We start from the raw sequence: 57,671 nt of genomic DNA on the forward strand, positions 1-57,671 counted from the left end.
CGCCGTTGGCACTGCCCGAGGACAAGACCTACGACTCGCTGCGGAAGGGCTCCGGCAAGCAGGAGATCGCCACCACCATGGCGCTGGTGCGGGTCCTCAAGGAGCTGCTCCGCGACAAGGAGATCGGCAAGCGGATCGTGCCGATCATCCCCGACGAGGCCCGCACGTTCGGCATGGACTCGTGGTTCCCGTCGCTGAAGATCTACAACCGCAACGGCCAGCTGTACACCTCCGTCGACGCCGACCTGATGCTCGCCTACAAGGAGAGCTCGATCGGCCAGATCCTGCACGAGGGCATCAACGAGGCCGGCTCCACCGCCTCGTTCACCGCGGTCGGCACCTCCTACGCCACCCACGGCGAGCCGATGATCCCGCTGTACATCTTCTACTCGATGTTCGGCTTCCAGCGGACCGGTGACGGACTCTGGGCAGCCGCCGACCAGATGGCCCGCGGTTTCGTGCTCGGCGCCACGGCCGGCCGGACCACGCTCACCGGCGAAGGCCTCCAGCACGCCGACGGGCACTCGCTGCTGCTGGCGTCGACGAACCCGGCCGCGGTGACCTACGACCCGGCGTTCTCGTACGAGATCGCGCACATCGTCAAGGACGGCCTGCGCAGGATGTACGGCGGCACGCCAGGCGAGGACGGGTTCGGCGGCGAGAACGTCTTCTATTACCTGACCATCTACAACGAGCCGTACGTGCAGCCCGCCGAGCCGGAGGCCCTCGACGTCGAGGGCCTGCTCAAGGGCATCTACCTGTACAGCAAGGGCGAGGTACCGGACAGTGCAGGGGGTCGCTCCGCAGGCTCCGCTCCGCGCGCGCAGATCCTGGTCTCCGGCGTCGCGATGCCGGAGGGCCTGCGCGCCCAGCAGCTGCTGGCCGAGGACTGGGGCGTCGCGGCGGACGTGTGGTCGGTGACGTCGTGGGGCGAGCTGCGCCGCGACGGCGTCGAGTGCGAGCGGCAGGCGCTGCGGAACCCGCAGGACACCGCCGCAGTGCCGTACGTGTCCACCGCGCTGGCGGGCGCCGAGGGCCCGTTCGTGGCGGCGTCGGACTGGATGCGGGCGGTCCCGGACCAGATCCGGCAGTGGGTGCCCGGCGCGTACACCACGCTCGGCACCGACGGGTTCGGCTTCTCCGACACCAGGACCGCGGCCAGGCGCTACTTCAACGTGGACGCCGAGTCGATCGTGGTCGCGGTGCTGGCCGGCCTCGCCAAGGAGGGCAAGCTCGAGCACAACACCCCGGCGGCGGCCGCCCGGCAATACCGGATCGACGACGTCCTTGCGGCGCCGAAGTCGCTGAAGGACCCCGGCAGCGCCTGACGACTATCTGTGCACGAGTGTTTATAGACACCTGACAAATCAGGCGCCCGGGGAGCGCGTACATCGCGCCTCCGGGCGCCTGAGGTCACGGTGGGCGTAAGTTTCGAGACTATGGGCGAGCAGAAACCTCCGTCGGACGGCTCAGCCGACGACGGGACACAGGCGGCGGCCGTGCCGGTTTTCGGGCGGCAGCGTCAGCCCCGCGACCCCCTGCCCGACGCGTTGCTGCGCCGGGTCAAGCAGTTCTCCGGCCGACTCTCCACCGAGGCGATCACCTCGATGCAGGACCAGCTCCCGTTCGTCGGCGACCTCGACGCCGACCAGCGGGCGAGCGTGCAACTGCTCGTACAGACGGCGGTGGTCAACTTCCTCGAGTGGCTCAAGGACCCCGAGGGCGACATCCGGTTCAGCATGGAGGCCTTCCAGGTCATCCCCAGGACCTGGCCCGCAGGCTGACCCTGCGCCAGACCGTCGACATGGTGCGCGTGGCGATGGAGTTCTTCGAGCAGTGGCTGCCCGCGCTGGCCCGCAACGAGCAACAGCTCATCGCCCTGACCGAGGCGGTGCTGCGCTACGGCCGAGAGCTCGGGTTCGCCGCCGCCTCCGTCTATGCCAGCGCCGCCGAGTCCCGCGGCGCGTGGGACACCCGCCTGGAGGCGCTCGTCGTGGACGCGGTGGTCCGCGGCGACACCGGCTCCGACATGCTTTCCCGCGCAGCGACACTCAACTGGGACGCGACCGCGCCCGCGACCGTCCTCGTCGGCACCCCGCCGCCCGACCAGGGCGTGTCGGTGGTCAGCACGGTGCACACGATCGCACAGAAGCACGGACGGGCCGCGCTCGCCGTCGTGCAGGGCTCCAGGCTGGTGATGGTCGTCAGCGGCGACATGCAGGACCCGTACGGCGATCAGTTCATGACGGACCTGCTCACCAACTTCTCCGACGGCCCTGTGGTCATCGGGCCGACCACCCGAACCCTCAGCGCCGCGCACTTCAGCGCGGTGGAGGCCCTCGCTGGCATGGAGGCGGTGGCCGGCTGGCGGGGCGCACCACGGCCGGTCCACGCGGGTGAACTGCTGCCCGAGCGGGCCCTGCTCGGTGACCGGGCGGCCCTCGATTCGCTCATCGACCTGCTCGTGCGGCCGCTGGCCGCCGCGGGGTCCGCGCTGACCGACACCCTCGAGACCTATCTCGACTGTGGCGCCGCCGTTGAGACCTGTGCCCGCAAGCTGTTCGTGCACCCCAACACTGTCCGGTATCGACTTAAAAGGATCAGCGAGATCACCGGCCGCGACCCCATGAACCCGCGCGACGCGTACGTGCTCAGGGTCGCGTCGACGGTGGGCCGTTTGGCTCAAGCCAGTCACGAAACAACACATCCAGTCACACCAATCACATTCTTCACAAACCGTGCGATCGACTTGTAACGTTCCGCCGCCCACTTCCGATGCGAGTTCCCCACATGCGATTTTGTGGAAACCCTACAAAACACTTGTCCAAGGTTGATGGTCAAAAACATCACCCACATACCGCTGGACAGTGTTCCCTTATGTAGTGATTTCGTTGCTTGCCCCGGGTCAGGGCTCCCAAACCCCCGGCATGCTCAGCCCTTGGCTGGAGCTGCCGGGCACTGCAGACCGCATTTCCATCTGGTCGAAGGCCTCCGGCCTCGACCTCGAACGCCTGGGCACCACCGCCACGGCCGACGAGATCACCGACACCTCGGTCACGCAGCCGCTCGTGGTTGCCGCGGCTCTGCTCGCCTTCGAGGAGCTCGAGCGCCGCGGACTCGTCCCCACGGACCTGATCGCCGCGGGCCACTCGGTCGGTGAGCTGGCCGCGGCCGCCATCGCAGGCGTGATCTCCTCGGACGACGCCGTCGCGCTCGCCGCGCTGCGCGGCTCCGAGATGGCCAAGGCCTGCGCGCTCGAGCCGACCGGCATGTCCGCGGTGCTCGGCGGCGACGAAGAGGTCGTCCTTGCCCGCCTCGCCGAACTCGGCCTCGAGCCGGCGAACCGGAATGCGGCCGGCCAGATCGTGGCGGCCGGCCTGCTCAGCGCCCTGGAGGAGCTCGCGGCCGCGCCGCCGGAGAAGGCCCGCGTCCGGGCCCTGCCGGTGGCAGGCGCGTTCCACACCGCGTTCATGGCACCGGCGCAGGAAGCCGTCACCGAGGCGGCCTCCCGAATCAGCCCCTCCGATCCGACGCGCACGCTACTGTCCAATGCCGACGGTCAGCCGGTCACCTCCGGCGCCGACGCGCTGGCCAAGCTGGCCGCCCAGGTGACCAGGCCCGTGCGCTGGGACCTGTGCACCGCATCGCTGCGCGCGGCCCAGGTCACGGCGATCGCCGAACTCCCCCCGGCCGGCACCCTGGTGGGTATCGCCAAGCGGGAGATGAAGGGCACCCCCACGCTGGCGCTCAAGACGCCGGACGACATCCCGGCCCTGTCCGAGCTCACCGGGCTCGGATGAGGACCGCCGCGATCCTGCGGCCCTAGGCCCCTCGCAGCAGGACCACACACCACAATGGCCGGTCTGCCGACCGGCCAACGCCAGACCCAAGTAACACCAAACAAGAAGGGAGCCACGAAGTGGCCACCACCCAGGAAGACATCATTGCCGGACTCGCGGAGATCATCGAGGAGGTCACCGGCATCGAGCCGTCCGAGGTGACCATCGAGAAGTCCTTCGTCGACGACCTCGACATCGACTCGCTCTCCATGGTGGAGATCGCCGTGCAGACCGAGGACAAGTACGGCGTCAAGATCCCCGACGAGGATCTCGCCAGCCTGCGCACCGTCGGCGACGCCGTCAGCTACATCCAGAAGCTCGAGGCCGAGGGCGGCGACGCCGCTGACGCCGTCAAGGCGAAGCTCGACTCCGCGAACGAGGAGTGAGCTCGCCCGTGACTTCCACCAGGAACTTCCCCAACATCGTCGTCACCAGCCTCGCGGCCTCGACGTCGATCGCTGGTGACGTGGATGCCACGTGGAAGGGCCTGCTCGCAGGCGAGAGCGGGATCGACGTCCTCGAAGATCCGTTCATCGCGGAGTACGACCTTCCCGTCCGCATCGGCGGGCACCTGAAGGTGAGCCCCGACGATGCACTCTCCCGCGTCGAGATCCGGCGGATGAGCTTCGTGGAGCGACTCGCTCTCGTGCTCGGACGCCAGGTGTGGCAGAACGCGGGCAGCCCCGAGGTGGACAAGGACCGGCTCGGCGTGGTCCTCGGCACCGGACTCGGGGGCGGCGAGGCATTGATCGACGCCGTCGACAAGATCAAGACCCAGGGATACCGCAAGGTGTCGCCGTTCTCAGTGCAGATGGTGATGCCGAACGGTCCCGCCGCGGTCGTCGGGCTCGAGCTCGGCGCCCGCGCAGGCGTGATCACTCCCGTCTCGGCGTGCTCGTCGGGCTCGGAAGCGATCGCGCATGCATACCGGATGCTCATCATGGGTGACGCCGACATCGTCGTCACCGGTGGCGTCGAGGGCCAGATCGATCCCGTGCCGATCGCGAGCTTCGCGATGATGCGGGCATTGAGCTCACGCAACGACGATCCGAAGGCCGCCTCGCGTCCCTTCGACAAGGATCGCGACGGCTTCGTCTTCGGCGAGGCAGGGGCACTGATGGTCCTCGAGACCGAGGAGCACGCCAAGGCGCGCGGGGCCACCATCCACGCACGCCTGATGGGCGCGGGCATCACCTCGGACGGCTACCACATCGTGGCGCCGCACCCCGAGGGCACGGGCGCGGCCCGCGCGATGGCACGGGCGATCCAGACCGCAGGTCTGGCGAAGTCCGACATCACCCACGTGAACGCGCACGCCACTGCGACTCCGATCGGGGACACGGCCGAGGCACTGGCCATCAAGTCCGCGGTCGGTGGCCACGCTGCGGTGTACGCACCGAAGTCAGCTCTCGGGCACTCCATCGGCGCCGTCGGTGCGCTCGAAGCCGTGCTCACGGTCCTGTCTGTGCGTGACGGAGTCATTCCGCCCACGCTCAATCTCGAGAACCAGGATCCAGAGATCGATCTCGATGTCGTGAAGGGTGAACCCCGTTACGGCCAGATCGACTTCGCGCTCAACAATTCATTTGGATTCGGTGGGCACAATGTCGCGCTCGCCTTCGGCCGAGCCTGACCGGTCGGAATAGCTCGATGGTGGGGGCCTCGCACCCCGGGGCCCCCACCCCGACTACCGCCCGCAGGCGGCCAGCACAAGGAGGACAAGCGATGACCATCTTGGCCCCGATCACCCGATCCGATGCCCAGCTCGATCCCCGCGACCCGATGGCGCGACTCGAGAACCTCTTCGACGCCGGGACCACCGTCCCGCTGCACGATCGTGACAAGTCCGGTGTGCTCGCCGCTGCCGGCGAGATCGACGGAGTTCGCACGATCGCCTACTGCTCCGACGCGACCGTCATGGGCGGCGCGATGGGCGTCGAGGGCTGCAAGCACATCGTGAACGCGATCAACACCGCGATCGAGGAGAAGTCCCCGATCGTCGGCATCTGGCATTCCGGCGGTGCGCGGCTCGCGGAGGGCGTGGAGGCCCTGCACGCGGTCGGCCTCGTGTTCGAGGCGATGGTGCGCGCGTCCGGCCTGGTCCCCCAGATCTCCGTCGTCCTCGGCTTCGCCGCGGGCGGCGCCGCCTACGGCCCCGCGCTCACCGACGTCGTGATCATGGCGCCCGAGGGACGGGTCTTCGTGACCGGCCCCGACGTCGTCCGCTCGGTCACCGGCGAGCAGGTCGACATGGAGTCCCTCGGCGGCCCGGACACCCACACCAAGAAGTCGGGCGTTGCGCACATCGCGGCCACCGATGAGCTGGATGCGCTCAACCGAGCGCGCCGCCTGGTGTCGATGTTCTGCGACCAAGGCACCTTCGACCAGGCCGCCGCCGAACACGGCGACACCGACCTGCGCGCGCTGATGCCGGAGTCGGCCAAGCGAGCCTACGACGTGCGTCCGATCGTGCACGAGCTGCTCGACAACGTCGAGGGCGAGTCGACCCTCGAGGAGCTGCAGGGCAACTACGCCCGCAGCATCGTCACCGGTCTCGGTCGCCTCGGTGGTCGCACCGTCGGCGTGATCGCCAACAACCCGCTGCGCCTCGGCGGCTGCCTCAACTCGGAGAGCGCCGAGAAGGCCGCCCGCTTCGTCCGGCTCTGCGACGCGTTCGGCATCCCGCTGGTCGTGATCGTGGACGTTCCCGGCTACCTGCCAGGGGTGAGCATGGAGTGGGAGGGCGTCGTCCGTCGCGGCGCCAAGCTGCTGCACGCGTTCGCCGAGGCCACCGTTCCCCGCGTCACCGTGGTCACCAGGAAGATCTACGGCGGCGCGTACATCGCGATGAACTCGCGGGCCCTCGGCGCCACCGCCGTCTACGCCTGGCCGGACGCCGAGGTCGCCGTGATGGGCGCCAAGGCAGCCGTCGGCATCCTGCACAAGCGGGCACTCGCCGCCGCCCCGGAGGAGGAGCGCGAGGCACTGCACGATCGCCTCGCCGCCGAGCACGAGGCCATCGCGGGCGGCGTCGGCCGCGCCATCTCGATCGGCGTCGTCGACGAGATGATCGAGCCAGCCAAGACCCGCAGCCGGGTCACCGCCGCCCTGGCGGCCGCCCCGGCAGGGCGCGGGCAGCACAAGAACATCCCGCTCTGATCCGCACCAGAGACGAGAAGGGCCCCCGACCTCAGGTCGGGGGCCCTTCTCGTTGAACGGGTGGCTCAGAGCACGTGAACCGCGGTGGCCTGCGGGCCCTTCGGGCCCTCGGTCACCTCGAACTCGACCTGCTGGTTCTCCTCGAGGCTCCGGAAACCGGAACCCTGGATCTCGGAGAAGTGCACGAAGAGGTCCGGTCCGTCGGTGCGCGAGATGAAGCCGAAGCCCTTCTCCGCGTTGAACCACTTGACTGTTCCCTGACTCATATTTGCTCCTTACAGGGCTGGGATGACGGGACCCACACCGTGTGGTGCCCCGGGCCGGTTCGAGACTCGGCGTCTCCAGATTCCTGAAGGCAAACAGAGCGCACGCAACTTGAGTTCTTGCGAGCGTGCGGTAAACACAAACACACAAAACTGACGACCGCCTGGTTCAACGCCGTCCGCGGCCGATCCATTCCCGAGGGGTGGTTACCTCGTCGAGGGGGCGGTTCTCGGGCGTCCGTCACGCCGAGAGCCCGAGAACCTCCCCCTCGCCCAACCAACCCTCAGCCCACCGCGACGAGTTCTCGGCTGTGCTTTGGACGCTCGACCTCGTCGATCAGCGCGGCGGCGAGGTCCGCGTACGAGAACTGCCGCGCCCCGGCTGCGTCGGCAAGCACGGCGCTACCCCCGATCCGGTACTCCCCCGTGCGCTCGGCGACCTCGTCGAGGACGACCGGCGGCGGTGCCAGCATCAGCCAGTCGACATCGGTGTCGGCGCCGCGCAGCACCTCGAGCTCGGCCGCGTGGCCGAGCGAGAACTCCCCGGCTTCCGCGGGGAAGCCGGGCGCATCGAGCACACGGACACCCGGCTCCGTCTCGAGCAGCGTGCCGATCCCGATGACCAGCATCCGGCCCACCAGGGCCCGGCCGAGGCCGTCGAGCAGCGCCTCGGTAGCCGCGACATAGAACTCCGACGACGGCAGATCCATCCGGGCGACGGCGCTGATCGCCGCATCGTGGCCGGCCGCGAGCGCCGCGACGGTGTCGGCGTCGGTGGCGTCCCCGGCCACCAGATCCGCGCCGGACGTAGCGAGCTCCTGGTACCGCGCGGGATCGCGGACCACCGCGGTGACGCTGTGACCGCGGGCGACGGCCTCGGCGACCGCGCGACGTCCGGCACGCCCACCGGCTCCGAAGATGATGATCCTGCTCATGGGTGGCTCCGTTCGACGGGGCAGGCGCACGATCGCCGGCCGACGACGCGAAGGTAGCGAGCGGGGTGCCGGTTACCGCAACGATAGTTACGCTGACCTGGTGACGAATCCCCTGTCGCCCGACATGTTCGAGGGCTGCTCGGCCGGCCCCACGCCGATCCGGATCGGCGACAAGTGGACCGCGCGGATCATCACCTGCCTGCGGGAGGGCCCGCGACGGTTCTCGGAACTCCAGGTGCCGCTACGCACGATCAGCCCGAAGGTGCTCACCGAATCGTTGCGCGCGATGGAGCGCGACGGCCTGGTCACCCGCACCGCGTACGCCGAGATCCCACCCAGGGTCGAGTACGCGCTCACAGCGCTCGGCCGCTCGCTGCTCGAGCCGATGGCCGCCGCGTGCGCGTGGTCCCGCGAGCACCTGGACGAACTGCTCGATGCCAGAACCACATACGAACTCGGAGCGGATGCCTGACCGGACCGTCAGTCGCCGGTTGGTCGGCCCGGATCCAACGCCCAGTCCGCGGCGATCCCCGTCGCGGCCGCGGCGACCGCGCCCGTGAGCCGGTTCGGGGAGTATCGGGCGCTGCGCCGACCGATGATTCCCACGCCACCGACGACCTTCCCGTTCCCGCCGAGGATCGGGGCGCCGACGCAGGACCACCCGAGAAGGGTCTGCTCGTACTCGACCGAGAATCCGTGGTCGAGGACCGAGGTCAATTGGTCGCGCAGCCTGCCCGGCTCGGTGACGGTGTACGCGGTCAAACGTCGAATCGGCTTGCCGAGAGCGACATCGGCGAGGTCCGGTCGATGTGCCAGCAGACAGCGCCCCAGGGCAGTGGAGACCGCGTCCGTCACGGGACCGCCTGCAAGTTGGCGCTGGGCGATGGCATCCCTGTTGTGACCGTGGACGCGTTCGAGTTCCGCCACGTCGTCCCCGCACAACAACGCGAGGACGATCACCTCACCCGTCCGGGCGAACAGCTCCTGCAGGTGCGGCATCGCCGCATCCCGCATGCCGTGATGAATGGCCGCGGTGGTGCCGAGATCGATCAGTTTCGCGCCGAGGCGGTATCCGCCAGGGGGCCCCGTTGGAGGACACCCGCGCGGCCAGGTCATTGGCGACGCGCAAGACCGTGGGTTTGGGGATTCCGGTAGACGCGGTCAGTGCCGCGAGGGACGCGCGCCCGTCCAGCTCGGCGGTCGCGTCGATGATGGCGAGCATTCGCCCCGCAACGGTGTGGTCATCCATGGCCGCGGCCCCGACGTGTCGGCAAAACAAACCGATAGTCCCGAACGTATCACTGGGTGACATGCAAGTCTTCTCCCCGGCGGGTGAGCGGCGAATCCTGAGGGGGTAGGCAATCTTCGGTTCGATCCACCATCAAAGGGATGATCACCATGCCTATCCTCGAGCAGTCCGTCCTCATTGCCCGCCCCGCGTCGGAGGTGTGGGACTTTCTCGCAGATCCGGCGAACTGGCCGTCCTGGGAGTCGTCGATGCTCGAAATGGAGCAGGTCACCGACGGGCCGCTCGGGTTGGGCACACGGTGGCGCGGAGTGACCCGGGTCCTCGGCAAACAAATCGACTGGGTGGCGGAGTTCACCGAGTTCGATCCCCGAAGGCGACCGTCTCCAGATCCGTGGAGAGCACGATCGACTTCACCACGACGATGAGGCTCGAGGAGGTCGACGGCGGCACCCGGTTCACGTATCGGACCGACACCGAGACCGGTCTCGGTGGCGTGTTCGGCAAACTCGCCGACCTCTTCGTCACCAAGGCCGCCGAACGCTCGCAGCGGGCAAGCCTGGACAACCTCGCCGACCTGTTGGCCGAGGACAGCTGATTCCTGACGGGCCGCCTAGCCGACGTGCCTGCGCAGCCAGGTGACCTCTGCGCCCTCGCCGCCACTGCGGTACGGCTCGAGTGCCTCGTCCCAGGCCGTGCCGAGCGCGGCGTCGAGCTCGGAGGCCAGCTCCCCCGTGCTGCCGTGCGCCTGCATCAGCGCGCGCAGCCGCATCTCGCCGAGGATCACGTCGCCGTTCGCGCTCATCGCGCCGCGCCACAGCCCGAGCCCGGGGACGTGGCTGAACCGCTCGCCGTCGACGCCGTCGCTGGGATCCTCGGTGATCTCGAACCGCAGCATCGGCCAGGACCGCAGCGCGGTGACCAGTCGCGCACCGGTGCCCACCGGCCCGACCCAGTTGCTGGTCGCGCGCAGCAGTCCGGCCCCGGCGGACTGCGATGTCCACTTGAGGTTGGCTGGGCTCTCGAGGGTGGCGGTGAGCGCCCATTCGACGTGGGGGCACACCGCGGCGGGCGACGAATGCACGTAGAGCACACCAGTCGTCGCATCGGCGAACTGATTCAACGCGCGCACAAGCACCTCCGGCTCAGACGAGGGACGTCTTCCCCAACGACCTCATATGTGCCTGTCGCGCGATTTGCGTCACCAGTGTGCCCTGTGCGCCCCCTGTTGCGCCAGTTATAGAAGGGATTGGTGTGATCAATCGCCTGCGAGCTCGGCCAGCACGGCCTCGCTCAGCGGCGGCCAGGCGGCCTTGGCCCAGTCACCGAAGGCCCGGTCGGCCAGCGCGACGCATGCGATCGAACGGTCCGGGTCGACCCACAGAAAGGTCCCGGACTGACCGAAGTGGCCGTAGGTCGACGGCGAGTTCGTGGCACCCGTCCAATGCGGCGCCTTGCCGGACTTGATCTCGAAGCCGAGCCCCCAGTCGTTGGGCCGCTGGACGCCGTAGCCGGGCAACAGGCCGTCCAGGCCGGGGAACTGAACCCTGGTGGCCTCCCGCGCCGTCTCGGCCGAGATCAGGGTCGGACTCAGCAGCTCCCGGGCGAAGCGCGCCAGGTCGGCCGCGCTGGACCGGGCGCCGTGCCCCGCCGGACCGTCGAGGGCCGACGCCGACATGCCGAGCGGGGCGAACACCGCCTCGGACAGGTAGTCAGGGAACGCGATCTCGGTCTCCGTCGCGATGAGGTCGGCCAGCACCTCGAATCCGGCGCTGGAGTAGATCCGCTTGGTCCCTGGCGCGCTCTGCACCGTCGGCTCGCCGAACGCCAGCCCTGAAGTGTGTGCGAGCAGGTGCCGCACGGTGGCGCCGGGCGGCCCCGCGGGCTGGTCGAGCTCGATCGCGCCCTCCTCGACGGCCACCAGCGCGGCGTACGCCACGAGCGGCTTGGTCACCGAGGCGAGGGCGAACACCCGGTCCTGGTCCCCGGCCGCGCCGATCCGCCCGTCCGGACCGATCACCGCCACCGCGGCGTGGTCGACGGGCCAGTGTTCGATCGCATCGAGGCTGTGCACCCGTGCAGCCTACGAGACCGCGCTCAGCCCTCCGCCAGCCTGGCCAGCCCAGCCGCCACAGCCGGATCCGCACCCGATGCGGACTGCAGCGCGGACAGGAACGTCCCGGCCAGTACCTGCTCGAGGACCGACCGCTCGATGTCCGCGCTCGCCAGCCAACGCAGGCACGCCGCCTTCTCGAACGCCAGGCAGCCCTCGATCACCATGACCGCGATCTCGCTCGGCGCATCGATGCCGAGCGCGTCGAGGATCAGCTCGAACGAGGCCGCGTCCACCCGGCGACCGAGTTCGGCGAGGCCCGAACTCCCGCCGGCCCGCATCAAGGCCTGCCAGCCGACGCTGTGCAGCTGCACGTGATCGAGGTAGGCCCCGAGCCCGGCCATCAGCCTGCCGAGCAAGGGTCCCTCGCCGGTGGCCGCGGTCAGGTCCGCGATCATCTTGTCCGCCGCGGACTCCATCGCCGCGAAGACGAGCGCATCCTTACCGCCGAAGTAGTGGTACAGCAGCCCGACGGACACCCCGGCCTCGGCCGAGATCTCTTGCACGGAAAGCCGTTCCGGCTCCCGAGTGGACAGCGCACGCAGGGTCGCCTCGATCAGCTCGCTGCGACGCTGCTCGGTCGTCAGCCGGGTGCGTTGTTCGGGCATCGGCGCCCCTCCCCTCGGTCGCGCTCACTCTAGGGGCTCGAAGGCTATTGAAATGGCGTTCAACAGAGGCTACCGTCGAAGTCGCTATTGAATCCACTTTCAATACAGGAGTCCGACATGACGCAGAGCGGCACCAACCTGGAAACAGAACGCTGGATCGAGACCACCGCAGGCCCGGTACATCTGCGCGAGCGCGGCGCCCCGACCGGCAGCCCGCTGCTGTTCGTGCACGGCGCGCTCGTCGACAGTCACCTCTGGGACGGCGTCGCCGACCGGGCCGCGGCGCTCGGATACCGGTGCCTGCTGCCGACGCTCCCCCTCGGCTCGCACACTCGGCCGATGAACCCCGGCGCCGATCTGAAGCCGCCAGCACTGGCCGACCTGGTCGCAGAGGTGGTCGGGCAGCTCGGACTCAGCCAGGTCACGGTGGTGGGCAACGACACCGGCGGCGGCCTGAGCCAGATCCTGACCGCCCGCCATCCCGATCTGGTGCGGACGCTGGTCCTCACCGCCTGCGATGCCTACGAACAGTTTCCGCCCCGGTCGCTGCGCGCCTTCTTCGCACTCGGCAGGGCGCCCGGCGTCCTCGCCCTCGGCGGGCAGCTCATGCGGCTGCGGGCGGCGCGGCGGTTCGCGATACCCCGCCCCCTCAGCCATCGCGGGCCCGGCGACGAGGTGATCGCCGGCTGGACCCGACCGCTGCGGGACCCCATGCTGCGCCGGGACACCGTCAAGTTCTTCGCGGGATCGACGCCTCGCACACCCTGGCCGCCGCGCGGCACCTGCGCACCTTCACGGGCGGCGCGTTGCTCATCTGGGGCAGCGACGACCGCGTCTTCGCCCTGGACCTGGGCCGCAGGCTGGCCGCCGACATCCCGAACTCCCGGCTCGAGATCCTCGACGACTGCGGCGCGTTCGTGCCCCTCGATGCGCCGGACCGGGTCGCCGGTCTCATCGACGAGTGGCTGACCGGATAGACAGCGGCGCCGGGCGGCTCGACTGAGCTGCCCGGCGCCGTGGAGGTGTTACTAGCGGTCCGCGTCGGTGTACTTGATGACGCCGCGCAGGTTCTTGCCGTCCAGCATGTCCTGGTAGCCCTCGTTGATCTGCTCGAGGCTGTAGGTGTTGGAGATCATGTCCTGCAGGTTGAGCTGACCCGACTTGTACATATCCAGCAGCATCGGGATCTCGTGGCGCGGGTTGGCGGCACCAAAGACGTTGCCCTTGAGCGTCTTCTGCAGCATCGCGAAGAGGAAGAGGTTCATCTTCACGTCCATGTCGGACATTTTGCCCATCGAGGTCACGACGCAGGTGCCCGCTTTGGCGGTCAGGGTCAGCGCCGGATCCACCAGCGCGCCGTCCATCTCGCCCATGGTCAGGATGACCTTCTGGCACATCTTGCCCCAGGTCAGCTCCATGACCGGGACAATGGCCTCCTCCATGCTCGCGAAGGCGTGGGTGGCGCCGAACTTGAGGGCCTGCTCGCGCTTGAACGGAACCGGGTCGATGGCGATGACGTGGCGTGCACCGGAGACCACAGCGCCCTGCAGCGCAGCCATGCCGACGCCGCCAACGCCGACGATCGCGACGGTGTCACCGGGGCGGACCTGCGCGACGTTGGTCGCCGAGCCCCAACCCGTCGTCGTGCCGCAGCCGACCAGCGCGGCGACCTCGAACGGGATGTGCTCGTCGATCTTGACGGCGGAGTACTCGTGCACGGTCATGTACGGCGAGAACGTGCCGAGCAGGGCCATCGGGATGACGTTCTGACCGCGGGCCTGGATGCGGTACGAGCCGTCGGAGATGGACTGGCCGGTCAGCAGGCCCCCGCCCAGGTCGCAGAGGTTCTGGTGACCCTGAGTACACGGGTCACAGGCGCCACAGGCCGGGATGAAGGACATGACGACGTGGTCGCCCTCCTTCAGCCTCTTCACGTTCGGGCCGACCTTGGTAACCACGCCCGAGCCCTCGTGGCCGCCGAGCACCGGGAACGACGGCATCGGGGTGGCACCGGTGACGAGGTGGTGGTCCGAGTGGCACATGCCGGCCGCTTCCATGCGGACCTGGACCTCACCCTCGCGCGGGTCACCGAGCTCGATCTCTTCTACCGACCACGGCTCGTTGAGACCCCAGAGGAGCGCGCCTTTTGTCTTCATTTGGTTCCGGCCTTTCGTCCGCGTCAGCTACTCGTGATCGAGGTGACGGTGATCACAGCGGACACGATATCCTGAAAGTCGGCAAATTGGAACACGTTCTAGAAGGATTTCGTGCCATGGTCTAACGAAGTTAGAAAAGACCAGTACAAAGGGGGTTCCGGCGCCGACACACGGGGACTCCCACCTCCACCCCTGGCGCCGATCCTAGCCCCTAACTGGACGGGCGTCCGTCAGCCGATGACGTCGTGCAGGTGATGGATCGGGTCGTGCACGAAATAGCGCGCGAGCGAGTCAACCGTGAACACGGATCCGTCGCTGCGCAGTCCCCGTCGACCCCGGTCCGCGGGCGGGACCGCGGCAAACGCGTCCGCCACGGCGGCCGCGGCGGCACCGAGCTCGGCCGCGACCACCTCCGGGTCCTGCTCGCCGTAGCGCTCGGCGACGGCGGTCTCATCCTGATCCCAGTTCGCGAAGTGTGGGTCGTCCTGCGCGAGCATCAGCTCCAGGCGCTCCAGGAAGATCCGGAACACGTCCCGCACGTGCGCGGAGTACTCCAATGCCGACCAGGTCTGCTCGTCCGGCCGCACGGCCACCTCCGGCCGCGCCAGCACCGCGGGCCAGGCCGCCGCGTTCGCGCGGACCAGGCCGGGTATGTCGTCGTACTCCACCGCACCGGCATCGAATCCGCAGTCGGCGCAGGGACGCTCGAGAACCCAGGTCCAGTTCTTGGTGTCGGGCGGGATCGTCATGGGTTCAGGCTAGCGATCGCGCCCCGGGTCCGCGCGACGGAGACTGATGTCGAGAGCGCGCGCCTCGTGCCCATGTCCGACCCACTCATAGCCGACGACCGTGACCACCGGCGCCAGCATCACCACGATCAGGCACCACGCCATCGAGACCCCCTGTGCGGCAATGACGACCGCGAGAACCAGGGTCGCCCCGGTGCCGACGAGAAGGATCAGGTGGAACGGATCGGGCACCCGCACGAGGTAGGCGTAGAGCAGGTAGATGGCGCCGATGAACACGGCGACGGGTATCGCCACGGCGAGCACCGTGGCCACCGCACCGACGTGCGCGACGTGCTCGATGTAGTAGGCCGCGACATGCAGCCCCGCCCCGACCGCCGCGAGCGACGCGAAGATCAGGATGTGGCCGTAACCCCAGACGAAGCAACGGTTTCGGTACACCTCGAGCACCTCGGCCGACGGGAGCATGTAGTAGACCCACCACAGCCCGAAGGTGAGCCCGATCCCGGCGATCGCGACCAGCACCGCATCGAGCGTCCACCCCTGCCTGCCCACGACGGCCGAGAGCGACGCCACCGTGCCGATCACGCCCTCCCCCAGCGTGATGATGACCAGCAGCCCGTGGCGCTCGACGATGTGGTGCACGTGCCATGGCGTCCCGCCCTTGTTCCGCTCGGCGATGACGGGTCCGCTGAGCTCGAGCAGCATGAGCACCACGCCGACTGCGAACACCTGCTCTAGGGTGAGCGGCGCGATGACCACCGCCACCCAGCCGACCTGAGCGATGACGAGGGTCACGGCGTACGTCAGCGCCGCGGGGCGGTGCGCCGGATCGTGCTTGGCCGCGCGCAACCACTGGAAGACCATGGCCACGCGCATCACGATGTACCCGGAGACCATCACTGAGTTGTCGAGCTCGACCCCGCGGTCGATGGAGGCGAACATCTGCGGCAGACCGAGCGCGAGGATCACCACCCCGACCATCTGCACCATCGTGGTGACCCGGTAGACCCAGTCATCGGTGTCGTAGGCGGAGGCGAACCAGGAGAAGTTGATCCAGGCCCAGATGATCGCGAACATCGCGAACCCGAACCCGGCGAGGCCGCTCCCGAGGTGGCCCTCCGCGACGAGGTGCGCGAACTGCTCCCCTGCGACGCCGAACGCGACGACGAACGCCAGGTCGAAGAGCAGTTCGAGCGGGGTCGCGGACCGGTTCGCCTCGTCCGGGTCGCGACCGACCATCCGCTGCACGCGGTGGGCGTAGTAGCGGGCGGTCCCCGCCGGCTGTTCGGCTGTGCTCATGGTCGGGCTCCCCTGCCAGGGTCCGCAAACGATCGATGCGGTGAAACCTACCGGCACTGAAGGCGCGAGGGTGGCATCTCGAGTGGGGCGGGCGGGGCTCGAACCCGCGACCAATGGATTATGAGTCCACGGCTCTAACCGACTGAGCTACCGCCCCATGGGCCACATCAAGAACATCAGTGGCCCGCCGAAATGCTACCGGCCCCGCTCACCCCATTGTCCGCCGAGGGTGTCGGACCGCGGCGCACGCAGCTGCACGTGCCGCCGAACGCAAGAGGACCCCGCCACACGATGTGTGACGGGGTCCTCCCGGATGCTCCCCCGGCTGGACTCGAACCAGCAACCGTCCGATTAACAGTCGGAAGCTCTGCCAATTGAGCTACAGGGGATTATTCCGTCAGCCGTTCGTTTCCGTTTGGCTGCGGACAGACTTTAACCCATCCCCCACCCAGGTACCAAATCGCCTGCCCGGAGGCCCATCAGGCAGACTGTTGAGAGGCTGGTCGGAGGAGGAAAGCAGGGATGATGCGCTTGTTGATCGCTGTCGGCGTCGGGTACGTGCTGGGGACCAAGGCGGGCAGGTCGCGCTACGAACAGATCAGCAAGGCCGCCAAGGCCGTGGCGGCCAGCCCCGCCACCAAGAAAGTCATCGACGTGGGCAGGCAGAAGCTCTCCGACAGCCTGAACACGCAGCCCCGACTCGAGCCGCTCGAGGCCATCGACTCGGACACCACGATCTACGTCCCGCGCGACCGCAAGTAGGGCGGCCCGCTACAGGTCGTCGGAGCTGTCTCCTACGGCCTGTTCGAGCAGGCTGCGCCGGTACTGCTCGAGCGCGACAAGGTCGCCGAACAAGGACATGTACTCGTCGGGCTGGTCGGCCTGCGACATCCGCTGCAGCTTCGACTTGAGGTCGGCCACCTGATTGCCCACCCACACCTCTTGCAGCCGGGCCAGCACCCGCGGGATGTAGGCAGGCACGTCCGAGGCCCGCATCGGGTCAACGGCCAACTCGGTGACCAGCGACTGCAGCGGCTCGGCTCGCTTACCGACCGCCTCCATCCACTCGGCACCGCCGAGCCCCGCGCCGGTCCCGCCTGCCTCCGCGATCGCGTCGCGCACCAGCGCGTACGCGGATGGGTGAACGATTCGGACGGCAGCGAGTCGAACACCGAGCCGGCGATCGCCGGGTACTGCAGGGCCGACTTGAGCGCCTCCCGCTGCGGCCACAGGGTCGGGTCCGTTGGGTTCGGCCGGGCGGGACCCGCAGGCACCCCCGCGGCGCCCTGCTCCGGCACCCGGCTCCGCTCCTGCCGCTGCGGCCCGCGACCCGACCTCGGTGAGTTCCTGCGGGCCTCCTCGCGGACCCGCTTGATCACTGTCGGGATGTCGTCCCAGCCGATCCAACCGGCGAGCTGACGGGCGTAGTCCTCACGCAGCGCCTCGTCCTTGATCCGGGCGACCACCGGCACCGTCCGGCGCAGCGCCTCGACCCGGCCCTCGCCGGTGTCGAGGTCGTGCTCGGCGAGCAGGGATCGGATCACGAACTTGAACATCGGGATGCGCCGGGCGACCAGGTCGCGCACCGCGGCGTCCCCCGCCGACTGGCGCAGTTCGCACGGGTCCATCCCGTCCGGCGCCACCGCGACGTAGGTCTGCCCCGCCATCTTCTGATCGCCCTCGAACGCCTTGAGCGCCGCCGCCTGGCCCGCGGCGTCGCCGTCGAAGGTGTAGATCACCTCGCCGCGGAAGTAGCTGTCGTCCATCAGGAGTCGGCGCAGCATCGCCAGGTGGTCCTCGCCGAACGCGGTGCCGCAGGCGGCGACGGCTGTCTTCACCCCGGCCAGGTGCATGGCCATCACGTCCGTGTAGCCCTCGACGACCACCGCCTGGTGACCCTTCGCGATGTCCCGCTTGGCCAGGTCCAGACCGAACAGCACCTGAGACTTCTTGTACAGCAGGGTCTCTGGTGTGTTGATGTACTTGCCCGGCATGGTGTCGTCATCGAACAACTTGCGGGCGCCGAAGCCGATGACGTCGCCGCCGAGGTTGCGGATCGGCCAGACCAGCCGACGGCGGAAGCGGTCGATCGGGGTGCCCCGCTTGCCGGGCGTGGCCAGGCCGGCGTCGATGATCTCGTTCGCCTCGAATCCCTTGACCATCAGGTGCTTGGTCAGGGTGTCCCAGCCGTCCGGCGCGTAGCCGCAGCCGAAGGTGATTGCGGCCTGGCCGTCGAAGTTGCGCTCGGTGAGGTAGTCGCGGGCGGTCTGGGCGTCCGGTTCCCGCAACCGTGCCGCGTAGAACTCCTGGGCGGCCGCGTTGGCCGCCACCAGCCGCGCCCTGGTGCCGCGGTCGCGCTGCACGGAGGGGCCGCCGCCCTCGTAGGAGATCGTGTAGTTGAGCCGGTCGGCGAGCTGCTCGACGGCCTCGACGAAGGAGATGTGCTCGATCTTCTGTATGAACGAGTACACGTCGCCGCCCTCGCCACAGCCGAAGCAGTGGTAGGTCCCGTGGTTGGGGCGGGCGTGGAAGGAGGGCGACTTCTCGTCGTGGAACGGGCACAGGCCCTTCATCGAGTCGCCGCCGCTGCGCTTGAGCGCGACGTACTCCCCCACGATGTCTTCGATATGGGTCCGGTCGCGGATGGCCGCGATGTCTCGTTCAGGAATTCGGCCGGCCACTCGAGCAGTGTAGGCGCTATCCCCAGCTCGCCTGAGCGCCGAGGCTCTGCTTGTCGACGCGTTCGAGCCGACTCTCGGTGTACGAGGCGATCTGGTCGACGATCACCCTGGTCCTGGCCGCGTCGTCCGCTGCCCGCTCCCATGCGGAGAGCAGCAGCGGGTCCAGCCCGGACGGCGCCGTGCGGTGCAGCCATTCCGAGACCCGATGGATGCGGTCGCGCTGCCGGTCCTGCTTGGTGCGGTGCCCGGCGTCGGACATCACGTACCGCAGCGCGACGGTCTTGAGTAGCGCCACCTCCGCGCCGACCACCGGCGGGATCTCCAGGTCGGCGGAATACCGCGAGAGCGGGCGATCGCCGGCGACCCGGCGGGTCTCGGTCACGGCCGCGGTGGCGAACCGCCCGACCAGCTCGCTGGTGAGGTTCTTCAGTGCCACCGAGCTGGCCAGTGTGCCGTCGAAGCTTCCGCTCGCGCCGACCACCACCGGCAGCACGGACAGCCGCCGCGCGGCCTCGACCAGATCGTCGACGATGAGCCCGCGGAACTCCGAGGCGCCCATCTCCGCCAGCGCCCGCTGCTCGGCGGGGTCCGCGAGCGCGCGCAAGTCGATGCGACCGGCGATCACGCCGTCCTCCACGTCGTGCACCGAGTAGGCGACATCGTCGGCCCAGTCCATCACCTGTGACTCCAGGCAGCGTCGCCGCCCTGGGGCGCCCTCACGCACCCAGGCCAGGATCTGGGCGTCGTCGTCGTAGGCGCCGAACTTGGCGCCGGGCGCCGGACGCGTCCACGGGTACTTGATCGACGCGTCGAGCGCCGCGCGGGTGAGGTTGAGCCCGACGCTGCGCCCGTCGCCATCGAGCACCTTCGGCTCCAGGCTGGTGAGGATCCGCAGGTTCTGGGCGTTGCCCTCGAACCCGCCACAGTCCGCGGCGACCTCGTCCAGCGCCTTCTCGCCGTTGTGCCCGTACGGCGGGTGGCCGATGTCGTGGGCGAGCCCGGCGAGGTCGACCAGGTCCGGGTCGCAGCCGAGGCCGTCCGCGATGCTCCGGCCGATCTGCGCGACCTCGATCGAGTGGGTGAGCCGGGTCCTCGGGGTGTCGCCGTCGCGCGGACCGACCACCTGGGTCTTGTCGGCGAGCCGCCGCAGCGCCGCACAGTGCAGCACCCGGGCCCGGTCCCGCGAGAAGTCGGTGCGCCGGGCCGAGGTGCCGGGCAGCCCGCCGCTCTTCGGCGCCTCCGCCACCCGCCGCTCCAGGTCGTGCTCGGTGTAGTCCGCCACCAGATCAGCCGTCATCACTGTCCCGCGGTGTAGGGGAAGTCCGCGGAGAAGTGGGTGAGCTGATACCAGATCAACGCCCCTGTCTCCCTTGCGATCCCGTGCGCCTGCGACTCCCGGGTGAAGACGGCGGGCCCCTGCCGGGTCGGCGCCGTCCATGCCTCGAGCCCGGCGTCACGGGCCATGGTCCTGGTGCGCAGCGAGTGCCACGGATCGCTGACCAGGACGGCCGAGTTCATGTCGCGCTCGCCCATCTCCCGGCTCACGCCCTCGATGCTCCGCAGGGTGTCCGAACCCTCCTCGACGGCGATGATCCGGTCGCCGGGCACGCCGCGACCGATCAGGTAGTTCCGCCCCGAGGCAGCCTCGGTGTAGACGTCACCCTCCTGCTTGCCGCCGACGGTGACCACCGTCGGAGCGACGCCCCTGTTGAACAGCTTTACTGCCTGCTCCAGGCGTGCCTCGAACACCGAGGACGGCGTCCCCGAGTACTGGGCCGCGCCGAGCACGACGATGGCGTCGGCCTTCGTCGGGTCGTCGATCCGGGCGACCTGCCATACGCGTGCCGCGGTGCCGCCGACCAACAGCAGGCCCATCAGCACGGCACCGGCGATGGTGCGGCGTGTCCAGCGGGCAAGGGTGCCCCCGAAACCGAGCCGATCGGCTTCGCGCACGCGCACAACTGGTGAACTCACTCCGCAAGTCTGCCAGCCGCACGCCCCTGTGCGCGCCACGGCGCGCCCGAGCCACAGCCATCCGAGCCGTTCTGCCGGATCCGGGCCAGAGAACGACGAACGCCCCCACCCGATCGTGGGGCGTTCGTCAGGGCGCTGCCGTCAGCTGAACGACGTGAGCAGCTGAAGGAAGTTGGATCCGAGCAATGAGGCCATGTTGAACTGCGCCAGGATCGTTCCGATGATTTCCACTTCATCCTCCGTGTGTGCGTTTCCCATGGGATGTGACCTGCGCCACGGCCTCGAAAGATAGCGCCAGGCCGTTGCCGCGGATACCCGCCACATGACCGGGGCAGGTACCTGTTTCTCCCGGGAGCGCCCGAACTCCGTTCCGTTCCCTGGCGAAAGCGGCACGGCACTCGGATCACAGCGCGAACTCCGCCGATGCCGATAGATTCAGTGCCATGGCACTCGCACAGTCGCACGCTCGCGGTCGACACGTCTCCCACCGCCTCTCGATCGCCGCGGCAACGGCCTCCGTACTGGCGCTGCTCGGCCTGATCTGCCTGCCCGGCGTGGCGTCCGCGGAGACGCCGTTCCGGATGCCGGGCCAGATCTCCGATCGGGTCGGCGCCCTCGACGACGCCGAGCGCGCCGATGTGCGGGCCGCGCTCGACGCGCTCTTCGACGAGCAGCACGTGCAGCTCTGGGTGACCTATGTCGCCGGCTTCGACGGCATGGACGCCGGACAATGGGCGAGCAAGACGGCGCAGCAGAGCGGGCTGGGCGACAACAGCGCGCTGCTCGCGGTGGCGACCGAGGACCGCGCCTACGCCCTCGACCTGCCACCGAACCTGAGCAACGTCAGCACCGCCGAGATCGACAGCATCGAGCAGGACGCCATCGTTCCCGCTCTGCGACAAGATGATTGGGCCGGTGCTGCGATCGCGGCCGCGGGCGGTATCGACGACGCGATGAGCTCGTCGGGGTCCGGATCCACCGCCAAGTACCTGCTCATCGGGGCGGCGTCGTGGTCATCGGGGCCGGCGGCGTGGTGCTGTACTCCCGTCGGAAGAAGGGTGAGCGGATCCAGCAGGGCATCGAGGCGGCCAAGGACGTCGACTGGACGAACCCGACCGCCATCGCGGCCCTGCCGATCGAGACCCTCGATGCCAGGGCCAAGGAGGTGCTGGTGGAGACGGACAACGCGATCCGCACCAGCGAGGAGGAACTGAACCTGGCCCGCGGCGAGTTCGGCGACCAGGCGACCGCGCCGTTCACCGCCGCCTACGACACCGCGAAAACCACCCTCGCCTCGGCGTTCACCCTCCGCCAGCGCCTGGACGACGACATCCCCGAAACACCGGATCAGAAGCGGGACATGCTGATCCAGCTGATCTCGACGTGCAGCCGGGCCGACAAGGAGCTCAATTCGCGGGTGACGGAGTTCGACGGGATGCGCGACCTGCTCCTCGACGCCCCCGCCCGTCTCGACGCCCTCACCCAGGACGTCGTGGAGTTGACCGTCCGGGTCCCGCAGTCGGAGGCCACGCTCGCCGGACTGCAGAACGAGTTCCCGGCGCCCGCGCTCGCGTCGGTCTCGGGGAATGTCGCGATGGCGCAGCAACAGATGGCGTTCGCGGACCAGAACATCACCGCCGGCCGCGAGGCGGCAGCGCTGCCCGCAGGCAAGCAGGGTCCCGCCGTCGTCGCGATCCGGGCCGCGGAGGGTGCCATCGCACAGGTCCGGGAGCTCCTCGACGGCGTCGACCACGCCGCGGACAACATCCGCACCGCCATCGCCACCCTGCCCGCGGCCCTCGACGACGCCCGCAAGGACATCGCCGCCGCGGCCACGTTGGCCCAGCACGGCGGCCAGCCCCTCGCCTCGGCCAAGGCCGCGACCGAGTCTGCGCTGGCGCAGGCCGAGGCTCTCAAGGACAGCGACCCGCTCGGGGCGTTCACCGCGATCGTCAAGGCGGACAACGAACTCGACACCGTCCTGGCCACCGCGATGGATGCCAAGGAACAGACCGAGCGGGCGGCGCAGCGCCTCGCCCAGGACCTCACGGTCGCCCAGTCGCAGATCACCGCGGCCAAGGACTACGTCAACACCCGCCGCGGCGCCGTCGGCGCGGAGGCCCGCACCCGGCTCTCGGAGGCGGAGCGCCATTTCGACGCCGCCCGCCAGCTCAGTCAGTCCGACCCGGCGAAGGCGCTACAGCACGCGAAGGCCGCGGGCGACCTCGGCGCACGGGCACTGAGACTCGCGCAGAGCGACGTGCAGTCCTGGGAGGCGAGTAGGCAGCCACGGAACTCCGGGAGCAACACCGGCGCGATCCTCGGCGGCATCCTGATCGAGTCGATGATTCGCGGCGGGATGAGCGGCGGCTGGGGCAACCGCGGCGGTGGAGGCGGAGGCGGAGGCCGCGGCCCCGGCTCGTTCGGCGGTCCGAGCAGTTCCGGACGGATCAGTCGCAGCGGGCGGTTCTAGGCCGCGGTCATGCGCTGACCTCGATCACGTCGAGGGCCCGCTCGATCGCGTCGGCGAGGGTGCTGCGCTCGTCGTCTGCCCACATGAACAGCCCGGCTACCAGCGCGGCCAGCACGGATGACGCTGCTACGCGGGCCACGTCGCCGGTCGCGCCGTCGGCGACGAGCTGATCGATGATGGCGCGCTCGGTGTTTCCCGTCGACCGCCACACGTCACCACGGAGAGACGGCGTGCTCGCCGCGATGCGAATCCGCCGCCGGATCAGCGGCGCCTCGGGTTCGGGCAGCGTCCGCCACGCCGCACGGATGCCGCGGGCCGCCCGGATGAACGGGGGCAGGTTGCGCGGCTGGCCTGCGATCGCCGCCGTCAACACGGGGTCGTACCGATCGTCGAGCACGCGAATCTCCTTCACGGGGAGGTGGCTAGGCGAGCCCGAGCGAGCGCGCGAGGGTCGGCCAGGCCTTGGGTAGCTGGTTCTCCCAGTAGATCCAGGCGTGGGTTCCCCGCGGTTCGAAGTCGAAGGTCGCGGGGATCTTCAGGTCCTGCAGACGGGACTGGAGCCTGCGGGTGCAGGCGTTTGCCGCCGCCTCGATGGATCCACCGACGAACACTCGGTCGTTGTAGTCGGGCAGGTCGGGCGTGTCGTACCGGCCGGGCAACCCCGAAGCCACCGAGACGTAGATGTCCTTGCCGCGCAGGGCTTCCGCGTTGCGCGGTGAATCATGCGCAGCCCATCCCGGCCCGGCGAAATCGCCCCAGACATTCGCCGGGTCGCCGCCCCTCGACGACACCGTCGCCAGCACGCTCAGACGCCCCAGGTCGTCGGTCGTCGAGTAACAGCCGCTGAACACCGCTATGCCGCGGTACATCTCGGGGTGCCGAGTGGCGAGCATCATCGCCCCCTGCGCTCCCATGGAAGCACCCATCAGCGCCTTGACACCGTTGGTCTTCAGCCGCGCATCCAACAGGGGAGGCAGTTCCCTGGTGATGAACGTTTCCCACTTGTGCAGACCGACGCCCGGGTCGATCCGGTCCCAGTCGGTGTAGATACCGGACACGCCGCCGTTGATCATCACGACGTTCACGTTCTTGTCCGCGAAGAACTTCGGTACGCCGCCGTTGGTGACCCAACCGCTGGTGTCCTCCCCCGCATCGACCCCCTCGAGTGCGTAGATCGAGGGCCTCGGCACCGAGTTGTCCCTCGGCAGCGCGACCTCCACGCCGACGTTGCGGCGCAACGCAGCCGAGGCCACCGTGAAGCGGACGAGCTGCTCGGACTTGCGCTCCTCGCCGACGATCGCCGCGGTGGTGATGTCGTCGCGTAGCGCCGGCAACGGCGGGTGCTCGTTCTGAAGCGGACCGGGGATCGTCGACCCGGAACTGACGCTGCCCCCGTCGGAACTGGCCCCGCCACTACCACTGGCCAGGCTTCCACTCGCGCTGCCCGAGCTTCCGGCGTCCGGTGTGGCCAGCGCCGATGGCGCGATCGGCAGGGCGACGAACGTGGCCAGCGAGATGGCGCCGACACCGGTTCGCAGGGTGCGCCATCGCATCGAGCGCGACCCCACTGAACTGCCCGTTGTAGCTTCCAGAAATTCACTGGTAGAGCGAATCGAATCTGCGGACACGGCAACTTTCCTGATCGTCGAGGCGCCATGACGGCGCATTCACGGATCGACGAACACCCCCACCTGGCGGGTGGGGGCGTTCGTCGGAGAGCTGTCAGGAGCCGAGTGATCCGGTACCGAGCGATCCCGTGCCGCCCGGGTTACCTCCCGGGTTGCCGCCGCCGGAGAGGTTCACGGTCGACGAGCTCGACGTCGACTCCTTGAATCCGGTTGCGCCGCTGTAGACGGCGGTGATGGCGTGCGCCCCGTCGGTGGTGAAGGTGTGCTTCAGGGTGGCGGTGCCGTTGTTCACGGGGACGGCGCTGCCGATGTTGGTGGCGCCGCCCTTGAACTGGACGGTGCCGGTGGCGCCCGCGGGGCGACGGTGGCGATGAGGTCTACGGCGGTGCCGGTCTTGGCGGTGGCCGGGACGGTGAGGGTCGTCGTGGTGTCCACGATGACCGGATCGGCGCTGACGGTCACGGTCGCCGCAGCCGAGGTGGACGGCTTGTTGGTGGCGTCACCGCTGTAGACCGCGGTGACCGGGTGGGCTCCGTTGGTGGCGAAGGTGTGCTTGAGGGTGGCGGTGCCGTTGTTCACGGGGACGGCGTTGCCGATGTTGGTGGCGCCGTCCTTGAACTGGACGGTGCCGGTGGCGGCCGCGGGGGCGACGGTGGCGGTGAGGTCGACGGCGGTGCCGGCCTTGGCGGTCGCCGGGACGTTCAGCGTGGTGGTGGTGTCGGAGACCGCCGAGCCCACGGTGATCGTGGCCAGCGGGCCGGCACCGGCATTCAGCGCGCTACCTTCGGCGTCCCGCGGTGAGCAGTAGGTCGGCGCCCAGATCGTGCCGCCGAGCCAATGGCTGACCTGAGGAAGGAAGGTGAGGAACGATTCCGGGCTGCCGTACTGTCCGGCGGCTCCGGCCGTGCGCAGCTTGGGCTCGATGGTCCCGCTCGCAATGGCCTTGAGAGTGATCCGAAACTTGGGGAAGGCAACGCTGGTTGTGTCGCCGGACTGGGCGTTGATCGCCAGGCCGCCGTGCGAGTTCGTGGATGAGCTGGGCCCGTTACCGATGGTGACGTTGTCGCCCGACACCCTGAGGATCTGTCCGGCGGGCGACGGGTTTCCGGACTCGTCGACACGGATCACCGATGCGGCTGCCCCAGCGGTCATGTTGCCGGGATCGGCGATCGCAGCAGATACGAACTCGGAGTTCGCCGGGATCGGGATGTCGATCTTGGGGCGTGACATCTTCCCCAACGAGGCGCCACTGACACTGTTCGGGATCTGGACGGTACCCGGATCGATCTCCAGGTCGAATGCCTCGCCGGGCGCGACTGTCGGTGGCGCCGAGACCTTCACGGTCGTGGGCTTGGTGCCGGAGGTGGGGCCGGACCACGCGCTCGGCACGGCCTTACACGTCACCTGGAAGGTCGACGTCGTGGTGATCGGGCCAGCGGGCGCGGCAGATGCGGAGAAGCCGCCCACCGCGGCCGCGCCGACGATGAGCGCGGTCAACGAGGTGACGCGTAACAGAGGTGCAGACATTGTGTCCTCTTCAAATAGGGGGAAGCCCGAGGCTGGTTGCGCCGATCTGTGCACCGCAGGCTGGACAATTCCGCTACACGTTCAAGGCCAACGGCACCCAGGGGTGGGAGCCGCTGACCGCCAACCAGCGGACGCCGCAGTGGCAGGCTCAGCCGTCCGAGCAACCGAGCGAGCCCGTGCGTATCTCATGAGGTGTGACCTGCGCCACGACATCGAAGGTTAGCGACGGGCCGGCCCCGGGCATATCGGCCACGTGACGGGGGAAGGTACCTGTCTTCTCCTCGGCGACCGGGCGTGCCACCTCGGATTCGCGCGGGGTCAACACGTATGCGACCGGTGCCGTCCGGGGCGTGTCGGTGTGGGAGTGAGCGGATTGACACAAGTTTCGCCCGGCATACTCATGATTTCGTATGTGAATCAGGCCGGAATTCGGGACATATACGACATCCGTGGCCCCTTCTTCACTGTGGCGACAGGCCCGCGTGACACCGTTGATACGCAAACCGGCCAGTCGTCCAGCGCTGTGCCACAGATCATCTAAGGTTGGGCCGTCATTTGCGCGCACCGCCGTGACGCATGCCCAATACCGCAGGAGCGCAGAACTATTCGTTCATCACACAGGGTCCTACGTACCGCACTGATCTCGGCGATCGTCGCAGGGGTGGCGTTGGCGGGACCCACCACGGCCGCGGCCCAAGAGTCAGCAGAGGCATTCGGTTCGAGCTCGTCCTCGTGCAGCTTCATCCAACAGATCGGTTCGTTGTTCGGTTCCTCGGATTGCGAGGCCTCGCCGCGCTCGTCGACGCCGGATCGCGCTGCCGATCAGACGGCGGATCGCGCTGCCGATCAGATGGCGGCGGACATCGCCAGGCTGACCAACGAACACCGGAAGCGGAACGGACTGTCCGCGTTGAAGTTCAACGCGGACATGTCCGAGGTCGCCCAGTCGTGGAGCAGCCGGCTCGCCAAGGCCGGGACGCTGTCGCACAACCCGCTGTACAGCAAGGAGATCCCGAAGGGCTGGCGACTCGCTTCGGAAAACGTGCTCCAGAACTGGAACCAGGCGTCGGCCGAGCAGCTCGTCAAGCAGTGGATCAACTCGCCCGGCCACAACGCGAACATGCTGAACCCCGACATCACTGATATCGGCGTCGGCTACCACGTCGGACCGGATGGCCGGGCCTGGGCAACCCAGAACTTCGCCCGGTACTGAGCAGGTATCGGCGCAGGCCCCGCCCCAACCTGGTTCCGGATCAGGCCTGCCGATCCCGCTGGTTCTCGGCGATCCAGGCCACGATCTGAGTTCGGGAGGTGAACCCGAGCTTGGCCAGGATGTGCTCGACGTGGCCCTGGGCGGTTCGGGGAGAGATCACCAGCATCGACGCGATCACCTTGTTCGTGTGGCCTGCTGCGACCAGGCGTGCCACCTCGGATTCGGGCGGGGTCAACACGGATGCGAGGACAGGGGCGCTGTGCTCATGTTGTTGCGTACCTACTCGCGAACACCCTGCCGGCAGTTCTCCGGCGTCAGGTGTTCCCGGGCCGGCTGCTCGATCCCTGCTCGACCATCCACGCCACAACCTGGATACGGGAGGCGAATCCGAGCTTCGCGAGGATCTGCTCGACGTGTCCCTGCACCGTGCGCTGGGAGATCACAAGCTGCGCGGCAATCGCCTTGTTGGTCAGGCCCTGAGCCACGAGCGCGGCGACCTGCCGCTCGCGCTGGGTCAGCGCCGACAGCGATCCCGAGGGCTGCCCCTCCTCCGACTCGGGGAGTTCGTCGAGCGCGAACGCGATCGCCTCCTCTGGGCTCCACCCCGCACCTTCTCGAACGGCCCCCTCGTACCCCCGATCGCCGAGGGCCCGACGGGTCTGCTGCTCGCATTCCGCGTGGTGCGCCTGCAGCGTGCGGGCAACCACTCCGGCGCTGCCGACCGCTGCCCACATCGTCTCCACCGCGCCCAGCAACAGCGCCGCCCGTCGCGCGCGATTCTCCGCGGAGGCGATCCACGCCAACGTCTCGACACACATCGCGGCGGCAAGCATGTCGTCAGCCGAACGGGACAGCCGCAGGCCCTGCTCGAGGAGGCCCGCGGCGCGCGGTGGATCGGCCTCCCACAGCGCGAGCCCGAGGGCGCAGGCCGCATATGCCCGGTAGACGAACTCGCCGGTTCGTTCGCTGATGGCCAGGGCTTCTTCTTGGTAGCTCATTGCCCTGGCAGCGTCGCCGAGCAGTCCGGACGCCAGGGTGAGTCCGAGCAGTGTCGAGATCTGCCTGAGGTTGTTCCCCTGGTCCTGGAACGCTGCGAGGGCCTTCTCCCACCCGGCGAGCGCGCCCGGCAGATCCCCGGCAAAGGCAGCGATGTATGCGCTCGCGTGGATGACCGCCACGCGCATCGTGTCGTCGTCCAGTTGCTCCGCGAGGTCGTGTGCCCCCGCCGCCAGCGCGGTCGCCGACGCGATGTCGCCCTGATACCCGGCGAGCAGGCTGTTGGCACACAACGCTTTCACCCTGTCGACGGTCGCTTCGTCCCCGTGCAGATCGAGCGCGCAGTCGAGCCAGTATCTGCCCTCGCGAAGGAGACCACGGGAGAGCCAGAACGGGAAGAGGGCCACGGCGATCTGCAGGCCCGTGTCGGCCTCGTCAGGCTCGCTCATGCAGAAGTGCAGTGCCTCGCGCAGGTTTGTCTGCTCGCGTCCCAGCCGGGCCATGAGCTCGACTTGGCGGGGACCGATCCACTCGAATCTCGTCGTCGAGACCAGATCCCTGTGCCAGATCAGATGCCGTCGCCGGAGGACCGCGATGTCGTCCGGGGCGAGCAACTCCTCGCGGCCGTATTCGCGCAGTGTCTCGAGCATCCGGTATCGCACCACCGCCCCCGCGCGCTCACAGATCAGGATGGACTTGTCGACGAGCGAGGCCAGCACGTCGAGCACCTCGTCCACCGGCCGATCGCCTGCGCAGATCCCCTCCGCCGCATCGAGTTCGAACCCGCCGGAGAAGATCGTCAACCGACCCCACAGCTCGCGTTCCGCTTCGGTGCACAGTTCGCGGCTCCAGTCGATGGACAACCTGAGCGTCTGCTGCCGGGTCGGCGCTCCCCTGCGGCCACCCGTGAGCAGCTGATACCGATCGGACAGTCGGTCGAGAATCTGATCGGCCGACAGTGTCCGCAGCCGGACCGCCGCCAGCTCGATGGCGAGTGGGAGCCCGTCGAGCCGGTGACAGATCTGCGCCACGGCCACGCGGTTGTCCTCGCTGAGGGCGAAACCGGGCACTGCGACGGCGGCGCGTTCGAGGAACAGGGTCGCCGCCTCGTAGCGAGCAAGGTCCTGCAGCGACGGCGGCTCAGCGGGGTCCGGCACCGCAAGCGACGGGACTCGCAACACGGCTTCGCCGCCGACGGAGAGGGCCTCACGACTTGTCGCCAGGATCCGCAGCCCAGGACAGCGTCGCAACAGGGCCGTTGCGAGGGACGCAACGGCGTCCACCACCTGTTCACAGTTGTCGATCACGAGCAGCAGGCGCCGATCACGGAGGTGATCTGCCAACATCTCGAGCGGCGGCTCGCTCGAGATGTTCCGCGGCGCAATCGTGGCGGCCACCATGCCTGCGACCAGATCAGGATCGTGCAGGTCGCCGAGCTCGACCAGCCACACCCCGTCCTCGAAGTCGCGTCTCGAGTCGGCGGCCACCCGCAAAGCCAGCCGCGTCTTGCCCACACCGCCGATACCGGTCAACGTCAACAGCCGCGACGACGACAACAGTCGCCTCGACTCGGCCGTCTCGTTGCGGCGTCCGACGAAGCTGTTCAGTTCGAGGGGAAGATTCCCGGCCACCTTGCCACGGATGGTGGGCGGCATCGTCACTCCCATCTCTCCCCCGGCGCAGCGCCGCGAACGATATCGGCCGGAAACTCGCCTCGTGGGGAAAGCTCCGACTTGACACTTTAGCGTGAACTGTAACGCCATGACCGCGCGTCCCGTCGCGCGGATGCGAGATGCCCTCGCGTACGGCGGGGGCCAAAAACAGGTACCTCCCCCCGTCATCTCGCCGTGGTGCTCGACACAGCCCCCGCGAAGTATGAGATTCACCAGTTCTGCCCAGCGTGAAGTCGAGGTTCCCGATGCTCTTGCTCACACGACCGCCGCAGTCGACCCGCCCGTCGCCGGAGGTATTGATGATCCGGAACTGCGCGCGCTGCGGGACGCTGCTGAGTCCGGGGAGTTCCTCGTGCGATACCTGCGGAGGCAAGGACCTGCCGAAGATCCCGTCGACGGGACTCGGGGAGATTCGAACATGGACCGTCGTCGATCGCGAGTCCCCCGACAGGTGCGGCGATCCGATGCCGTGCCTGCTCGCGGTCGTCGCGCTCGACGACGGGCCCTGGATCTGTACCTGGCTCGAGGGCGAGATCGCGGTCCGCTCGGACCAGCACGTCCGCGTCCAGTTCGACCACACGGCCGCTGGCGACCGGTATCCCGTCTTCTGCGCCTGCGGCGCCGAGCGGGACCAGGAGTTCCCCACCGACTGACCGACACCACCCGACGACCGGTACAGATTTCAAGGATCAACCCGAGGAACCAATAACGAACCTACGCCGATAGTGCAGAAGTATTCAAATTCAATTATGTGAATGGCGCTCTATCTCGATATTTCTCCGCCCCCGACAAAGGTCGGCACGGGCGGCATTTCTGCATTGCCGGAACATTCGATTAACCGGATATCCGCACCAACCGACAACTTTTCGTTGTCAATCCATCGGACACATGGGCCGGTGCCGCAACCGAGACCCAGACAGGCCATTTCGACGACCATCATGCAGCATTCAACATGCTTCTTTACCTGCACTTATGCTCCACATTCTGCAAGTCCTACGCGCACCGATCACGGACCCTCGACGCGAACACCCCGTGAACTCCCAGTGAATTGAGGATCCCCCTCGGCCCACATTCCCGAGGGAACTGGACGCGCGCCAACTTGTTTTCTTTTTCGCTCACACAGCGACGTGTCGGCGTGGTAGAAATTGTCGCGGCCGCAACTGCCCCCTGGTTGCGGTCGCACCAAATTCAGGAAATCAAGTTCAAGGAGAAAACAATGGCAACCTTCCTCACCGTCCTCACCGCGCTCGGCAACGCCGCCGCGGTTGGCAACCTGCTGAACAACTTCAGCTGACGGCTCGGCCCGGGGCCGGTGCTCTCCCGAGGTGCACCGGCCCCAAATGACCGCCACACCGGCGGTCGAGAGTGGGTCGCCTCCCCCCGGCACACGCGCCGGCGGGCGACGAGAATGCGACGCCGGGACAGCCCTGCGTCGGGAAAGTCCGCGGTCACCACGCGAACCTGACCGCACCAGCGAAAAGTAGGGAATACATGTCTTCGAACACAGTCCGCCGCATCGCCGCTCTCGCGGCGGCCGCCGCCCTTCCCGCCGGCCTGCTCATGACCGGCGTCGGAGCCGGCGTCGCGAACGCAGCCGACCCGGCCTGCCCCCAGACCAGTCACACCACCAAGAACGACGGCAGCACCTGGGGGGTCACCCACACCTATGACAAGAGCGTCGCGGTGACCGAGGCCGCCGCCGGCACCAACGTCACCTACAAGATCGTCGTCGGCACGACCGGAATCGGTAACCCGTTCGTCTGGTCCATCTGGGACTACCCGCCGGCTGGCTTCGGCAAGCCGATCTCGGCGAAGGTCACCGCTTACCACGCCGTCCTGGGCCAGCAGACCGAGGCCGTCACCCCAGAGCCGATCGAAGACGGCTGGAGCGTGAACAGCACCGGATGGAGGGTCGACTCCGGCAACCCGGTAACCGCCGAGTTCACCTACAAGGTCCCGGACAACATCGCTGCCGGCACGAAGGTCTTCAGCGGAGGCATGGCCTCAGGCGGCACCGTCGGCGTCGGCACCACCCAGCTCGGCCTCAGCTCCTGCTTCACCGCGCGTGCGAAGAACCCGGGAGAGGCCGCCCTCGGCAGCCTCGACGGCGCCGGCCTCGGGTCCAGCGAAGGCCAGATGAGCTCCACCGGCTCGATCAGTGACGTCCTCGGCGACACCATCACGCGAGTCCTCAAGAACGGCAGCTAGACCCAGCACCCGGGTGCTGGGCACCCGCCGCTATACCCCGTGTGCTCGGCGCGCGACCGCCGCGCGCCGAGCACACGGCCCCGAAACCCACGGCTGCGACCTCGATGTCGACGGTTGCACACGAGCGGACCAAGGAACACCATGACATCACGGAAGATCACCCGCGGCGTCGCCGCAGGCGCGGCAACAACACTGGCCATCGGAGCACTCGCCGTCCTCGGCGCAGGCGTTGCCGGCGCCGCCCCCGGCTCCATCACCTGGGACGACGGCAGCTCCCGCTACACCCGATACATCAGCAACACCTCCCCCGCGGTCGGCGAGACGATCACCGTGTCAACGAAATTCGAGCGGACCAGCTGGGTCGATGAGTTCATCTACAACATCAAGGACCGCCATCACTCCTGCCTGACCTACGTCCCCGGCTCCGCTAAGATGGCCGGCAACGACGGCAGCTACCCGGTCCAGAACCCCGAGGTCAACGCAAATGAGGCCTACGTCCGCGCCGAATGGGGCGTCACCGAGTGGTCCGTCCAGGCCCGCCCCGGCTTCAACCGGACCCCCATCTTCAGCGTCCGCTACAAGGTCGGCGAGAACTGCCCCCGCGACACCGCCCTGCCCACCGGCATCGACTACGGCGGATCACTCGGCAGCGGCAACTACGGCAACAAGGGCCCGTCGATCACCGTAGGCGCCTCCAGCACGGTTCCCGGCTCCGGTTCCGTCGATACCGGCAGCCTCGGCTCGCTGTTCGGCTCCTGACAACCCACACCGTGAAGGGGTCTGTCCCCGGCCACACCCGCCGGGGTAGACCCCACCACAACCACCGGCGTCGAACACACGACCCAAACCCCAACGCTGCGGCCCCGATGTCGACGGTCGCACTCCCAGCGACCCAAGGAACACCATGACATCACGAGAGACCACCCGCGCCGTCGCCGCAGGCGCGGCAACAACACTGACCATCGGCGCACTCGCCCTCCTCGGTGCAGGCGTCGCCGGCGCCGCCCCCGGCTCGATCAGCTGGGACGACGGCAGCTCCCACTTCACCCGCACCATCAGCAACACCACCCCCGCCGTCGGCGACACCATCACCGTCACAACGAAATTCGAGCGGACCAGCTGGACCGACGAGTACATCTACAACGTCAAGGACCGCCACCACTCCTGCCTGACCTACGTCCCCGGCTCCGCCAAAATGATCGGCCAGAGCGAATACCCGGTCGAGAACCCCGAGGTCAACGCAAACGAGGCCTACGTCCGCGCCGCCTGGGGCGTCACCGACTGGGTCGTCCAGAGCCGCCCCGGCTTCTACCGAGCACCCACCTTCAGCGTCGCCTACAAGGTCGGCCAGAACTGCCCCCGCGGCACCGCCCTGACCACCGGCATGGACTACGGCGGATCCCTCGGCAGCGGCAACTACGGCAACAAGGGCCCCTCCATCACCATGGGCAAGACCGCCACCACCACCACACTCGCGGCCGTCACCGGCGCCCGCGTCGGGCTGCCGAGCAACCTCACCGCCACCGTCACCGGCGGCGCAGCGGGCAACACCATCGAATTCCGCGACGGCACCGCCTCCATCGGCACCGCCACCCTCGACGGCGCGGGCACCGCGACCCTCCCCTGGACCCCGAACGTCCGCGGCGGCCACACCCTCACCGCCAGCTTCGCCGACACCGCGTTCGCCACCGCGTCTCAGTCCGCGCCGGTCACGGTGCAGGTCGCCGAGCAGAACGCCACCTCGACGATCGCGCTCGCACCGATCACCGGCGCGCAGGTCGGCCGCGCCTCGACCGTCACCGCCACCGTGAACCCGGCAGCGGCAGGCGGCACCGTCGAACTCCGTGACGGCGCAGCCTCACTCGCCACCCTGCCGGTCGGCGCCGACGGCAAGGTCACCTACCAGTGGGTGCCCGCAGCGGCAGGCGCACACACCCTCACCGCCACCTTCTCCGGCCGTGACGGCGTCGTCGGATCGAACACCACCGCACAGGTGAACGTGGCCGAGGCACCCGCCACCAACACCGACTCGACCACCACCCTCAACCCGGTCGGCGCCGCCGCCGTCGGCACCGCCACCACCCTCACGGCCAAGATCAACCCCGCCAACGCAGGCGGCACCGTCACCTTCAAGGACGGCGGCACCGTCATCGGCACCGGCACGGTCGGCGCGGACGGCACCGCCACCACCGCGTGGACCCCGGCCACCGCAGGTCAGCGCACCATCACCGCCGAGTACTCGGGTGCAGGCACCGTCAACGCCTCCTCCGACCAGGAATCGGTGATCGTGGGACCGGGCAACGGCACCGGCGGCCCCGGAACCCCCGGAACCGGCAGCGGAACCGGCAGCCTCGGCTCGATCTTCGGCTCCTGACAACCCACACCGTGAAGGGTCTGTCCCCGGGCTAGGCAACCGGGACAGACCCCACCGCCCCAACCGAACTGCGGCCTCGATGTCGACGGTCGCGCTTCCATCGACCAAAGGAAACATCAATGACATCACGAGAGACCACCCGCGCCGTCGCCGCAGGCGCGGCCGCGGCACTGACCATGGGCGCACTCGCGATCTTCGGTGCGGGCGTCGCAGGGGCCGCCCCCGGCTCGATCAGCTGGGACGACGGCAGCTCCCACTTCACCCGCACCATCAGCAACACCACCCCCGCCGTCGGCGACACCATCACCGTCACAACGAAATTCGAGCGGACCAGCTGGACCGACGAGTACATCTACAACGTCAAGGACCGCCACCACTCCTGCCTGACCTACGTCCCCGGCTCCGCCAAAATGATCGGCCAGAGCGAATACCCCGTCGACAACCCCGAGGTCAACGCAAACGAGGCCTACGTCCGCGCCGCCTGGGGCGTCACCGACTGGGTCGTCCAGAGCCGCCCCGGCTTCTACCGAGCACCCACCTTCAGCGTCGCCTACAAGGTCGGCCAGAACTGCCCCCGCGGCACCGCCCTGACCACCGGCATGGACTACGGCGGATCCCTCGGCAGCGGCAACTACGGCGACAAGGGCCCCTCCATCACCATCGGCACGAACCCCGACACCACCACCGACTCGACCACCACCCTCAGCCCGGTCAGCGGCGCCACCGTGGGTAAGGCCACCACCCTCACGGCGAAGGTCTCCCCCGCCAACGCAGGTGGCACCATCACCTTCAAGGATGGCGGCACCCTCATCGGCGCCGTCCAGGTCGGATCCGACGGGACCGCCAGCACCGCATGGACCCCCGCAACCGCCGGCGAGCGCACCGTCACCGCCTATTACTCGGGCAAGGGCACGGTCGACGCGTCGTCCGACCAGAAGACGGTGACCGTCGCACCCGCCGGCGGCAACGGCGGAACCGGTGGCGGCACCGGCACCGGCGGCGGAGCCGGCAGCCTCGGCTCGATCTTCGGCTCCTGAGCTAACTCCGCACACCGACCCCGGGCTCCGGCGCCCTGCCCTCGCAGACGCCGGAGCCCGGACCTCCCCCACAGCGCCTGCGGCGACGCTCACGCCGCACCGATCAAAGGACCCCCATGGCAGAACGAGCAACCACCCGCGGCGTCGCCGCAGGCGCGGCAACAACACTGACCATCGGCGCACTCGCCCTCCTCGGTGCAGGCGTCGCCGGGGCCGCCCCCGGCTCGATCAGCTGGGACGACGGCAGCTCCCACTTCACCCGCACCATCAGCAACACCACCCCCGCCGTCGGCGACACCATCACCGTCACAACGAAATTCGAGCGGACCAGCTGGACCGACGAGTACATCTACAACGTCAAAGACCGCCACCACTCCTGCCTGACCTACGTCCCCGGCTCCGCCAAAATGATCGGCCAAAGCGAATACCCCGTCGACAACCCCGAGGTCAACGCAAACGAGGCCTACGTCCGCGCCGCCTGGGGCTCCACCGACTGGGTCGTCCAGAACCGCCCCGGCTTCTACCGAGCACCCACCTTCAGCGTCGCCTACAAGGTCGGCCAGAACTGCCCCCGCGGCACCGCCCTGACCACCGGCATGGACTACGGCGGATCCCTCGGCAGCGGCAACTACGGCAACAAGGGCCCCTCCATCACCATCGGGAAGAGCGCCACCACCACCACACTCGCCGCCGTCACCGGCGCCCAGGTCGGCAAGGCGAGCAACCTCACCGCCAACGTCACCGGCGGCGCAGCGGGCGACACCATCGAATTCCGCGACGGCGCAACCTCGATCGGCACCGCCACCCTCGACGGCGCGGGCACCGCGACCCTCCCCTGGACGCCCACCACCGCAGGCGCACACACCCTCACGGTCAACTACCCCGGCACCGCGTTCGCCACCGCCTCCCAGTCCGCGCCGATCACCGCGCAGGTCGCCGAGGCATCGGTGCCCTCCACCATCGCCCTCGCACCCATCACCGACGGACAGGTCGGCAAGGCGAGCACCATCACCGCCACCATCAACCCGGCAGCAGCCGGTGGCACCGTCGAACTCAAGGACGGCGCAGCATCGTTGGCGACCCTCCCCGTCGGCGCCGACGGCAAGGCCACCTACCAGTGGACCCCCAACGCAGCAGGCGCACACACCCTCAACGCAGTCTTCTCCGGCCATGACAACGTCCTCGGATCCACCACCACCGCCCAGGTCAACGTCGCCGAAGCACCCGTGCCCTCCACGATCGCCCTCGCACCCATCACCGACGGACAGGTCGGCAAGGCGAGCACCATCACCGCCACCATCAACCCGGCAGCAGCCGGTGGCACCGTCGAACTCAAGGACGGCGCAGCATCGTTGGCGACCCTCCCCGTCGGCGCCGACGGCAAGGCCACCTACCAGTGGACCCCCAACGCAGCAGGCGCACACACCCTCAACGCAGTCTTCTCCGGCCATGACAACGTCCTCGGATCCACCACCACCGCCCAGGTCAACGTCGCCGAAGCACCCGTGCCCTCCACGATCGCCCTCGCACCCGTCACCGACGCACAGGTCGGACGCGCCTCCACCATCACCGCCACCGTGAACCCGGCAGCAGCAGGCGGCACCGTCGAACTCAAGGACGGCGCAGCATCGTTGGCGACCCTCCCCGTCAGCGCCGACGGCAAGGTCACCTACCAGTGGACCCCGGCAGCCGCAGGCGCACACACCCTCACCGCCACCTTCTCCGGCCGTGACAACGTCACCGGATCCACCACCACCACACAGGTCAACGTCACCGAGGCACCCGTCAACACCACCGACTCGACCACCACCCTCAACCAGGTCGGCGCCGCCGCCGTCGGCACGGCCACCACCGTCACGGCGAAGGTAACCCCCGCCAACGCGGGCGGCACCGTCACCTTCAAGGACAGCGGCACCGTCATCGGCACCGGCCAGGTCGGACCCGACGGGACGGCGACCGCCGTGTGGACCCCGACCACCGCCGGCCAGCGCACCATCACCGCCGATTACTCCGGTCACGGCACCGTCAACGCGTCGTCCGGCCAGCTGCCGGTGACTGTCGCGGCCAGCGGCGGTAATGGGGGCACCGGAGGCACCGGCAGCCTCAGTGGCTTCGGCTCCTAACAACCGACACACCGTGAAGGGTCTGTCCCCGGCCACCGCGGCCGGGGACAGACCCTTCGCTCAACCCGACCACGGGTACCTCGAATGAACCTACGATGCCGACCCATACGTGCTTACATGGACGTTCGTCCAGAAGGAGGGTGACAACGTGCGGTCAAGCCGAGTCCTTACCCGTATCGTCACGCTGATCCTCCTGGTTGCCGCCACCGCGGCACAGCAGGTGTCAGCGAATGCCACACCGGCGGACACCGGCGGCTGGACGCTGCCCCGACTGACGGTGACCGACGGCGCCATCACGGACGTGACCGGGCGGACGGTCCTGCTGCGCGGGGCGAACGTCACCCAGCTCAATGACTACGCCCAGAACGACCCCGGGCTCCCGGCCACCGCCCGCCTCGAAAGCGACGAGTTCGCCCGGATGGCGGCACTCGGCTTCAACGTCTCGCGGCTGACCCTCGCGTGGTCGGCCCTCGAACCCACCCCCGGCGCGTTTGACATGAACTACGTGGCCAGGATTCGCGAGGCGGTGAAAGATGCTAAGGCACAAGGCATCTACACCGTGCTCGACATGCACCAGGACGCGTGGGGCAAGGCGGTGGGCACGCCCCCGGGCGAGGAGTGTCCGTCGCCGCTCGAGCGCGGCATCGGGTGGGACGGCGCCCCGGCATGGGCCACCCTCACCGACGGCTGGAGCACCTGCAACCTCGGCGGGATGCGTGAGAGCTCCCCCGCCGTGGCCCGCTCGTTCCAGAACTTCTACGACGACGCCCAGGGGATCCAGGGCCACCTGGTCAACACCTGGGCTCGCTTGGCCGCCGAATTCAAGAATGAACCGGCGGTCGTCGGCTACGACCTGCTCAACGAGCCCAACCCCGGACTGCGCGACCCCATCACCGCCGCCGACCAGATCGGCCGGTACTACCAGCGCGCGATCGCGGCAATCCGACAGGCCGAGCAGGGCGGGTTCGCGCACCTGGTGTTCTTCGAGCCGAGCGCGGTCTGGTCCGCGCTGGGTGTCGACGCGCTGCCGCCGCCGCACTATCTCAATGATCCCCTCGTGGTGTTCGCGCCCCATCTCTACAGCGGTTCGATCAACGTCGACAACGACATCCCCTCGATCGAAGACGGCTTCCGGCTGGCACTCGACGCCGCCGCGAGGTACCGGGCACCGGTGTGGGCCGGTGAGTGGGCCTGGTTCGGCGACCCGGACGCCGACGCCGCCAAGGTCGACCGATTCATCGACGCGATGAACGAGCACCGGATCGGCGGAGCCTGGTGGTCCTGGACCCAGGCCTGCGGAGACCCGCACTTCATCCACGACGGCAACACTGCCGACACCCACAAGACGATGGGCAATATGAACCTGATCGACTGCCCCTCTGGCCGATCCGCCGGCATGGAGGAGGGATTCACCCACCCGCTCTCGCGCGCCTACCCGCGCGCCGCCCCCGGCACCCTCGCGGAGGTGACCTCGAACGGATTCACCGGCACCGGCACCGGACGCCTCGAGGCCTGGTACCCGGGCGCCGGGCGCCCCGACCTCGACACCACCGGCGTCACCGATCTCGACCTGACCCGGATCGACGGCGGGTGGCGGCTGACCGGAACAACCACCGGCACGTACCGAGTGGCCCAGCGTTGAGACAAGGCGACAGAAGTCTGACAATGCTGGTCCAGCTGGCCGTGGCACTGTGCGCCGGAGCTTTGGCCGTGCCTGGCCCCGCCTCCGCGGCGGAGCCCGCACCGCTCGCCTTCGTCAATCCGGGCTTCGAGCAGGACATGGCCGGCTGGACGCTCACCGGCGGCGCAGGCAACGGAACCAACCTGAAGCACAGCGGCGTCAAGAATGCGTACCTGGACCAGGGCACCGGCTTCAGGATCAGCCAGACCGTCACGGTTCCCACCGATGGAATGTTCGATCTGTCGGCCTGGATCGCCACCGGGGCACCCGCGGGCACCTTCTCCGCGACGGTCAACGGGGAGCCGGCCGCCTCGGTGACCTTCGCTTCTCAGCAGATCTTCTCTCGCTACACCCTTTCCAGGCTGTCGCTGCTCGCCGGGGACCGGGTCGAGATCGCCTTCGGCTCGTCATCGAACGGCTGGGTCAACATCGACGACATCACGGTGGCCCCGTCGGCCCCGAACGATCCGCGGATCAGCTCGTCCGACGCCAGGCTCACCGAGATGTTCAACTGGGCGAAGGCCAAGGCCAACAGCTGGGTCCAGCAACCGGGCCAGATCGGTGCGATCAATGCCGACGAGAACAACAGCTTCGGCACCTCCGCCGCGCCGTATGCGAACACGTATTGGGCCGGCTACCCCTACCGATCGGGCTTCTACTCCCGCGACTTCGTCCACCAGTTGGCCGGTGCCCACCTGCTCGGTCTGGACGCCGCCAACAAGACCATGTTGAAGGCCTTCGCCGCCTCGGCCACCGCTGCGAACAAATACGATCCGGTCTGGTCGATCAACTTCGACGCCAAGACCTACCTGAGCGCCGACTACCGCGACCCCGGCTCCTATGTGCGGGAACTGCCCGCCCCCTTCGAGCTGGCCCAAAAACTCTATGAGGCCTACCGCCAAACCGGTGACACCGACTACCTGACCGACCCGACGCTGAGCGACTACGCCGGGAACACCGTCACCAAGTTCGTCGAGCAGCACCCCGGGCCCCGGGACCACGGCGACGTGAAGATCGCCCAAGCGACGAGTAGCGACATCTTCGCCGGTACAGCCAGCTACAACGAGGGCGGCTGGGACTTCTTTGCCGAGGCCGGGGACTCCATCGGTTCGCAGTACCAGGCCTACCTGGCGGCGGCCGGGCTGGCTTCCGCAAGGGGCGATACCGCAGGCGCCCAGACCTTCACCGACGCCGCGGAGGCACTGAAGAACTACTACAACACCACCTGGAGCATCGACCCTGCCAAACCCGGCGAGGTGGTGCGCGCCTATCAGACCAACGGCGGCCCGATCACCGGCTGGGGCAAAGAGAACAGCTGGTTCATGCCACTCAAGGGCATCATGGAACCCGGTCAGCGCCGTGACTCCTACCTCTCCTACATCGACTCCCAGGCCTCCGGCAGTGGCGCGCCCGCCAACGTCGAGGCCGAGACGTACCTGCCGGACACTTTCTTCGCCAACAACGCCGACGCGACCGCCTGGAAGTGGATGCAGAACGTCTACAGCAAGATCGGCAATGTCCACTCCACCGGCAAGCTCGTGAACGGCGACTATCCCGAAGTCGCCTTCACCCTGGTCAGCCAGACCGTCAACGGTCTGCTCGGCGTCTTGCCCGACGCGCCGAACAACGCCGTGACCACGACGTCCCACCTCCCGGCGGACATCGGCTGGCTGGAGATCGCCTCGATCCCGCTGGGCAAGTCGACCTTCACCCTCAGCCACGACGGCCTGACCAAGTCGGCGTTCACCAACACCGGCGCCACCCCACTCATCTGGACCGCGCAGTTCCCCGGCACGCACTCCGCGCTCACGGTGAACGGCGCCACCCAGAACGCGGAGACCAAGGTCGTCGACGGCAGCACCGTCAGCTACGCCACCGTCACGGTCGCCCCCGGCGCCACGACCACCGTCGAGGTGTCCGGCTGAAACACACGGCAACGCGGCCGAGTGCCGATCATCAGGGCAGTTGACGATCGGCCTGGTTCTCGACAACCCAGGCAGCAATCTGAGTTCGCGAGGTGAACCCGAGCTTGGCCAGGATTCGTTCGACGTGGCCCTGGGCGGTGCGGGGTGAGATCACCAGCATGGCGGCGATCACCTTGTTCGCATGGCCCGCGGCGACCAGGTCGGCCACCTCGGTCTCGCGCCGCGTCAATACGGATTCGACCACAGGGGTCCGAGGCTGGTCGGTGGGGCCGTCCCCGAGGGCGTACCCGACGGACGCGTCGAAACCCATGGCGGCACCGGTGCGCAAGGCCTCGCCGTAGGCGCGGTCCCCGAGGGCGTCGCGGGCGAGCTGCTCACACTCGTCGTGGTTCCCGAGCATGTACGGAAGGGTCACCGAGATTCTTCCGACCGTCCGCGCGAGCGTCTCGGCTGCTCCCATCAAGACCGCGGCGCGCGTCGGATCCCCTCCGCGGATCGCGATCCAGGCCATCGACTCCAGGCACCAGCCCGTCATGACCAGGTCCTTGAGCTGCCGGAGCAGATGCAGCGCCTGTTCCAACAGGGATGCGGCCCGATCGATCTCTCCCCGCTGCAGCGCTGTCAGTGCGAGTGCCCACGACGAGTACGCGCGGAAGAAGGACTCACCTCGCGGGGTGGTGATCGCGAGGATCTGCTCGTGACACGCGGCGGCCGTCTCCTCGTCCCCCGACAGCCCACTCGCGATGGCCAGGCCGAGGAAACCGCCAATCGGTCGGGCGATCTGGAGCCCGGTTCCATGCAGGTGCGACCCGGCCGCGCACGCGCTGTCGAGAGCCGCCCGGAACGGTTCGACCGCACCGGCGAGGTCTCCGCTGAACACGGCGAGATAGCCTCGCGCGTAGTTCGCGATCTCGAGCGACTCCCGATCGCCCACCTGCTCCGCGAGCACGCAGCATTCCACCGCCCGGGCCGCGGCGTCCTCGAGTTCCCCCCGCATCCCGGCCAGCAAACAGTCGCCGTACAACGACACCACCCGTACCTCGGCCGCGGTGCCGGAGCTCGTCAGACATCGGCCCATCCAATGTCGGGCCTCCGCCAGCAGCCCCCGGCACGTCCAGAACAGCCACAGCGCATTGGCCATGCGCGCGGTGACATCCGGATCGGTGTCGATGACCGACTCGGTCAGACCGAACGCCAACGCATCCCGCAAGTTCGGCTGCTCCCGATCGAGTCGGGCGATCCAGCCGGCCTGTTCAGGGCCGATCCACTCGATCTCGGCACGCTTGACCAGCTGCTCGTACCACGCCAGGTGCCGCCGCTGAGCCCTCAGGTAGTCGCCGGATTCACGCAACTTCTCCCTGCCGTAGTCGCCGATCGTCTCGGCCATACCGAAACGCACGACGGCCCCGCACTCCTCGCGGACCAGGATCGACTTGTCCACGAGCGACGCCACCACGTCAAGAAAGTCGTCGGCGTCCAAATCCTCGGGACAGATGCCTTCGGCCGCATCCAGCTCGAATCCACCCACGAACACCGACAGCCAGGCCCACAGCTTCTGCTCCTGGGCTTCGCACAGCTCGTAGCTCCAGTCCACACACGACCGCAGGGTCTGCTGACGGGTCGGCGCGACCCGAGAACCGAGGGTCAGCAACTGGTATCGGTCGGTCAACCGTTGCAGGATCTGATCCGGGGACATCGCTCGGATCCGCACCGCCGCCAACTCGATCGCCAGCGGTAGCCCGTCCAGTCGGCCACAGATTCCCACCACCGCAGCGCAATTGCCCTCCGTGAGCGCGAAGTCGGGCACCCGAGCTTCGGCCCGCGCGACGAACAATGCCACCGACTCGTACTGGGGCATCGCCTCGAGCGACGGGGTCGGCTGGGTGTCCGGCACCGTCAACGGCGGCACCCGCAACACCCGCTCACCGTCCACCCCGAAGAGCTCGCGGCTCGTCGCCAAGATCCGAAGCTCCGGACAGGCGCGCAGCAGCGCTTGCGTCAACTCAGCGACAGCACCCAGCACATGCTCGCAGTTGTCAAGGACCAGCAAGGTCTGCCTGGTCGAGAGCTGATCGACCAACAGGCCGGACACCGACCGTCCGGGCTGATCCGGCAGCCCGAGTGTGGCGGCGACGGTCTCCGCCAACAGCGCCGAATCGTGCAGTTCGCCGAGCGCGACGAACCACACCCCGTCGGCGAACGACCGGCGCGAGTCCTCGGCAACCCGCAACGCCAACCGGGTCTTGCCGACCCCTCCGATGCCGGTCAGCGTCACCAACCGCGAGGTCGCCAGCAACCGCCTCGCCTCGGCCACCTCGTTGCGCCGACCGATGAAACTGGTCAGTTCCAGCGGCAGATTCCCGCGCTTGTCCTTCACGGACGTCGTCATCGAACGTCCCCTCGTTTCGCCGATTTCGCGTGCTCGAAACTACTGGGAGATTATGACAGGCCTGAGCATCTCTTGGGCCGGGGCGCGCGTGAACCCACGCAAACAACGACGCGCCCGAGGGCCGATCATCGGGGCAGTTGTCTATCCGGCTGGTTCTCGGCAACCCAGGCCACGATCTGAGTTCGCGAGGTGAACCCCAGCTTGGCCAGGATGTGTTCGACGTGGCCCGTGACGGTGCGGGGAGAGAGGACCAGCATCGAGGCGATCACCTTGTTCGGATGGCCCGCGGCGACCAGTTGTGCCACCTCGGTCTCGCGCGGGGTCAACACAGGGGCGACCGGTGCCGTCTGGGGCTGGTCGGCGGGGCGGTCCCCGAGTGCATACGCGACGGATTCTTCGAGGCTCATCGCGGCACCGGTGCGGAATGCCTCAGTGTAGGAGCGCTTTCCGAGCGCGTCACGGGCCTGGTGCACGCATTCGTCGTGGTTTCCGAGCATGTATGGAAGCGGCACCGAGGCGGTGCCCACCCTCTGCGAGAGCGTCTCGGCGGCGCCCATCAGGACGGCCGCACGCGTCGGCTTGTCTTCGCGTATCGCGATCCAGGCCATCGACTCCAGGCACCAGCCTGTCATGAGCGGGTCGTTGACCTGCCGGTTCAGTCGCATTGCCTGTTCCATCAGGGTTGTTGCCCGATCGATGTCGCCGGTCCGTAGCACCGTCAATCCGAGGGCCCATGACGAGTACGCACGGAAGTAGGACTCACCTCGCGGCGTGGTGATCGCCAGCGTCTGCTCGTAACAGGCGACGGCCGTCTCCTCGTCCCCCAGAAGCCCGCTCGCGAGTGCCAGGCCGAGGAGGGCACCCAGCTGTCGAGCGATCTGGAGCCCGGTGCGACCAGCTAAGGGCGCACCCGCACTGGCGAGGGCGGCCTGAAACGGTTCGTACGCCGCGGCGAGGTCCCCTCTGAACATGGCCAGGTAACCCCTGGCGTAGTTCGCGATCTCGAGCGAACCCGTGTCCCCCAACTGCTCCGCGAGCGAGCAGCACTGTTCCGCCCGTGCCGTTGCGTCGCCGAGTTGACCCTGCATCCCCGCCAACACGCCGTCGTCGAACAGGGTCGACAGACGTTCCGAGGCCTGCGGGCTCTCGGAGCATGCCAGGGAACGGTCCATCCAGTGTCTGGCTTCCGCCAGCAGGCCCCGGCACGTCCAGAACAGAAACAGGGCATTGACGATGCGTGCGTTGACATCTGGATCGGTGCCGACCACCGGCTCTGACATGCTGAACGCCAGCGCATCCCGCAAGTTCGACTGCTCCCGATCGAGTCGGGCGATCCAATCGGGCTGGCGAGGGCCGATCCACTCGGTTGCCGCCTGCGTTGCGAGCCGCTCATAAAACCCGAGGTGCCGCCGCCCCGCCCCGGAGAAGTCGCCGGATTCACGCAACTTCTCTCCGCCGTAGTCGCGGATGGTCTCGGCCATGCCGAAGCGCACGACGTCCCCGCACTCTTCACGGATCAGGATCGACTTGTCCACGAGCGAGGCCACCGCGTCCAGAAAATAGTCGTCTACCAGCTCCTCGGGACAGACACCCTCGGCCGCATCCAACTCGAAGCCGCCCACGAACACCGACAGCCACGCCCACAGCTGCCGCTCTCGCGCCGTGCACAACTCGTAGCTCCAGTCCACGCACGACCGCAACGTCTGTAGCCTGGTCGGCGCGGCTCGGGAACCGACGGTCAGCAACTGGTACTGGTCCGTCAGGCGTTGCAGGATCTGCTCGGCGGACATCATCCGCATCCGCACCGCCGCCAGCTCGATCGCCAACGGAAGCCCGTCCAGCCTTCCGCAGATTCCCGCCACCGCAGCACAATTGGCCTCGGTCAGCGCAAAGTCGGGCAGAGCGGCCGCGGCCCGCGTGACGAACAGCGCCACCGCCTCGTACTGGGGCAAAGCCTCGAGTGGCGGGGTCTGCTGCGCGTCCGGAATGGTCAGCGGCGGTACCCGCAGCACCCGCTCCCCGTGCACCCCGAGGAGCTCGCGACTCGTGGTCAGGATGCGCAGCTCCGGACATGCCCGCAGCAGTGCCTGCGCGAACTCCGCGACGGCCCCGAGCAAATGCTCGCAATTGTCCAGGACCAACAAGGTCTGCCTGGTGGAGAGATGATCGACCAACAGACGCGACTCCGAACTTCCCGGACGGTCCGGTAACCCGAGCGCCGCGGCGACCGCCTCGGGCAGCAACGCAGGATCGTGCAGGTCGCCGAGCGCGACGAACCAGACCCCGTCGGCGAACGCCCGCCGCGAATCCTCAGCGACCCGCAACGCCAGCCTGGTCTTGCCGACCCCGCCGATGCCGGCCAGCGTCACCAACCGCGAGGTCGCCAGCAACCGCCTGGCCTCGGCTATCTCCCGGCGACGACCGACGAAACTGGTCAATTCCAGCGGCAGGTTCCCGAGCCTGCCCTTCACGGAGGTCGTCATGAAACGTCCCGTCGTGGTCTCGTGTGATCGAAACTGCCCATCGCAAATTATGACAGGCCGATCGCGGACCAGCGAGAACGGCGAGAACGGTGAAGGGGCTGTCCCCGGCACCTCGGCCGGGGACAGCCCCTTCACTCGAGAACTAGGTCACCGAAGAAATCTAGGCGCCGATCAGTCGCTGGGCCAGGTAGCCCTCGACCTTGTCGAGCGAGACCCGCTCCTGCTCCATGGTGTCGCGCTCGCGGATCGTCACGGCCTGGTCGTCGAGGGTGTCGAAGTCGACCGTGATGCAGAACGGGGTGCCGATCTCGTCCTGACGACGGTAGCGGCGGCCGATGGCGCCTGCGTCGTCGAACTCGACGTTCCAGTTCTTGCGCAGCAGCGCAGCGAGATCCTTCGCCTTGGGGGTGAGGTCGGCGTTGCGGCTGAGCGGCAGCACCGCGGCCTTGACCGGGGCCAGGCGACGGTCAAGGCGCAGCACGGTGCGCTTGTCGACCCCGCCCTTGGCGTTGGGTGCCTCGTCCTCGGAGTAGGCGTCGACCAGGAAGGCCATCAGCGAGCGGGTCAGGCCGGCTGCCGGCTCGATGACGTACGGGGTGTACCGCTCGCCGCTGGCCTGGTCGAAGTAGTTCAGGTCGGTGCCCGAGTGCTCCGAGTGGGTCTTGAGGTCGAAGTCGGTGCGGTTGGCGACGCCCTCGAGCTCACCCCACTCGCTGCCCTGGAACCGGAAGCGGTACTCGATGTCGACGGTGCGGGTCGAGTAGTGCGAGAGCTTGTCGGCCGGGTGCTCGTACAACCGCAGGTTCTCCGGGTCGATGCCGAGGTCCGTGTACCAGGCGAGCCGGGTGTCGATCCAGTACTGGTGCCACTCCGCATCCTCGCCCGGCTTGACGAAGAACTCCATCTCCATCTGCTCGAACTCGCGGGTGCGGAAGATGAAGTTGCCGGGGGTGATCTCGTTGCGGAAGCTCTTGCCGATCTGGGCGATGCCGAACGGCGGCTTCTTGCGCGAGGTGGTGAGCACGTTGGCGAAGTTGACGAAGATGCCCTGCGCGGTCTCGGGCCGCAGGTAGTGCAGCCCCTCCTCGGTCTCGATGGGGCCGAGGTGCGTCTTGAGCATCATGTTGAAGTCGCGCGGCTCGGTCCACTGCCCGACGGTGCCGCAGTCCGGGCACACGATGAGGTCCATGGACACGTCGTCCGGGTTGTCGAGGCCCTTCTTCTCCGCGAAGGCCTCCTGCAGGTGGTCCTGGCGGTGCCGCTTGTGGCAGTTCAGGCACTCGACGAGCGGGTCGTTGAACACCCCGACGTGCCCGGATGCGACCCACACCTCGCGAGGGAGGATCACCGAGGAGTCGAGGCCGACGACGTCGTCGCGGCTGGTGACGATGTTGCGCCACCACTGCCTCTTGATGTTCTCCTTCAGCTCGACGCCGAGCGGCCCGTAGTCCCAGGCAGACTTGGTACCGCCGTAGATCTCACCGCAGGGATAGACGAGCCCCCTGCGCTTCGCGAGGTTGGCGACGGTCTCGATCATGGACTTGGGTGCCACTTGGGGAGCTCTCCATCTGGGTAATAGATGCTGCGGTCACGTGCGGTTTTCTGCGCACCAGCCTATCTGCCCCGTCGGGCCGACCGAAATCTCCCCATTTGACATGCGCATCCATGCATATCAAAATGGAATCGATTTGCAATAAGGCGACAGGAACCGGCCACGGGTTCCGACGAGGAGGTGGGTGCAGGGTGAGCATCAGCGATGCCGACGATCTCCACGCCACCGAACACGTTCCTTCCGGCTCAACGCCGCCTGCCGCCCTGCCGAGCAAGGACACACTGAGCGCGGCGGGCGACATCCTGCGCGCCCTGGCCGCCCCCGTGCGGATCGCGATCGTGCTGCAGCTGCGCGACGCGGAGCGCTGCGTGCACGAACTCGTCGAGGCGCTCGGCGTCACCCAGCCGTTGATCAGCCAACACCTGCGGGTGCTCAAGTCGGCGGGCGTCGTGCGCGGCGAACGCAACGGCCGCGAGGTGTTCTACCGCCTCGTCGACGACCACCTCGCCCACATCGTGATCGACGCCGTCGCCCACGCCGAGGAAGGACCGAGACCGTGACCGAGAAGAACGACCGGCGCAACCCCGTCGTGGTCGGCGTGCGGGCCACCAAGCAACGCAGCGCGATCTCCGCACTCCTCGACGACATCGACGAGTTCCGCTCGGCGCAGGACCTGCACGACGAGTTGCGCAAGCGCGGCGAGGGCATCGGCCTGACGACGGTCTACCGGACGCTGCAGACCCTCGCCGACGCCGGCACCGTCGACGTCCTGCGCACCGACACCGGCGAGTCGGTGTACCGCCGCTGCTCCTCCGGCCATCACCACCACCTGGTGTGCCGGTCGTGCGGGTTCACCGTCGAGGTCGAGGGCCCCACCGTCGAGCAGTGGTCGCAGTCCATCGCCGACGAGAACGGCTTCACCGACGTCAGCCACACGGTCGAGATCTTCGGCACCTGCCGCAACTGCTCCGCCTAGCGCCCGCTCGATTCCGCGCCTGCCGCTCGGGCCGCCCGTGTCAGCGGGTGCGCGGGATAGGCGTGCACCAGGGCGGTCGAGAGCTTCGGGACCGCATGGGTGAGTGCGTGTTCGGCTCGGTGCGCGATCCGGTGCGCGTCCTCGAGACTGGTGCCTGCGTCGATGTCGAGTTCGGCGTCGGCGTGTAGCCGGTGACCGATCCACCGCATCTTCAGGCTCCGGACCCCCGCCACCCCCGGCTCGGCGGCGAGCGCACGCTCGCAGGCATCGACCAGATCCGGATCGACCCCGTCCATCAACCGACGGAACACCTCGCGCGCGGCGCTGATGAGCACGATCAGGATCGCGGCGGTGATGAGCAGGCCCACGATGGGGTCGGCCAGCGGGAACCCGAGGGCGACGCCTCCCGCGCCGAACAGTACTGCGAGCGAGGTGAATCCGTCCGTGCGCGCATGCAGGCCGTCCGCGACCAGGGCCGCGGATCCGATCTGCCTGCCGACCCGGATCCGGTAGAGCGCGACGAGCTCGTTGCCGATGAATCCGACCAGCCCGGCCGCCGCGACCCATCCGAGGTGCTCGATCGGCACCGGATCGAGCAGCCGTCGCACGGCCTCATATCCCGCGATCAGCGCGGACAGCGCGATCATGGCGAGCACGAACAGGCCCGCCAGGTCCTCGGCGCGACCGAACCCGTACGTGTAGCGGCGGGTCGCGGCGCGCCTGCCCAACGCGAACGCGATCCACAGCGGGACGGCGGTCAGCGCGTCGGAGAAGTTGTGGATGGTGTCGGCCAACAGCGCCACCGACCCCGACACCGCGACGATCGACAGCTGGACGAGCGCGGTGACACCCAGCACGACCAGGCTGACCTTGACCGCCCGGATGCCGATCGCGCTCGATTCGAGCGCGTCGTCCACGCTGTCGGCCGCGTCGTGGCGGTGCGGGACGAACACCTCCCGCACCGCGGACCGAAGGCCGCCACGGTGCGCGTGCCCGTGACCCTCCTGGTGTTCGTGCGTCATGCCGGGCCGCCGATCTCGCCGACCGCCGCCTCCCCGCGGCATCGGCGTGCAGGACCCGCAACCCGCTGTCGGTGCGGTGATGTCCTGGCACGCCCGGGCCGGCGTGCTCGGCGTTGAACACCGCGTCGGTCACCAGCTGGCGCACGTGGTCGTTCTCGAGCCGATAGAACACTGTCGTGCCCTCGCGGCGCGTCCGCACCAGACGCGCCATCCGCAGCTTCGCCAGGTGCTGCGACACCGACGGCGCCGGCTTGCCGACGTGCACCGCCAGCTCGTTGACCGAGCATTCCCGGTCGACCAGGGCCCACAACACGCGCACCCGGGTGGCGTCCGCCAGCATGCGGAACACCTCCACGACCAGGTCGACCTGGTCGTCGTGCAGCCGCCGCCGGCAAGCTGCATTATCTGCATTCATACGCAGATAATACGCCCGGACCGGCCGAACATGAGCGACGGACAGACCCGCTGTGCAGGCCTATAGGTTCTGGGGACATCCCGGGAAGGATCGAAGATGGTTCGTGACGTCGTGCGCCGTGCGCGCGAGCTGCTTGCGCTAGGCGATCAGGAGCAGGCACAGGCAATCCTGGCCCTAGCGCTGGACGCGCAGAGGTTTGCCGTCGAGGACGCCGAAGCGATAGCCGTGGCCGAGGCCACCGGGATACTCGTCCGGATGGAAGCGCCGTCCGAACCACGCGATGCCGTCGAGCGGCGCATCGCGAGGATGGCCGACCTCACGGACGGCTTCGATGCCGACCCCGTCCGGGAGGCCCGCGCGCTCGCCGAGCTCGAGGCGATCGAGTGGATCCACCGGCACGAACTCGATGACGCGATCGTGCTGGTCGATGTGCTGCGAGCGGCGGAGTCGTTCGCGGGACGTCACATCGGGGACGATCAACCGCTCGGTGTCCGGCAGGCACGAGCGGAGGCAATGCTCACCGCCGAGATCCTGCGGCGGCACCTGGGACGAGATCGTCATCTGGTGGCGGTCGGACTCGAAACGCTTGCGCTCACGCTCACCGCGGAATCCGACGAGCGGTTGCGTCATCTGCGCATCACTGCGCTCTATCAGGCGGCGCAGATCCGCTACGACACCGGAGATGACCCGGAGTCGGCGATCGCGCTGATGCACCGTGTGATCGCCGAGGCCGAGCCACTCCCCTCGGCGCGGGCGCTCCTGCACGCCGCATCGCTCTGCCTGGTCGACGACGAGATCGGCAGGGGATTGCCTGCGGCGGTGGCGATTACCCACGGCCTGCGTGCCCTGGATGTGCCCGTCGCCGATCCCGGCTTCGAGGCGGCCGCCGAACAGGCCCGGCATCTCGACCAGGTACTGGAGCGACTTCCCCACACCGAGCGCGACCTTGCCGCCGTGGAACACTCCGCCGCACTGGTGGACCGCTATGCCGCCTGTGCCGCCGAGGATGCGCGTGAGGCGGTCCTGTGGTGGGTGCTCGGGGGTGTTCCCGAGGACGCAGGCGCGGTGACGACGGTGGATCGACAGATCCTTGCCCACGCCGACCGCGCGTTCGGCACCGATACGAGCCCGGTCACGGCGGGGGCGCGGGCGCGCGTGGCGTCACGGCTCGCCGAGGTGACCGCGCACCTCGGCGAGCCCGAGGGGGCCGTGCGGCTCTACGAACAGCTCGAATCGCGATTCCCCGGGCACGAGCACGACGAGCGTCTCGTCGTACCGCTCGCCCTGGCGATGGTCGACCGCGCGCTTCGTCTCGCAGACATCGGACGACGCGGCGACGCACTCGAGGCGCTGGAGCAGGTGCCGCGCCGGTACGCCACGGCCGCCGATGTGCCCGGCGTCCCGGCCGCGATCACCCAAGCGATGTACTGGCGGGGACGTCTGCTGCGGGAAGCAGGCGAGCTGGCCGAATCTCGCCGCGTCATCCGCGACACCGTGGATCGCTCGGCCCACGACGCCGACGCCGATGTGCGCCTGTGGGCGGCCAACTCACTCTTCTCCGTGTGGCAGTCACCCATGCTCGATCCGACCGAGATCGATGATGCGCTGCGTCGCTTTGCGGATCTGTTTGCCGCCGATCGGGACGTGCGCATCCGCCGCCTGGATGCCCGGCGCCGCCTCACTCAGTCGACACGCGCGGCGGAACGAGGCGAACGCGAGCTGGCGGCGACCCTGCTGCTGGACCTGGTGACGAACCACGCGGACAGCGACGACCCGGACATCCGCGACACCGTCGAACTCGCCACCGAGAATCAGCGGATCCTCGCGATCTCCTCCCCCACCGATGGCACCGCTGCCTCGGCGGGAGTGACCCGCTACCGCGAACTTCGCGAACGGCTGTACGAGGCTGACAAGGCGGTCGACGAGGGGCGGCGCGCGGACGCCGAAACGATCCTCGCGGAGGTCGTGGCCGTCGCCGGCGCGGACCCCGACGAGAACATCGTCATGCTCGGGCTCGCGGCGTTGGACGTGCTCGGAGGTCTGTTGGTCGACGCGGGGCGGTGGGAGGAGCTCGTCGCCGTCGCACGCGGCGCCGCCCTGCGTCGCCCCGGTCTCGACACCCGGGCACGGCGGGTACACGCACGCGGTCACCTGCGACTCGGCATCGCGCTCGGCCGACTCGGCGAGGAGCGTGCCGCGATCGAGGCCTACGAGGCGCTCGGACGGCTCGCCGACGGATCCACCGACGGCGACATCATGAGCGCCCGCGAAGTGGCCGCCTACAACCGCGCCGTTCTGATCGACGATCTGGGCGACCCAGTCGCCGCGATCACCGCCTACGACCACGTCCTCAGAATCCACGACCTGTCCGTCGACTCCGCCGAACGCCGGCTCCGCCGCGTCAAGACACTGCGCAACAAGGCGCTGCTGCTGACCGGTCTCGGCCGCCTGCCCGAGACGACCAACGCCCACCGGATGATCCTGGACATCGCGGGCACCTTCCCCGATTCCGAGATCGCCGAGCGAGCCCGCAAGTCCGCCTTCGACCTGGCGGCCTGCTACTCGCGGCTCGGCCAGCATCGAGCCGCATCAGACCTCTACACCTGGATGCGCTCCGCCCGTCACCTCGGTTTCACCCGTGACGAACTCAAGAGCATCGCACGCTCCGCCAAGAACGCGGCCCGTGAATCCAAGCGCGCACATCGGTGACGAGTGGATCCCGATCGCGCACCTGAGCGCGGCGCTAGGTGTACTGCTCGGGGACGTTGATCAATCGTGAGAACGGCGGCTGGTTGCCGCACGCCGTGTGCGGGCGATGCTGGTTGTACTGGTGCAACACACGCCTCAAGCGCTCCCCGCCGCTCTTTTCTTAGATGTAGCAGCGGGCGTAGGCCCATCCGTCGGCCATCGTGCGGTGAAACGACGAGCCGGGCAACCTCGAGGCGGAGTCTTGAGGTGAGCGCGGCATTGGGGTGTGTCATGAGATCTTTCGGGAATGGAAGAGGGCCAGCCGCTTTCGGCTGGCCCTCTTCCGGTCTGTCTGCGGGTCAGTTAGCTGGGGAAGTCGCTGCTGCGGCGAGGATATGGGCGAGGTCGCCGGGGCGGCTCCACATGGGCCAATGCCCGGTCGGGAGATCGATGAGATCGACATGGTCGAGGTTTGACACCTCGGCGAACATGGGATGACCCGCCTTGGCCAGCTCCATCATCTGCGCGCTCGGGATCGAGCAGCACACCAGAGTGGTCGGGACCGCCAGACGCGCATCGTTGGTGAGCGTCACTTGCTGGCGTAGCACGGGACCGGGTTCCGGAACGGCCCTGGCGCGAAAGCGCTCGAGAGCCTCAATGCTCAGGCCCTCGAGGCTGGCCTGCTCCCCGAGCGCGTCGAAGGGCGGCAGGGGAAACTCGTCCAGATCCTCGGGCGCATCCGGGGCGAAGACACTGCCGGACGCGACGGGCCCGCTATCGACCCACACCACTCGGCGGACGAGTTCAGGATGCCGATCGAGCACAAGGCTTACCGGCGCGTTGGCTCCGCTGTGCGCCACGATGACCACCGGCTCAGCCTCGGAAGCCTCAGCCTGGGTCATTGTCTGCTCGATCGCCGTCGCCTGGTCATCGAGCGTCCTGGACGCCCGCTCGGGATCCTGCTCATCGAGTCCGGGAAGCGTCATCGGGATGGTTCGCCAGCCTTCGGCGGTCAGGTGTTCGTGCACCTCGTCCCATGCCCAAGCCCCCAGCCAATGGCCAGCGATCAGGATGATGGTCGGGTTGCTCGCGTTTGTCGTCACACCACGATGCTCTCAAGCCTCCAGGACAACGGTATGTCACCATTTTGGCATGATCTTTTTGCCGGGGAAGGAAATGAGCCGGGGTGGGAAATGAAGAGGGCGGAGCGGCTCCACGCCCTGTCCGAAATGCTGCGACGCAGCGGACCGCGTGGATGCACTGCTGAGCGACTGGCACAAGAGTTCGGCGTGTCCGTGCGGACGATCAAGAGAGACCTCACCGCCCTCGAGAACGGTGGCGCGCTGATCTGGTCGCGCCCGGGCCCCGGCGGCGGCTACGGGCTAGTCGCCCGAGGCACCCTGCCACCGGTCAGCCTGACCCCTGTGCAGGCAGTGGCGCTACTCGCGGCAGTCTCTGCTGCACCCGACGCCCCCTACGCCGATCTCGCCTTGGCGGGCGTTCGGAAGATCATGGACGTACTCGATCCACGGACCCGGACGAAGGCCGATGAGCTGGCCAGTCGCGTCTGGGTCAACGCGCCTCCTACTCCGCGCACGATCAAGTCAGCGTTGGAGGAAGCGATGGCCGAGCAACGGGTGGTGCGTATCCGTTACACCTCGCGTGACGGCAACACGACCACCCGGGACGTCGAGCCGGTGATGTTCGGCTCCACGAACGGCCATTGGTACCTGATCGGCTGGTGCAGGCTACGCAACGATATGCGGTGGTTCCTCGTGTCCCATATCGAGCACGCCAGTGCAACCAAGATTGCCTGCAGCGGCCATGACATTGACGAGATCGGCATCCCCCCATCGACAGCAAGACCCGTGAATGGCCAAGGTGAGTGAGGCACTCGATCAACGTCTCCGGTCAATACAGCTAGGGCAGCAACCCCTGCCGACCCTGATCCGCGCCCGAGAGCACCAGCAGCAGCATCGTGGTGAGTGCCTCGTCCTCGAGCCCGGCGGCCGGGAAGGTGTAGCGCAGGATCACGTCGGCCAGCTTGCCGCGGGTGATCACCGTGATCGACCCGAACTGCATCATCGAGTTCTTCTCGGCGACCTTCTTGTGCAGCGCGGGCTTGACCGGACGGTCCCAGGCCAGCACGGCGGTCACCGACAGCACGTCGAGCCCTGGCGCGAGGTTCACCGCCCGCAGCGAGCACAGGGCCCCCGCGTACTCGAAACCCAATGACCCGTCGTCGGATTCGCGCACGTCCACGAAATGCGCGAGCGCATCGCGGGCGCGGTCCTGGAGGACCTGCGCGGTGCCGGCGCTCACTTGACTCCGCCGAAGCGTCGGTCGCGCGACGCGTACTCGACGCACGCGGCCCACAGGTCGCGGCGGTCGAAGTCCGGAAACAGCTTCTCCTGGAACACCATCTCCGCGTATGCGGACTGCCAGATCAGGAAGTTCGACGTGCGCAGCTCACCCGAGGGACGCAGGAACAGATCCACGTCCGGCATGTCGGGCTCGTCGAGATACTTGGCGACGGTCGCCTCGGTCACCTTCTCCGGGTTCAGCTCGCCCGCCGCTACCCGCCGCGCGATCTCCCGTGCCGCGTCGGCGATCTCGGCGCGGCCGCCGTAGTTCACGCACATCGTCAGGGTCATCGTGGTGTTGTGCTTGGTCAGCTCCTCGGCGACCTCGAGCTCCTTGATGACGCTGGCCCACAGCCTGGGCCTGCGCCCCGCCCAGCGCACCCGCACACCCATCTCGTGCATCTCGTCGCGCCGACGCCGGATCACGTCCCGGTTGAAGCCCATCAGGAACTTCACCTCCTCGGGACTGCGCTTCCAGTTCTCGGTGGAGAACGCGTACGCCGAGAGCCACTTCACGCCGATCTCGATGCAGCCCTCGAGGGTGTCCATCAGCACCGCCTCGCCGCGCTCGTGGCCCGCGGTGCGCGGCAGGCCCCGCTCCTGGGCCCAGCGGCCGTTGCCGTCCATCACCAACGCGACGTGCCGCGGGATCAGCTCGGGCTGCAGGATCGGCGCCCTGGCGCCGGAGGGGTGGGGGGCCGGGGGCCGGATCACGCGGTTAGGCGGAGCTTGCGGTTCGCGTCGTCGAATCACGATCACCATCCTGCCCGACCGGACGGGGTGGTCCCGCCACCGCCCGCGGATCCGTGGCATCCGGCTCGACCGCGGCATGCGGGCGCGAGCGCTCGATCAACGGCAGCGTGCGCAGCTGGCGCTCGAGGTGCCACTGCAGGTGCGCGGCGACCAGCCCGCTGGCCTGCGCACGGACCGCGGCCGTGACGGTCTCAGTGTTCGCCCACTCGCCGCGCGCGAGCGCGTCCATCAGGTCGAGCACGCCAGGGGAGGGTGTCGCCGAGCCCGGAGGTCTGCAGTGCACGCAGACCGCCCCGCCCGCGGCCACGTGGAAGGCCCGATGCGGGCCGGGTGCGGCGCACCGCGCGCACTCCTCCAGCGCGGGTGCCCAGCCGGCGAAACCCATGGCCCGCAACAGGAACGCGTCGAGGATCAGCTCGGGTGGCCTGGCCTGCTCCCCCACCGCGCGCAGCGCTCCGACGGTGAGCTGGTGCAGCCGCAGGGCGGGGGCCCGCTCCTCGCCCGCGAGCCGTTCCGCGGTCTCGAGCACCGCGCAGGCGGTGGTGTACCGGCCGTAGTCGTCGACGATGTCCCCTGCGAAGGCGTCCAGGGTCTGCACCTGGGTGACGATGTCGAGGTTGCGGCCGGGGTAGAGCTGCACGTCGATGTGCGCGAACGGCTCCAGGCGGGCACCGAACTTCGACTTGGTGCGGCGAACGCCCTTGGCCACCGCCCGCACCAGCCCGTGCTGGCGGGTCAGCAGGGTGACGATGCGGTCGGCCTCGCCCAGCTTGTGCTGGCGCAACACCACCGCGTGGTCCCGGTACAACCTCACCCGGAAAGTGTCCCACGGTCCGGGGACAATCCCGGACGCCCACACCGGGTCAACCCAGCCGTTGCCCGATCAGCTCGGCGAGCCGGTCCGGCGCCTCGAGCTGCGGCCAGTGCCCGATGCCGGGCAGCACGGTCACCGCGGTGTCGGGGCGCAGCTCGAGCAACCGCGCGGGCATCTCCGGGATGGCGATGGGGTCGCACTCGCCCCAGATCAGCGCCAACGGCTCCCGGTACTCCACCAGCCCCGCCGTCCACCGATCCTGATGCGCCCTGCGCTCGAGAATGTAGCGGTTCTGACGGGGCAGCAGCCGCCCGCCGCCGTCGCGCTCGATGGCCT

General features: G+C 68.5%; 47 protein-coding genes, 2 tRNA genes and 9 pseudogenes (2 of these 58 running past the window's edge). 25 read left to right on the top strand and 33 right to left on the bottom strand.

Annotated features, from left to right (window positions below):
* The 6 genes and pseudogenes from aceE to BTZ20_RS15670 all read left to right on the top strand — a co-directional run.
* On the top strand, positions 1-1,328 hold the 3' portion of the coding sequence (gene aceE, locus BTZ20_RS15645) for a pyruvate dehydrogenase (acetyl-transferring), homodimeric type (RefSeq protein WP_189636475.1). Its footprint begins 1,567 nt before the window's first position; 1,328 of the gene's 2,895 nt are visible here — the last part of the coding sequence; the start codon falls outside the window, past its left edge; it ends in the stop codon at positions 1,326-1,328.
* A gap of 111 nt (positions 1,329-1,439) precedes the next feature.
* Positions 1,440-2,755, top strand: a pseudogene (locus BTZ20_RS15650) (PucR family transcriptional regulator).
* A gap of 127 nt (positions 2,756-2,882) precedes the next feature.
* Entirely contained in the window at positions 2,883-3,800 is a 918-nt protein-coding gene (locus BTZ20_RS15655) for an ACP S-malonyltransferase (protein ID WP_077041998.1), read from the top strand.
* Positions 3,801-3,919: 119 nt separating this feature from the next.
* The gene (gene acpM, locus BTZ20_RS15660) at positions 3,920-4,225 is read left to right on the top strand and encodes a meromycolate extension acyl carrier protein AcpM (RefSeq protein ID WP_077041999.1); all 306 of its coding nucleotides are present in this window, start codon (positions 3,920-3,922) and stop codon (positions 4,223-4,225) included.
* The gene (locus tag BTZ20_RS15665; RefSeq protein WP_077042000.1) at positions 4,222-5,472 is read left to right on the top strand and encodes a KasA/KasB family beta-ketoacyl-ACP synthase; all 1,251 of its coding nucleotides are present in this window, start codon (positions 4,222-4,224) and stop codon (positions 5,470-5,472) included. Before acpM ends, BTZ20_RS15665 begins: the two co-directional genes overlap by 4 nt.
* Before the next feature lie 92 nt (positions 5,473-5,564).
* On the top strand, positions 5,565-6,998 hold the full coding sequence (locus BTZ20_RS15670) for an acyl-CoA carboxylase subunit beta (RefSeq protein ID WP_077042001.1): 1,434 nt from the start codon (positions 5,565-5,567) through the stop codon (positions 6,996-6,998).
* A 65-nt stretch (positions 6,999-7,063) separates the two neighbouring features.
* Here BTZ20_RS15670 and BTZ20_RS15675 read toward each other — a convergent pair whose 3' ends face one another.
* Both BTZ20_RS15675 and BTZ20_RS15680 read right to left on the bottom strand, forming a co-directional pair.
* Entirely contained in the window at positions 7,064-7,264 is a 201-nt protein-coding gene (locus BTZ20_RS15675) for a cold-shock protein (protein WP_027500001.1), read from the bottom strand.
* Between the two features lie 281 nt (positions 7,265-7,545).
* A complete protein-coding gene (locus BTZ20_RS15680; RefSeq protein ID WP_189636476.1) occupies positions 7,546-8,196 on the bottom strand; it encodes an NAD(P)-dependent oxidoreductase in 651 nt (216 codons plus the stop codon).
* Between the two features lie 100 nt (positions 8,197-8,296).
* On the opposite strand from BTZ20_RS15680, the gene BTZ20_RS26765 reads away from it, so the two are divergent.
* Positions 8,297-8,668, top strand: coding sequence for a winged helix-turn-helix transcriptional regulator (locus BTZ20_RS26765; protein WP_077042002.1), 372 nt, complete (start codon positions 8,297-8,299; stop codon positions 8,666-8,668).
* 8 nt (positions 8,669-8,676) lie between these two features.
* Here BTZ20_RS26765 and BTZ20_RS26770 read toward each other — a convergent pair whose 3' ends face one another.
* Positions 8,677-9,312 carry an IclR family transcriptional regulator C-terminal domain-containing protein gene (locus BTZ20_RS26770; protein ID WP_145982304.1) on the bottom strand — a complete coding sequence of 212 codons (636 nt, stop codon included), beginning with the start codon at positions 9,310-9,312 and terminating at the stop codon, positions 8,677-8,679.
* A 46-nt stretch (positions 9,313-9,358) separates the two neighbouring features.
* Positions 9,359-9,508, bottom strand: a pseudogene (locus BTZ20_RS29855) (hypothetical protein); the annotation flags it as partial.
* A gap of 77 nt (positions 9,509-9,585) precedes the next feature.
* On the opposite strand from BTZ20_RS29855, the pseudogene BTZ20_RS15700 reads away from it, so the two are divergent.
* Positions 9,586-10,040: pseudogene (locus BTZ20_RS15700) on the top strand (SRPBCC family protein).
* Between the two features lie 15 nt (positions 10,041-10,055).
* Here BTZ20_RS15700 and BTZ20_RS15705 read toward each other — a convergent pair.
* From BTZ20_RS15705 to BTZ20_RS15715, 3 genes are all read right to left on the bottom strand, one after another.
* Positions 10,056-10,574 carry a DUF3145 domain-containing protein gene (locus BTZ20_RS15705; protein ID WP_077042005.1) on the bottom strand — a complete coding sequence of 173 codons (519 nt, stop codon included), beginning with the start codon at positions 10,572-10,574 and terminating at the stop codon, positions 10,056-10,058.
* 126 nt (positions 10,575-10,700) lie between these two features.
* Entirely contained in the window at positions 10,701-11,516 is an 816-nt protein-coding gene (locus tag BTZ20_RS15710; RefSeq protein WP_077042006.1) for a serine hydrolase domain-containing protein, read from the bottom strand.
* A 23-nt stretch (positions 11,517-11,539) separates the two neighbouring features.
* Entirely contained in the window at positions 11,540-12,163 is a 624-nt protein-coding gene (locus BTZ20_RS15715; RefSeq protein WP_077042007.1) for a TetR/AcrR family transcriptional regulator, read from the bottom strand.
* 117 nt (positions 12,164-12,280) lie between these two features.
* Between BTZ20_RS15715 and BTZ20_RS15720 the strand changes: the two genes are divergently transcribed.
* Entirely contained in the window at positions 12,281-13,132 is an 852-nt protein-coding gene (locus BTZ20_RS15720; protein ID WP_077042008.1) for an alpha/beta fold hydrolase, read from the top strand.
* Positions 13,133-13,191: 59 nt separating this feature from the next.
* On the opposite strand, the gene BTZ20_RS15725 is transcribed toward BTZ20_RS15720, so the two are convergent.
* The 5 genes from BTZ20_RS15725 to BTZ20_RS15745 all read right to left on the bottom strand — a co-directional run bounded on the left by BTZ20_RS15725 (position 13,192) and on the right by BTZ20_RS15745 (position 16,756).
* Entirely contained in the window at positions 13,192-14,319 is a 1,128-nt protein-coding gene (locus tag BTZ20_RS15725) for an NDMA-dependent alcohol dehydrogenase (RefSeq protein WP_077042009.1), read from the bottom strand.
* Between the two features lie 230 nt (positions 14,320-14,549).
* On the bottom strand, positions 14,550-15,068 hold the full coding sequence (locus BTZ20_RS15730) for a DinB family protein (protein WP_077042010.1): 519 nt from the start codon (positions 15,066-15,068) through the stop codon (positions 14,550-14,552).
* A 9-nt stretch (positions 15,069-15,077) separates the two neighbouring features.
* A complete protein-coding gene (locus tag BTZ20_RS15735; RefSeq protein ID WP_077042011.1) occupies positions 15,078-16,367 on the bottom strand; it encodes a low temperature requirement protein A in 1,290 nt (429 codons plus the stop codon).
* 83 nt (positions 16,368-16,450) lie between these two features.
* Positions 16,451-16,524: transfer RNA gene (locus tag BTZ20_RS15740), tRNA-Ile, on the bottom strand.
* A 159-nt stretch (positions 16,525-16,683) separates the two neighbouring features.
* Positions 16,684-16,756, bottom strand: a tRNA-Asn gene (locus BTZ20_RS15745).
* A 133-nt stretch (positions 16,757-16,889) separates the two neighbouring features.
* Between BTZ20_RS15745 and BTZ20_RS15750 the strand changes: the two genes are divergently transcribed.
* Positions 16,890-17,129 (top strand): hypothetical protein, encoded by a 240-nt coding sequence (locus tag BTZ20_RS15750; RefSeq protein WP_077042012.1) that lies wholly within the window; start codon positions 16,890-16,892, stop codon positions 17,127-17,129.
* Between the two features lie 9 nt (positions 17,130-17,138).
* Here the strand turns inward: BTZ20_RS15750 and BTZ20_RS29860 are convergent.
* The 4 genes and pseudogenes from BTZ20_RS29860 to BTZ20_RS15765 form a co-directional block, all read right to left on the bottom strand.
* A pseudogene (locus BTZ20_RS29860) lies at positions 17,139-17,614 on the bottom strand (DNA primase); the annotation flags it as partial.
* Between the two features lie 101 nt (positions 17,615-17,715).
* A pseudogene (gene dnaG / locus BTZ20_RS15755) lies at positions 17,716-19,048 on the bottom strand (DNA primase); the annotation flags it as partial.
* Between the two features lie 16 nt (positions 19,049-19,064).
* The gene (locus BTZ20_RS15760; protein WP_077042013.1) at positions 19,065-20,345 is read right to left on the bottom strand and encodes a deoxyguanosinetriphosphate triphosphohydrolase; all 1,281 of its coding nucleotides are present in this window, start codon (positions 20,343-20,345) and stop codon (positions 19,065-19,067) included.
* Positions 20,345-21,022, bottom strand: coding sequence for a YdcF family protein (locus tag BTZ20_RS15765; protein ID WP_077042014.1), 678 nt, complete (start codon positions 21,020-21,022; stop codon positions 20,345-20,347). Before BTZ20_RS15765 ends, BTZ20_RS15760 begins: the two co-directional genes overlap by 1 nt.
* A gap of 443 nt (positions 21,023-21,465) precedes the next feature.
* Between BTZ20_RS15765 and BTZ20_RS15770 the strand changes: the two are divergent.
* Positions 21,466-23,495, top strand: a pseudogene (locus BTZ20_RS15770) (TPM domain-containing protein).
* A gap of 7 nt (positions 23,496-23,502) precedes the next feature.
* On the opposite strand, the gene BTZ20_RS15775 reads toward BTZ20_RS15770, so the two are convergent.
* The 4 genes from BTZ20_RS15775 to BTZ20_RS15790 all read right to left on the bottom strand — a co-directional run bounded on the left by BTZ20_RS15775 (position 23,503) and on the right by BTZ20_RS15790 (position 26,650).
* On the bottom strand, positions 23,503-23,892 hold the full coding sequence (locus tag BTZ20_RS15775; RefSeq protein WP_145982306.1) for a TetR family transcriptional regulator: 390 nt from the start codon (positions 23,890-23,892) through the stop codon (positions 23,503-23,505).
* Positions 23,893-23,917: 25 nt separating this feature from the next.
* The gene (locus BTZ20_RS15780) at positions 23,918-25,048 is read right to left on the bottom strand and encodes an alpha/beta hydrolase (protein ID WP_077042016.1); all 1,131 of its coding nucleotides are present in this window, start codon (positions 25,046-25,048) and stop codon (positions 23,918-23,920) included.
* A 169-nt stretch (positions 25,049-25,217) separates the two neighbouring features.
* Positions 25,218-25,415, bottom strand: coding sequence for an Ig-like domain repeat protein (locus BTZ20_RS15785; protein ID WP_077042017.1), 198 nt, complete (start codon positions 25,413-25,415; stop codon positions 25,218-25,220).
* Complete coding sequence (locus BTZ20_RS15790) at positions 25,412-26,650, bottom strand: Ig-like domain-containing protein (protein WP_077042018.1); 1,239 nt, start codon at positions 26,648-26,650, stop codon at positions 25,412-25,414. The genes BTZ20_RS15785 and BTZ20_RS15790 overlap by 4 nt, the downstream gene beginning before the upstream one ends.
* Positions 26,651-27,311: 661 nt before the next feature.
* Here BTZ20_RS15790 and BTZ20_RS15795 point away from each other — a divergent pair.
* Positions 27,312-27,863 carry a CAP domain-containing protein gene (locus BTZ20_RS15795; protein ID WP_077042019.1) on the top strand — a complete coding sequence of 184 codons (552 nt, stop codon included), beginning with the start codon at positions 27,312-27,314 and terminating at the stop codon, positions 27,861-27,863.
* Between the two features lie 40 nt (positions 27,864-27,903).
* Here BTZ20_RS15795 and BTZ20_RS28160 read toward each other — a convergent pair.
* Positions 27,904-28,107, bottom strand: a pseudogene (locus BTZ20_RS28160) (response regulator transcription factor); the annotation flags it as partial.
* Between the two features lie 70 nt (positions 28,108-28,177).
* Positions 28,178-30,514 carry an ATP-binding protein gene (locus BTZ20_RS15805; RefSeq protein WP_077043755.1) on the bottom strand — a complete coding sequence of 779 codons (2,337 nt, stop codon included), beginning with the start codon at positions 30,512-30,514 and terminating at the stop codon, positions 28,178-28,180.
* A gap of 317 nt (positions 30,515-30,831) precedes the next feature.
* Between BTZ20_RS15805 and BTZ20_RS15810 the strand changes: the two genes are divergently transcribed.
* From BTZ20_RS15810 to BTZ20_RS15845, 9 genes are all read left to right on the top strand, one after another.
* Positions 30,832-31,185 carry a Zn-ribbon domain-containing OB-fold protein gene (locus BTZ20_RS15810; RefSeq protein WP_189636478.1) on the top strand — a complete coding sequence of 118 codons (354 nt, stop codon included), beginning with the start codon at positions 30,832-30,834 and terminating at the stop codon, positions 31,183-31,185.
* A gap of 482 nt (positions 31,186-31,667) precedes the next feature.
* On the top strand, positions 31,668-31,826 hold the full coding sequence (locus tag BTZ20_RS27290) for a hypothetical protein (protein WP_189636479.1): 159 nt from the start codon (positions 31,668-31,670) through the stop codon (positions 31,824-31,826).
* A gap of 197 nt (positions 31,827-32,023) precedes the next feature.
* On the top strand, positions 32,024-32,740 hold the full coding sequence (locus BTZ20_RS15815) for a hypothetical protein (RefSeq protein ID WP_077042022.1): 717 nt from the start codon (positions 32,024-32,026) through the stop codon (positions 32,738-32,740).
* Between the two features lie 141 nt (positions 32,741-32,881).
* Positions 32,882-33,499 (top strand): hypothetical protein, encoded by a 618-nt coding sequence (locus tag BTZ20_RS15820; protein WP_077042023.1) that lies wholly within the window; start codon positions 32,882-32,884, stop codon positions 33,497-33,499.
* A 145-nt stretch (positions 33,500-33,644) separates the two neighbouring features.
* Complete coding sequence (locus BTZ20_RS15825; RefSeq protein WP_077042024.1) at positions 33,645-35,114, top strand: Ig-like domain-containing protein; 1,470 nt, start codon at positions 33,645-33,647, stop codon at positions 35,112-35,114.
* Between the two features lie 119 nt (positions 35,115-35,233).
* Positions 35,234-36,151: an Ig-like domain-containing protein gene (locus BTZ20_RS15830; RefSeq protein WP_077042025.1), complete on the top strand. Its 918-nt coding sequence runs from the start codon at positions 35,234-35,236 to the stop codon at positions 36,149-36,151.
* 116 nt (positions 36,152-36,267) lie between these two features.
* On the top strand, positions 36,268-38,274 hold the full coding sequence (locus tag BTZ20_RS29075; RefSeq protein WP_077042026.1) for an Ig-like domain-containing protein: 2,007 nt from the start codon (positions 36,268-36,270) through the stop codon (positions 38,272-38,274).
* 148 nt (positions 38,275-38,422) lie between these two features.
* Positions 38,423-39,916 carry a glycoside hydrolase family 5 protein gene (locus tag BTZ20_RS15840; RefSeq protein WP_077043756.1) on the top strand — a complete coding sequence of 498 codons (1,494 nt, stop codon included), beginning with the start codon at positions 38,423-38,425 and terminating at the stop codon, positions 39,914-39,916.
* A 23-nt stretch (positions 39,917-39,939) separates the two neighbouring features.
* Positions 39,940-41,880 carry a hypothetical protein gene (locus tag BTZ20_RS15845; protein WP_223263360.1) on the top strand — a complete coding sequence of 647 codons (1,941 nt, stop codon included), beginning with the start codon at positions 39,940-39,942 and terminating at the stop codon, positions 41,878-41,880.
* A gap of 31 nt (positions 41,881-41,911) precedes the next feature.
* On the opposite strand, the gene BTZ20_RS15850 is transcribed toward BTZ20_RS15845, so the two are convergent.
* The 3 genes from BTZ20_RS15850 to BTZ20_RS15860 form a co-directional block, all read right to left on the bottom strand.
* The gene (locus tag BTZ20_RS15850; RefSeq protein ID WP_077042027.1) at positions 41,912-44,269 is read right to left on the bottom strand and encodes an ATP-binding protein; all 2,358 of its coding nucleotides are present in this window, start codon (positions 44,267-44,269) and stop codon (positions 41,912-41,914) included.
* A gap of 125 nt (positions 44,270-44,394) precedes the next feature.
* On the bottom strand, positions 44,395-46,752 hold the full coding sequence (locus BTZ20_RS15855) for an ATP-binding protein (RefSeq protein WP_077042028.1): 2,358 nt from the start codon (positions 46,750-46,752) through the stop codon (positions 44,395-44,397).
* Positions 46,753-46,912: 160 nt separating this feature from the next.
* Positions 46,913-48,304 carry a glycine--tRNA ligase gene (locus BTZ20_RS15860; RefSeq protein ID WP_077042029.1) on the bottom strand — a complete coding sequence of 464 codons (1,392 nt, stop codon included), beginning with the start codon at positions 48,302-48,304 and terminating at the stop codon, positions 46,913-46,915.
* A gap of 191 nt (positions 48,305-48,495) precedes the next feature.
* Here BTZ20_RS15860 and BTZ20_RS15865 point away from each other — a divergent pair, with 191 nt between their 5' ends.
* Both BTZ20_RS15865 and BTZ20_RS15870 read left to right on the top strand, forming a co-directional pair.
* On the top strand, positions 48,496-48,864 hold the full coding sequence (locus BTZ20_RS15865; RefSeq protein WP_077042030.1) for an ArsR/SmtB family transcription factor: 369 nt from the start codon (positions 48,496-48,498) through the stop codon (positions 48,862-48,864).
* A complete protein-coding gene (locus BTZ20_RS15870) occupies positions 48,861-49,280 on the top strand; it encodes a Fur family transcriptional regulator (protein ID WP_077042031.1) in 420 nt (139 codons plus the stop codon). The genes BTZ20_RS15865 and BTZ20_RS15870 overlap by 4 nt, the downstream gene beginning before the upstream one ends.
* Here BTZ20_RS15870 and BTZ20_RS15875 read toward each other — a convergent pair.
* Positions 49,277-50,302 (bottom strand): cation diffusion facilitator family transporter, encoded by a 1,026-nt coding sequence (locus BTZ20_RS15875; RefSeq protein ID WP_077042032.1) that lies wholly within the window; start codon positions 50,300-50,302, stop codon positions 49,277-49,279. The genes BTZ20_RS15870 and BTZ20_RS15875 overlap by 4 nt on opposite strands.
* Positions 50,303-50,318: 16 nt before the next feature.
* Positions 50,319-50,717, bottom strand: a pseudogene (locus BTZ20_RS15880) (ArsR/SmtB family transcription factor); the annotation flags it as partial.
* Positions 50,718-50,813: 96 nt separating this feature from the next.
* Between BTZ20_RS15880 and BTZ20_RS15885 the strand changes: the two are divergent.
* Positions 50,814-53,426: a hypothetical protein gene (locus BTZ20_RS15885; RefSeq protein ID WP_077042033.1), complete on the top strand. Its 2,613-nt coding sequence runs from the start codon at positions 50,814-50,816 to the stop codon at positions 53,424-53,426.
* Positions 53,427-53,460: 34 nt separating this feature from the next.
* On the opposite strand, the pseudogene BTZ20_RS28175 reads toward BTZ20_RS15885, so the two are convergent.
* Positions 53,461-53,637, bottom strand: a pseudogene (locus BTZ20_RS28175) (integrase core domain-containing protein); the annotation flags it as partial.
* Between the two features lie 127 nt (positions 53,638-53,764).
* Positions 53,765-54,508, bottom strand: coding sequence for an alpha/beta fold hydrolase (locus BTZ20_RS15895; protein ID WP_077042034.1), 744 nt, complete (start codon positions 54,506-54,508; stop codon positions 53,765-53,767).
* 6 nt (positions 54,509-54,514) lie between these two features.
* Between BTZ20_RS15895 and BTZ20_RS15900 the strand changes: the two genes are divergently transcribed.
* Positions 54,515-55,294, top strand: a complete 780-nt coding sequence (locus BTZ20_RS15900) for a helix-turn-helix transcriptional regulator (protein WP_223263361.1) — start codon at positions 54,515-54,517, stop codon at positions 55,292-55,294.
* A 31-nt stretch (positions 55,295-55,325) separates the two neighbouring features.
* Here the strand turns inward: BTZ20_RS15900 and BTZ20_RS15905 are convergent, their stop codons facing one another.
* The 4 genes in view from BTZ20_RS15905 to BTZ20_RS15920 are tightly spaced (at most 49 nt apart) and all read right to left on the bottom strand, a layout consistent with a single transcriptional unit that may run on beyond the window.
* Entirely contained in the window at positions 55,326-55,727 is a 402-nt protein-coding gene (locus BTZ20_RS15905; protein WP_072753897.1) for a hypothetical protein, read from the bottom strand.
* The gene (locus BTZ20_RS15910) at positions 55,724-56,521 is read right to left on the bottom strand and encodes an isoprenyl transferase (RefSeq protein WP_392981582.1); all 798 of its coding nucleotides are present in this window, start codon (positions 56,519-56,521) and stop codon (positions 55,724-55,726) included. The genes BTZ20_RS15905 and BTZ20_RS15910 overlap by 4 nt, the downstream gene beginning before the upstream one ends.
* Complete coding sequence (gene recO, locus BTZ20_RS15915; protein WP_077042037.1) at positions 56,487-57,335, bottom strand: DNA repair protein RecO; 849 nt, start codon at positions 57,333-57,335, stop codon at positions 56,487-56,489. The genes BTZ20_RS15910 and recO overlap by 35 nt, the downstream gene beginning before the upstream one ends.
* Before the next feature lie 49 nt (positions 57,336-57,384).
* Positions 57,385-57,671, bottom strand: partial view of an alpha/beta fold hydrolase gene (locus tag BTZ20_RS15920; protein WP_077042038.1) — the final stretch only. Its footprint extends 580 nt past the window's final position; only the last 287 of its 867 coding nucleotides appear in the window; its start codon lies off the right edge, out of view; it ends in the stop codon at positions 57,385-57,387.

It is taken from the genome of Rhodococcus sp. MTM3W5.2 (genome assembly GCF_001984015.1).
In the GTDB taxonomy this organism is placed as follows: domain Bacteria; phylum Actinomycetota; class Actinomycetes; order Mycobacteriales; family Mycobacteriaceae; genus Rhodococcus_G; species Rhodococcus_G oryzae.

Bases quoted from the DNA above. Each gene is read 5' to 3' on its own strand.
- BTZ20_RS15750 (WP_077042012.1), top strand. From the start codon at position 16,890: ATGATGCGCTTGTTGATCGCTGTCGGCGTCGGGTACGTGCTGGGGACC.
- BTZ20_RS15805 (WP_077043755.1), bottom strand. From the start codon at position 30,514: ATGCCGCCCACCATCCGTGGCAAGGTGGCCGGGAATCTTCCCCTCGAA.
- BTZ20_RS15900 (WP_223263361.1), top strand. From the start codon at position 54,515: ATGCTCTCAAGCCTCCAGGACAACGGTATGTCACCATTTTGGCATGAT.
- BTZ20_RS15850 (WP_077042027.1), bottom strand. From the start codon at position 44,269: ATGACGACGTCCGTGAAGGACAAGCGCGGGAATCTGCCGCTGGAACTG.
- BTZ20_RS15855 (WP_077042028.1), bottom strand. From the start codon at position 46,752: ATGACGACCTCCGTGAAGGGCAGGCTCGGGAACCTGCCGCTGGAATTG.
- BTZ20_RS15725 (WP_077042009.1), bottom strand. From the start codon at position 14,319: ATGAAGACAAAAGGCGCGCTCCTCTGGGGTCTCAACGAGCCGTGGTCG.
- BTZ20_RS15735 (WP_077042011.1), bottom strand. From the start codon at position 16,367: ATGAGCACAGCCGAACAGCCGGCGGGGACCGCCCGCTACTACGCCCAC.
- BTZ20_RS15670 (WP_077042001.1), top strand. From the start codon at position 5,565: ATGACCATCTTGGCCCCGATCACCCGATCCGATGCCCAGCTCGATCCC.
- BTZ20_RS15715 (WP_077042007.1), bottom strand. From the start codon at position 12,163: ATGCCCGAACAACGCACCCGGCTGACGACCGAGCAGCGTCGCAGCGAG.
- BTZ20_RS15720 (WP_077042008.1), top strand. From the start codon at position 12,281: ATGACGCAGAGCGGCACCAACCTGGAAACAGAACGCTGGATCGAGACC.
- BTZ20_RS15825 (WP_077042024.1), top strand. From the start codon at position 33,645: ATGACATCACGAGAGACCACCCGCGCCGTCGCCGCAGGCGCGGCAACA.
- BTZ20_RS15810 (WP_189636478.1), top strand. From the start codon at position 30,832: ATGATCCGGAACTGCGCGCGCTGCGGGACGCTGCTGAGTCCGGGGAGT.
- BTZ20_RS15790 (WP_077042018.1), bottom strand. From the start codon at position 26,650: ATGTCTGCACCTCTGTTACGCGTCACCTCGTTGACCGCGCTCATCGTC.
- BTZ20_RS29075 (WP_077042026.1), top strand. From the start codon at position 36,268: ATGGCAGAACGAGCAACCACCCGCGGCGTCGCCGCAGGCGCGGCAACA.
- BTZ20_RS15730 (WP_077042010.1), bottom strand. From the start codon at position 15,068: ATGACGATCCCGCCCGACACCAAGAACTGGACCTGGGTTCTCGAGCGT.
- BTZ20_RS15680 (WP_189636476.1), bottom strand. From the start codon at position 8,196: ATGAGCAGGATCATCATCTTCGGAGCCGGTGGGCGTGCCGGACGTCGC.
- BTZ20_RS15815 (WP_077042022.1), top strand. From the start codon at position 32,024: ATGTCTTCGAACACAGTCCGCCGCATCGCCGCTCTCGCGGCGGCCGCC.
- BTZ20_RS15760 (WP_077042013.1), bottom strand. From the start codon at position 20,345: ATGACGGCTGATCTGGTGGCGGACTACACCGAGCACGACCTGGAGCGG.
- BTZ20_RS15875 (WP_077042032.1), bottom strand. From the start codon at position 50,302: ATGACGCACGAACACCAGGAGGGTCACGGGCACGCGCACCGTGGCGGC.
- BTZ20_RS26770 (WP_145982304.1), bottom strand. From the start codon at position 9,312: ATGACCTGGCCGCGCGGGTGTCCTCCAACGGGGCCCCCTGGCGGATAC.
- BTZ20_RS15885 (WP_077042033.1), top strand. From the start codon at position 50,814: ATGGTTCGTGACGTCGTGCGCCGTGCGCGCGAGCTGCTTGCGCTAGGC.
- BTZ20_RS15780 (WP_077042016.1), bottom strand. From the start codon at position 25,048: ATGCGATGGCGCACCCTGCGAACCGGTGTCGGCGCCATCTCGCTGGCC.
- BTZ20_RS15820 (WP_077042023.1), top strand. From the start codon at position 32,882: ATGACATCACGGAAGATCACCCGCGGCGTCGCCGCAGGCGCGGCAACA.
- BTZ20_RS15830 (WP_077042025.1), top strand. From the start codon at position 35,234: ATGACATCACGAGAGACCACCCGCGCCGTCGCCGCAGGCGCGGCCGCG.
- BTZ20_RS15845 (WP_223263360.1), top strand. From the start codon at position 39,940: ATGCTGGTCCAGCTGGCCGTGGCACTGTGCGCCGGAGCTTTGGCCGTG.
- BTZ20_RS15675 (WP_027500001.1), bottom strand. From the start codon at position 7,264: ATGAGTCAGGGAACAGTCAAGTGGTTCAACGCGGAGAAGGGCTTCGGC.